Source organism: Psychrobacter sp. S1-30-MNA-CIBAN-0213 (assembly GCF_040309845.1).
Classification (GTDB): domain Bacteria; phylum Pseudomonadota; class Gammaproteobacteria; order Pseudomonadales; family Moraxellaceae; genus Psychrobacter.
In genome coordinates this window covers 57672-108580 of record NZ_JBEOPE010000010.1, presented here as the reverse complement: position 1 = coordinate 108580, position 50909 = coordinate 57672, and the positions used below count along the sequence as shown (strand labels likewise).

Annotated in this window: 47 protein-coding genes and 1 tRNA gene (1 of these 48 only partly in view); 25 read left to right on the top strand and 23 right to left on the bottom strand. The window is 41.4% G+C overall.

Features of this window, described 5'->3' with window-relative positions; all coding sequences use genetic code 11:
- Positions 1-92 precede the first annotated feature (92 nt).
- The 6 genes from AAEY87_RS10520 to AAEY87_RS10495 form a co-directional block, all read right to left on the bottom strand.
- Entirely contained in the window at positions 93-701 is a 609-nt protein-coding gene (locus tag AAEY87_RS10520; RefSeq protein ID WP_350657125.1) for a hypothetical protein, read from the bottom strand.
- A gap of 462 nt (positions 702-1163) precedes the next feature.
- Entirely contained in the window at positions 1164-1424 is a 261-nt protein-coding gene (locus tag AAEY87_RS10515) for a helix-turn-helix transcriptional regulator (protein WP_350657124.1), read from the bottom strand.
- A gap of 169 nt (positions 1425-1593) precedes the next feature.
- On the bottom strand, positions 1594-2505 hold the full coding sequence (locus tag AAEY87_RS10510; RefSeq protein ID WP_350657123.1) for a recombination directionality factor: 912 nt from the start codon (positions 2503-2505) through the stop codon (positions 1594-1596).
- A 117-nt stretch (positions 2506-2622) separates the two neighbouring features.
- Positions 2623-3738, bottom strand: coding sequence for a YqaJ viral recombinase family nuclease (locus AAEY87_RS10505; RefSeq protein WP_350657122.1), 1116 nt, complete (start codon positions 3736-3738; stop codon positions 2623-2625).
- 108 nt (positions 3739-3846) lie between these two features.
- A complete protein-coding gene (locus tag AAEY87_RS10500; RefSeq protein ID WP_350657121.1) occupies positions 3847-4839 on the bottom strand; it encodes a DUF932 domain-containing protein in 993 nt (330 codons plus the stop codon).
- Between the two features lie 316 nt (positions 4840-5155).
- Complete coding sequence (locus AAEY87_RS10495; RefSeq protein WP_350657120.1) at positions 5156-6088, bottom strand: YagK/YfjJ domain-containing protein; 933 nt, start codon at positions 6086-6088, stop codon at positions 5156-5158.
- Between the two features lie 825 nt (positions 6089-6913).
- Between AAEY87_RS10495 and AAEY87_RS10490 the strand changes: the two genes are divergently transcribed.
- Positions 6914-8137 (top strand): hypothetical protein, encoded by a 1224-nt coding sequence (locus tag AAEY87_RS10490; RefSeq protein ID WP_350657119.1) that lies wholly within the window; start codon positions 6914-6916, stop codon positions 8135-8137.
- Between the two features lie 97 nt (positions 8138-8234).
- Here AAEY87_RS10490 and AAEY87_RS10485 read toward each other — a convergent pair whose 3' ends face one another.
- Both AAEY87_RS10485 and AAEY87_RS10480 read right to left on the bottom strand, forming a co-directional pair.
- Positions 8235-9593: a tyrosine-type recombinase/integrase gene (locus AAEY87_RS10485; protein ID WP_350657118.1), complete on the bottom strand. Its 1359-nt coding sequence runs from the start codon at positions 9591-9593 to the stop codon at positions 8235-8237.
- Positions 9594-9876: 283 nt separating this feature from the next.
- Positions 9877-9967, bottom strand: a tRNA-Ser gene (locus tag AAEY87_RS10480).
- Between the two features lie 264 nt (positions 9968-10231).
- Here AAEY87_RS10480 and AAEY87_RS10475 point away from each other — a divergent pair.
- The 3 genes from AAEY87_RS10475 (at position 10232) to AAEY87_RS10465 (ending at position 12034) form a co-directional block, all read left to right on the top strand.
- Entirely contained in the window at positions 10232-11080 is an 849-nt protein-coding gene (locus tag AAEY87_RS10475; RefSeq protein WP_350657117.1) for a DNA/RNA non-specific endonuclease, read from the top strand.
- A 75-nt stretch (positions 11081-11155) separates the two neighbouring features.
- A complete protein-coding gene (locus AAEY87_RS10470) occupies positions 11156-11419 on the top strand; it encodes a hypothetical protein (RefSeq protein ID WP_350657116.1) in 264 nt (87 codons plus the stop codon).
- Between the two features lie 231 nt (positions 11420-11650).
- On the top strand, positions 11651-12034 hold the full coding sequence (locus AAEY87_RS10465; RefSeq protein WP_068038415.1) for a DUF2147 domain-containing protein: 384 nt from the start codon (positions 11651-11653) through the stop codon (positions 12032-12034).
- A 142-nt stretch (positions 12035-12176) separates the two neighbouring features.
- Here the strand turns inward: AAEY87_RS10465 and AAEY87_RS10460 are convergent, their stop codons facing one another.
- The 4 genes from AAEY87_RS10460 to AAEY87_RS10445 all read right to left on the bottom strand — a co-directional run bounded on the left by AAEY87_RS10460 (position 12177) and on the right by AAEY87_RS10445 (position 17013).
- Complete coding sequence (locus tag AAEY87_RS10460; RefSeq protein WP_068329692.1) at positions 12177-13439, bottom strand: ammonium transporter AmtB; 1263 nt, start codon at positions 13437-13439, stop codon at positions 12177-12179.
- A gap of 151 nt (positions 13440-13590) precedes the next feature.
- The gene (locus AAEY87_RS10455) at positions 13591-13929 is read right to left on the bottom strand and encodes a P-II family nitrogen regulator (RefSeq protein WP_010197981.1); all 339 of its coding nucleotides are present in this window, start codon (positions 13927-13929) and stop codon (positions 13591-13593) included.
- Positions 13930-14534: 605 nt separating this feature from the next.
- Positions 14535-15389: a putative universal stress family protein gene (locus AAEY87_RS10450; RefSeq protein WP_350657115.1), complete on the bottom strand. Its 855-nt coding sequence runs from the start codon at positions 15387-15389 to the stop codon at positions 14535-14537.
- A 124-nt stretch (positions 15390-15513) separates the two neighbouring features.
- Positions 15514-17013: a SulP family inorganic anion transporter gene (locus AAEY87_RS10445; protein ID WP_068038408.1), complete on the bottom strand. Its 1500-nt coding sequence runs from the start codon at positions 17011-17013 to the stop codon at positions 15514-15516.
- A gap of 629 nt (positions 17014-17642) precedes the next feature.
- Here AAEY87_RS10445 and murD point away from each other — a divergent pair.
- Together murD and ftsW are read left to right on the top strand one after the other, a co-directional pair.
- Positions 17643-19079 (top strand): UDP-N-acetylmuramoyl-L-alanine--D-glutamate ligase, encoded by a 1437-nt coding sequence (gene murD / locus AAEY87_RS10440; RefSeq protein ID WP_350657113.1) that lies wholly within the window; start codon positions 17643-17645, stop codon positions 19077-19079.
- Between the two features lie 264 nt (positions 19080-19343).
- Positions 19344-20540: a putative lipid II flippase FtsW gene (gene ftsW, locus AAEY87_RS10435; RefSeq protein WP_203226561.1), complete on the top strand. Its 1197-nt coding sequence runs from the start codon at positions 19344-19346 to the stop codon at positions 20538-20540.
- Between the two features lie 105 nt (positions 20541-20645).
- Here the strand turns inward: ftsW and gluQRS are convergent, their stop codons facing one another.
- The 6 genes from gluQRS to AAEY87_RS10405 form a co-directional block, all read right to left on the bottom strand.
- The gene (gene gluQRS / locus AAEY87_RS10430; RefSeq protein WP_350657128.1) at positions 20646-21614 is read right to left on the bottom strand and encodes a tRNA glutamyl-Q(34) synthetase GluQRS; all 969 of its coding nucleotides are present in this window, start codon (positions 21612-21614) and stop codon (positions 20646-20648) included.
- Between the two features lie 252 nt (positions 21615-21866).
- Complete coding sequence (gene dksA, locus AAEY87_RS10425; protein WP_068038396.1) at positions 21867-22307, bottom strand: RNA polymerase-binding protein DksA; 441 nt, start codon at positions 22305-22307, stop codon at positions 21867-21869.
- A gap of 577 nt (positions 22308-22884) precedes the next feature.
- Entirely contained in the window at positions 22885-23721 is an 837-nt protein-coding gene (locus tag AAEY87_RS10420) for a metallophosphoesterase (RefSeq protein ID WP_350657112.1), read from the bottom strand.
- Between the two features lie 197 nt (positions 23722-23918).
- The gene (locus tag AAEY87_RS10415) at positions 23919-24722 is read right to left on the bottom strand and encodes a metal ABC transporter permease (protein ID WP_068329683.1); all 804 of its coding nucleotides are present in this window, start codon (positions 24720-24722) and stop codon (positions 23919-23921) included.
- Between the two features lie 76 nt (positions 24723-24798).
- Positions 24799-25611 (bottom strand): metal ABC transporter ATP-binding protein, encoded by an 813-nt coding sequence (locus AAEY87_RS10410; RefSeq protein ID WP_350657111.1) that lies wholly within the window; start codon positions 25609-25611, stop codon positions 24799-24801.
- 62 nt (positions 25612-25673) lie between these two features.
- Complete coding sequence (locus AAEY87_RS10405) at positions 25674-26216, bottom strand: Fur family transcriptional regulator (RefSeq protein ID WP_350657110.1); 543 nt, start codon at positions 26214-26216, stop codon at positions 25674-25676.
- 359 nt (positions 26217-26575) lie between these two features.
- On the opposite strand from AAEY87_RS10405, the gene AAEY87_RS10400 reads away from it, so the two are divergent.
- From AAEY87_RS10400 to AAEY87_RS10340, 13 genes are all read left to right on the top strand, one after another.
- A complete protein-coding gene (locus AAEY87_RS10400) occupies positions 26576-27367 on the top strand; it encodes a metal ABC transporter solute-binding protein, Zn/Mn family (RefSeq protein ID WP_350657109.1) in 792 nt (263 codons plus the stop codon).
- A gap of 286 nt (positions 27368-27653) precedes the next feature.
- Entirely contained in the window at positions 27654-28052 is a 399-nt protein-coding gene (locus tag AAEY87_RS10395) for an ATP synthase subunit I (protein WP_350657108.1), read from the top strand.
- Positions 28053-28877: 825 nt separating this feature from the next.
- Positions 28878-29747: a F0F1 ATP synthase subunit A gene (gene atpB, locus AAEY87_RS10390; protein ID WP_068038382.1), complete on the top strand. Its 870-nt coding sequence runs from the start codon at positions 28878-28880 to the stop codon at positions 29745-29747.
- Between the two features lie 33 nt (positions 29748-29780).
- Complete coding sequence (atpE, locus tag AAEY87_RS10385) at positions 29781-30029, top strand: F0F1 ATP synthase subunit C (protein WP_010197960.1); 249 nt, start codon at positions 29781-29783, stop codon at positions 30027-30029.
- A 117-nt stretch (positions 30030-30146) separates the two neighbouring features.
- Positions 30147-30617: a F0F1 ATP synthase subunit B gene (locus AAEY87_RS10380; protein ID WP_068038378.1), complete on the top strand. Its 471-nt coding sequence runs from the start codon at positions 30147-30149 to the stop codon at positions 30615-30617.
- A gap of 13 nt (positions 30618-30630) precedes the next feature.
- Positions 30631-31254, top strand: a complete 624-nt coding sequence (locus AAEY87_RS10375) for a F0F1 ATP synthase subunit delta (RefSeq protein ID WP_350657107.1) — start codon at positions 30631-30633, stop codon at positions 31252-31254.
- A 92-nt stretch (positions 31255-31346) separates the two neighbouring features.
- Positions 31347-32891: a F0F1 ATP synthase subunit alpha gene (gene atpA, locus AAEY87_RS10370; RefSeq protein WP_068038372.1), complete on the top strand. Its 1545-nt coding sequence runs from the start codon at positions 31347-31349 to the stop codon at positions 32889-32891.
- A gap of 218 nt (positions 32892-33109) precedes the next feature.
- Positions 33110-33991: a F0F1 ATP synthase subunit gamma gene (gene atpG / locus AAEY87_RS10365; protein WP_068038369.1), complete on the top strand. Its 882-nt coding sequence runs from the start codon at positions 33110-33112 to the stop codon at positions 33989-33991.
- 38 nt (positions 33992-34029) lie between these two features.
- Positions 34030-35463 carry a F0F1 ATP synthase subunit beta gene (gene atpD / locus AAEY87_RS10360; protein ID WP_068038365.1) on the top strand — a complete coding sequence of 478 codons (1434 nt, stop codon included), beginning with the start codon at positions 34030-34032 and terminating at the stop codon, positions 35461-35463.
- Positions 35464-35567: 104 nt separating this feature from the next.
- Positions 35568-35984, top strand: coding sequence for a F0F1 ATP synthase subunit epsilon (locus AAEY87_RS10355; protein WP_068038362.1), 417 nt, complete (start codon positions 35568-35570; stop codon positions 35982-35984).
- A gap of 539 nt (positions 35985-36523) precedes the next feature.
- Complete coding sequence (locus tag AAEY87_RS10350; RefSeq protein ID WP_068039516.1) at positions 36524-37234, top strand: response regulator; 711 nt, start codon at positions 36524-36526, stop codon at positions 37232-37234.
- 324 nt (positions 37235-37558) lie between these two features.
- Positions 37559-39247, top strand: a complete 1689-nt coding sequence (locus AAEY87_RS10345) for an ATP-binding protein (protein WP_350657106.1) — start codon at positions 37559-37561, stop codon at positions 39245-39247.
- Between the two features lie 201 nt (positions 39248-39448).
- Positions 39449-39628, top strand: coding sequence for a hypothetical protein (locus AAEY87_RS10340; RefSeq protein WP_068038356.1), 180 nt, complete (start codon positions 39449-39451; stop codon positions 39626-39628).
- A gap of 46 nt (positions 39629-39674) precedes the next feature.
- Here the strand turns inward: AAEY87_RS10340 and AAEY87_RS10335 are convergent, their stop codons facing one another.
- Positions 39675-41144, bottom strand: a complete 1470-nt coding sequence (locus AAEY87_RS10335) for an ATP-binding protein (RefSeq protein WP_068329671.1) — start codon at positions 41142-41144, stop codon at positions 39675-39677.
- A 253-nt stretch (positions 41145-41397) separates the two neighbouring features.
- On the opposite strand from AAEY87_RS10335, the gene rpsP reads away from it, so the two are divergent.
- The 4 genes from rpsP to rplS all read left to right on the top strand — a co-directional run bounded on the left by rpsP (position 41398) and on the right by rplS (position 43805).
- On the top strand, positions 41398-41667 hold the full coding sequence (gene rpsP, locus AAEY87_RS10330; RefSeq protein WP_068038349.1) for a 30S ribosomal protein S16: 270 nt from the start codon (positions 41398-41400) through the stop codon (positions 41665-41667).
- A gap of 165 nt (positions 41668-41832) precedes the next feature.
- The gene (gene rimM / locus AAEY87_RS10325; RefSeq protein ID WP_350657105.1) at positions 41833-42366 is read left to right on the top strand and encodes a ribosome maturation factor RimM; all 534 of its coding nucleotides are present in this window, start codon (positions 41833-41835) and stop codon (positions 42364-42366) included.
- 63 nt (positions 42367-42429) lie between these two features.
- Positions 42430-43224 carry a tRNA (guanosine(37)-N1)-methyltransferase TrmD gene (gene trmD, locus AAEY87_RS10320; RefSeq protein ID WP_068038343.1) on the top strand — a complete coding sequence of 265 codons (795 nt, stop codon included), beginning with the start codon at positions 42430-42432 and terminating at the stop codon, positions 43222-43224.
- A 161-nt stretch (positions 43225-43385) separates the two neighbouring features.
- Complete coding sequence (gene rplS, locus AAEY87_RS10315; protein ID WP_350657104.1) at positions 43386-43805, top strand: 50S ribosomal protein L19; 420 nt, start codon at positions 43386-43388, stop codon at positions 43803-43805.
- A 195-nt stretch (positions 43806-44000) separates the two neighbouring features.
- Here rplS and AAEY87_RS10310 read toward each other — a convergent pair whose 3' ends face one another.
- Positions 44001-44558: a DUF4442 domain-containing protein gene (locus AAEY87_RS10310; RefSeq protein ID WP_350657103.1), complete on the bottom strand. Its 558-nt coding sequence runs from the start codon at positions 44556-44558 to the stop codon at positions 44001-44003.
- Positions 44559-45055: 497 nt separating this feature from the next.
- Between AAEY87_RS10310 and AAEY87_RS10305 the strand changes: the two genes are divergently transcribed.
- Both AAEY87_RS10305 and uvrC read left to right on the top strand, forming a co-directional pair.
- On the top strand, positions 45056-46582 hold the full coding sequence (locus AAEY87_RS10305; RefSeq protein WP_068038333.1) for a DUF3360 family protein: 1527 nt from the start codon (positions 45056-45058) through the stop codon (positions 46580-46582).
- A gap of 169 nt (positions 46583-46751) precedes the next feature.
- Positions 46752-48596 carry an excinuclease ABC subunit UvrC gene (gene uvrC, locus AAEY87_RS10300; protein WP_350657102.1) on the top strand — a complete coding sequence of 615 codons (1845 nt, stop codon included), beginning with the start codon at positions 46752-46754 and terminating at the stop codon, positions 48594-48596.
- 146 nt (positions 48597-48742) lie between these two features.
- Here uvrC and AAEY87_RS10295 read toward each other — a convergent pair whose 3' ends face one another.
- The 3 genes from AAEY87_RS10295 to lgt all read right to left on the bottom strand — a co-directional run.
- Positions 48743-49315, bottom strand: a complete 573-nt coding sequence (locus AAEY87_RS10295) for a dihydrofolate reductase (protein ID WP_350657101.1) — start codon at positions 49313-49315, stop codon at positions 48743-48745.
- A gap of 49 nt (positions 49316-49364) precedes the next feature.
- Entirely contained in the window at positions 49365-50252 is an 888-nt protein-coding gene (locus AAEY87_RS10290; RefSeq protein WP_350657099.1) for a thymidylate synthase, read from the bottom strand.
- A 74-nt stretch (positions 50253-50326) separates the two neighbouring features.
- Positions 50327-50909, bottom strand: the 3' portion of a protein-coding gene (gene lgt, locus AAEY87_RS10285; RefSeq protein WP_068038320.1) for a prolipoprotein diacylglyceryl transferase. 302 nt of this gene lie beyond the right edge of the window; only the last 583 of its 885 coding nucleotides appear in the window; the start codon falls outside the window, past its right edge; its stop codon occupies positions 50327-50329.

Here is a 50909-nt window from a genome sequence, read left to right as displayed (position 1 = left end):
ATGTCAGATTGGTTAGTCATTGCTTAGTCTCCGGTTAGTGGATTATAAGCAGTTACACACTTTTTAGGAAAGGCTCACAGCTTCTTATTTTTTTATGAACAATCATTTGCTACTGATGATGGATAACCGCCTGTAGCAACAGCACCATAACAAATTACTTCTATCACGGTGCCCTTTGGTGCATGTACGTTAGGCACAAACAATAATCCTAAATCTACACCATTGGAGTAGGAGTTGGTGACATGACCTGATAACAAAAGTAATTTATCGCCATACTTTGCGGTATACTCTTGTGGGTATGTGGCAAGTTTATTACCTAAATCGCTACCCCATACACGGATGGGTTTGTTTGTAAAAGGTTGAAATGTATTTACCGTTTCTGTCTCGTAATAAACTTCTTCAACATATTGATCGGTGCCATCAGCTATTATCGAAGGGTCAAAATTCGGATGATTTGAATCCATTGCAGAATCATATCCCTCTGTCATGTCGATACCGGCTTCATACTCTTCAATCTCTTTAGCCAAGTCATAATGTCCCCCAGTACCACTGTTATATTCAACTTCTGCAACTTCTGCAACTTCTATTTCTTGAGAAGGTATTGTGGCTTTAGCAGTTGTTGCGGGCTCAGATACAAGCGCTACACCAACACCTACGGCTATTACTGTAGCCACAGTCCCTGCTAATACTTTCTTGTTCATAGCCATTCCTTTTTTTAGTTACTTAAGTAAGTCTTTCATACGAAAAAGGAAAGGATAGAACTCTGTTCCTTTCTTCCCACACAAAACTATAAGTAGCTTCCTTTGCTATTCTTATTGAATCGGCCGCTGAGTCGTACTGTGCTGCTATTTGTGAATCGCGTGCTTTGAAAAAATATTAAAATTTTGCTAGTGGCACTGTTAGATCCGTTTTTAATAAGAGTATTTACTCTTATTAAGTTAATAGCGTGAAGATACTTTATTTACAGTATTGCAAACTATCATAATCAAAATAAAACTCAACATATATCTGAAGCTGTATAATTGAGTATAGTACACTAGAGATATTGCGAAACCTAGACTTTATAAAAACTATAGCCATAAGTTTTGGATGTTTTAAATGACTAGAAACATCTAAATCTACAATAAATGAGTAACTTAAAGTGACTCATTTATTGTTTCCGTCTAGTGAGCTCTTGCGGCTATCTTAGTTTCTAACCACTTTACAACCTCACTTTCTACCCATGCAACACGTCCTTTTGATAGTTTAACTTGAATAGGAAAGGTTGGATCGTAGCGCTTAGACTTCTTATCTAACATATCATAAATAGTTGTACTACCAAGAGCCGTTAAGTCCATAACTACTTTTAGGCGTAGCATTCTAGGTGCATGTGAAAGATCTGTGTTGTTTAAGTGATTTTGATTATTAATATTTAAGTTTTTCATGATTAGCTCCTTGTAAGTGAATGAGAGCGTTTCCTCTCATATACTTATCGAGTCCCATATTTTTTTACTCCATTCTATGCCGTTCTCCTGCCTATCTGATTTGAAGCAATAAAAAAAGGAACTGATTGATTCAGCTCCTTTTTTATGCTCCATATCTGCTTTGAATGCGTTAGCTCACTGCTGTCACGCTTTGCCGTAGCCCTTGCTCAATGCTAGTCAAGTTATGAGTGCCTAAGCTATTTTGCACATGCCCCTGTTGGCTGTCGATAGCATCGCTTGCCTCTACTGGATAAAACTCTTCGACCACCTCAAACGCTTCATCGCTATCAATCTCAAAGCATGAGTTCACGTAGCCCTGTTTAGCGGCTGCCTCTAATGCTGCTTGATCAAAGCCATGCTCGCTAAGCTCAGCATCTATCGCTTGCGCATTCTGCACCGCTTGCTTAATTGTCACACCATCACGTAGCGTTAGATCAACGAAGTAAATTGGTGCCCGATAGCTTTGAGTCGTGCTTTTACCGCGTAGGGTTAGTTGTAATGGCAGACAGGACAACTTATTACCTGATACCGCAGCAAAGTAGCTGAGCCTTGCTGCAAGTGTGCGAATGCTATTAAAGCCAGTGGTGCGAAAGATAAAGGTGCCAAGCTCATCGTCCTCAGACAGATTAGCGTAAAGCCTCCCGTAAGGCTTACAAGCACCGCCTTGCGCCAATGGACAGCGATCAGGTGATGGGCATGGATGGTTTTCAACGCCTTTACTTGTTCGACGCTGACATTGCTCTCCGTCGCCCACGCAAACGGGTCTACCTGTTTGTCTATCAAACAGTGTGTACTCAGCTCGCAAATTAAGCTCAGGATCATTAAACAGCATGCGTACAGGGATCTGTCTGAGCTTGCCTTTACTGTGCTCGCGTAACTTCTCATCTAGTGGATGATTGATCCAGCCGTCTTTATTCTGAACTTGGCTGGTAATGGTGAACTGATCGTCTTTAGCAGGTAAACGCTTGCCATCCTTTTGAATGACACGTCCGATGCTGATACGACCAAGTACTGGTGGAGTAATCGTTAGACCTTTAATCATGGTGATATTCCTTATGTGTTTTATGTAGCCATAAAAAAGCCCACCTGTTACGGGTGGGCGTTTATGCGTTTGATTTATTAACTCGATTATTTTATTGATGGTTGAGTGAGTGCTAGCTTAGTTATCGTTAAGAATGACAAAGCGACGACTGCCCAGGCGTGTTTTACTAAACTGCTCAAGCAATTCAGGATGTGCTTTGGTTAGCGCTTTGCTATCAAGACCGACACTGTCTTTCGAGCGCTTCCAAGAGATAGCGCCTTTCTCAAATACTGCAATCTCATTGTCGGAAATTAGCGTTTGCAGCTGATGCTTTACTTGATCATGACTCTGCTCTAGCTCTTGCATGTAGTCACGGTAACTAAGCAGTTGCTCAAACAACTTATTGGCTCCGTCATCTTCCCGTAAATCAACTTTGCTGGATGGCTCAGGTTTGGGATAAAGCTGCTTTAACGCACGAGCTGCTGACTCGCTATGATCAGGGGTTGGCGGTGTATCGGTTTCCACGTATTGCCAGAATAACCGCTCATGCTCGATGATGGACGCGATCAGCTTCTCATCACGCTCAACCTTAAATATCTTAGCCTCGTGTCCGCAGATTAACACGCAGATATGCGCCGCCTGTTTGCCAGTGACTGCTAATTGATGCTGAACTTGGCACGTCACGTACAAAGGTACACCGTGTTTCCAGAGCTTGGCACCATGTTCCCCTGCGGTTTTACATTCTAGTATCTGCGCCTCTGTACTACCAGTGATTGCGTAGTCTAAATTGGCCAGCATAAAGTGATTGTCAGGATCAGGATGCTGCAATATGGCATTAACACGCCTTACCTTATTGCCTGTGTGCTCTTGATAATATTTAGCCACCATAGGCTCTAAGGTATTCCCCCAATAGAGGGGCGAATACCCTTCGATGCTCTCATCGATGTTTGAGGTCATGCGCCCTGTCTTAATCATCCATAATTCCAGCATGGAAAGGTACGGATGAATACCACAGGCAGCAGCGGCGTCACTACTACCGATACCTTGCTTGCGAAACTGTAGCCAGTCTTCACGACTTAAAGACTTGGTATTGACCAAACGCTTAGCGATGCTTGATTGATGATCAGAATGCTTAGCCAATACAGCTGGCTTAACGTCTATATTAGACTTTATTGCTATAGGCGTTTTCACCTTAACGGTAGAACGCTTAGTTTGTCGTGGCTGAGTGGTGGTGTTTAGTGCGATCATGTTCATGGTAAATTCCTTAATAGGTTTATGATTGGTGTTAAATGAAATAAACGGCATAAAAAAACCACGCCCTTAAGCGTGGTTGATTGTGTTGTAGAATTAAGATTTATCTGACTAAGCAAGCATCAGCAGCGATTCCTCTAAACCCTTCTGCTTAAGTTTCGCTCCAGCACCGAACCATGCTGAGTTGAGACGGTTATCGGTATTCATCGCCCGTCTTTCATGATCCACGTACTCAGTGATACTGCACAGCAAGCCATAAGCCGTATCACGAGCGGCATCAAGATCTGCTCCACGACCTGAGCCGTTGAACATACTCATCACCTTATTCATGGCTTTAGCATTTGGTACCGCATCTTTCTCTTTCTTAGCGCTGTTAAATAAAATGATGTTATTGTCCTGATCATTGAACACACGGCTTAGATAATTTGCCGCTTCTGCTTGAGTAACACGGCGTTCTGATAGCTGCTTCATCTCGTATGAGTGTTCATCCCACTGCTTAACCGACACACCCAATTGCTGCTTGACCTTATCGGCATCAAAGGAGGTAGAGTGCGGAACTTTGACCACGCCACCGCTTCCGTCCGCTAAGCTGATCGCTAGGGTGTTATTGCATACCACACGGATCGATGTGAACTGTGCTGTGGTTGCTAGAGTGCCGTCACAAGCCGTTGCCAGTAACAAGTAGCCATTACTGACATCTTTGCCCTTAAGCGTTGCTGATTGCCCTGTACGGGCCAATGCCCATAGCTTACGACCACCCTTCAACACTCCAGCCGTCTCTAGCTCAAAATCAGACTGTTCAGTGAGATCACGATAGAACTCTAGAATCTCACGAGGTTGCACTTCTTGATAGCGTTGACTGACGACCGATAACGGTTCGAAGTTATCTGATCGATAAAGTACCTTCTGCTCAGCAAAAGGTAGAATTAGGTTATGCCCTTTGTCATTGCTTGCCATGTAGCTGACGTCTGAGGACTCAATGCGCCAATCAAGACCTGCTTGCTTAGCCCAGACCTCGATAGATTGCTTCGGTGACAATTCATTCCCCAAGCCATGCCAAGGTGTCTGGCCTAGGTATGCCATTGTTTCGATTAAATGTGCCATGAGAGTATTCCTTTTATTGATTGATTTAGAGCGTTGGTTGATTAAACGTGGGGGTTTTAATGCAGGGTTTAGAGCGATAGCGGATAGCAAACTCAACCAATGATGAGATATGAACTACCAGTACTACACAATAAAATGCCATATAGACTCCTAAGAATAGAGCGCATAAAAAAAGGCCTGCGATTAAGCAGGCCTTAGAGAGGGAAATAAGATTAGATTGACTGAGCACTTGTTAGAGCAAATGATCGTATGTTCAGTCAAGTAGTATGTATCTGAAATTACTTTGTTATGGGTAATGCTAAGCGCTACTTAGCTTTTAGGGATAATTGCAACGACCAAAGCTACGCATGTTAGGCATCCAAGCTTTAAGGCGCTGCTCGTACTTATCAGGGCGGGTTAAGTACAGCGCTGCATGGATAGCGTTTTTCACCTCTAAGATATTATCCCTATGGATCATACCTATACCAAGCGTACCTTTAAGCTCTTGCTTTCGTTTATACTCAGTGGTATTACAGTTAAAATACCAGCCCATACCTTCTGTTATTTCAACCCAGCGCTTACAAACTGTATCAGCTAAGTACCAATCTTCCTGGCGCTTATCACCGTTATAAATCAGTAATAAATGACAATGCAAGCCTCCAGTATCGACCCCTTGTTCTATCGCCCAAGCATAACCCCTTAAATCTTCAAAACAGCTTTTTTCTTTACTAACGATTTTGCCAGCTTTTCTTCTCTCCTCTTTTTCCCTGTCACTTTGTATTTTTCTCATGATCTTATTCATAAGATCATTGAAGGCTTCAATACCAATAAGATGTGCATACTCTAGTTTAATTTTGAGGTCGACTCTCACGATAAGCACACGTTTGTATTCATGTAAAAAATAGTTCATACAACCAAAAAGCGATTGTCCATTACGATTTTCTTGAAAAGCGAAGTCAGTCATAGCAGTAGCAAATTCAGGCTGATAAAAACTAAGCGCATATAAAAATCTTTGTGTCATAGCCTTATCCCAAAAAAAATCATTGGGATAGCAGTTGCCACAAACGAGGTAACAACTGCCTATAAACCATCTTATCGAATGGGTGTATTCCAATTCGTTATTGTAGAGCAGTGTCATTGGTTGATAGTAGAGATTCAACTGCTCACTGATTTGTTGAATGCTAAGTATGATTTTTGGATTAAGTATATCGCTTACGAGTTTATCGACTCTGGCGACGACGTAGTCGTGCCATAAAGTTGTGTTCATCATTTTATAATGCCTTAGGTTATGTGTTCATAATCTAAGGCAACTAGATATCTTTTTACTGACGTCGTTTGGTTGAGCCAAACAACTCGGATGTATAGAGGATTATATTAATAGTATTATTTACCGGATTGGCAATCGGTAAAGAAATGCGCTACTGCGAGAAGGTGGGTTGATCATATACCCGTATAGACGGGGTTTTGTTACTTGGGGAGTTACGTAAATATCTATAATTATAAAATGGGAATTTTATCTATTAAAAACTGAGATAAAAGCCATCAGGTTATCTGCTCAAATAGTATTTTTGCATCATTTTATTTGCAAAATAATTCAACTACGAATAAAAACATGGAATGGGATTAGCTGATAAATAAGTATGAAATAATAGTGCTCCATTGAAATAAACTTACATAACTATCAGTATGATGTATATTTTTTAGGGGTGAATTTTTAGTGTTAGCTGATAATATAAATAACATGCTAAGAGTGAAATAGTAATTTCTTTGTTGTGTACTTGGGATTTGCAGTTTATTGCTTATAGAAAATTGCTGCCAGGGTTGAGGATTGTGCTGACGTAGATAACACCTAAAAGACACAGTGATGTTAGGATGAAACTATTTAAATTTAGTGCTAGGACGAGGTTTGGATACAAGGTATAGTTAAGACGAAAAGATGAAAGACTAAGTACAGTCTATTTTGAGCTAAAAAAGGGTATAGGACTGCTCAAATCCCCTATATTAGGGAGTTTATAAGTAGTTAAAATATAGTTTTTTTCTACTAATATGGACTATTAACCCACCTTTATAGAGTTTTTTCGGAAGGATTGTTGCAATGAAAGACCACGAGAATGTTAATTATGGTAACGAAAATGATGTCGAATTTGAAGAGAGTTTAGACTGTAATGTGGTTGTTACTGTTGAACAAAAAAACACTACTGATCTGAATTTTAATCAATTAGTTACCTCGAAAGCTGAAGTTATTAAAATGCCTGCTCAACCTTCTAATACAAACCAAGAAATATTAAATCAAGCTAATGCATACCACTTTGCTCAACAATATAAATTTAATACTAATTTGTATTTTTATGACCAAAAACAGAATTGGAAAAATTTAGAAGATTTTTATAAAACGGTTGAACGCTTTAATGAGGATGAGTGCAAGAGCCTAGTATTTGCGCATAATATGTATACGGGAGATACAACAGCTAATATAGATTTAGATATGGGAGTATTCAAAGCTATTTTGATAAGCATATTTAAAAATCAGCAATATCCAATCCAATATTTCCATAGATTAATGCAATTTAAAATTAATAACCAGCTACCAGATAGCTCATTAAAATGGATAAAAGACAACCTTCGTTGCGCTCTGTACGTCGCTTATTTAATTCAAATTACTTTGTATAATAAGTCTTTGGTCGGAGGTGGTGAGCTAGTTGCTTATATTTTAAATTATCTAAAATATGAAATTACTCATTTTAACTATATTAAGATTAATTTACCGTTTTATTCATATTATGATGACACGAATAATCAACTGTTAATATGGCGTATAGAAAGAATCAAATCTGATTATTTTAGAAATCGTACTGATAGAGAAATCGCATGGTTTAAAAGTGATGACAGTAGTCAAATTGAATGGGCATATAATTATTTAAGCTCAGAAAAGAGAGATTATCTTATACTTCAGGGTATCTTTATACCTATCTCTCTAGAAGACAAACACAACTTAATTTTAGCTAGTCTTGATGTTTTATCAAACGTAGATTACACGTATGAAATCTTTACTAAAAATATAGATACAAGTGATCCTACATTCGATTTTGTATCGATACCAGTAATATCGTTTAGAGCTAAAATTATAGAAAACATGAAAGATGCTTGGGTTAAGTTTTCAGCAAGCAATAAGAATGAAGAACAAAGCGAAGTAAAAGTTTATAAGAAAAATAAAGATCAACTGGACTCTATTATGAAAGCCAAAGGAATAACTGCTTCCAATAAAGCTATAAGCCAGATGATTGAAGATGAATACAAAAGAACCTTTAATAAAGACTAGTTAGCTTTAGTAGAGTTAAGCCGCCTGATTTGATGTAATTATTAAATGTTTGATTCAATATTCTTAATAGCAAGCTTTATAAAAATAAGTTATCGAATTATTGCTTTAATAGCTCATTCAATTCTATCATTGTCATACCTTTATTGATGAGTGCCTGGATAAGATCTTGCTTGTCGATTGCCTTGAGATCATCAGATTGATAGTTCGTTAATGATTTTTCAATCTGCTGACGTGCTGCTTGAAAGTCTACTACTTCACCTGTATCTCTAAGTAGGTCTAAGAAGTCAGCCCAAACTTGCATGATCTTACGGCGCTCTTCTAAGTGCTGCGCGTGATTATAAACTGCGCGGATACTGCCTTTTTTATCGTGCGCCATCTGCTTTTCGATCGCATCACCCATGTAGCCAAGCTCGTTTAAGTTAGTTGAGGCGATGTGACGGAAGCCATGCCCAGTCTGTTTACCTCCATATCCAAGGATATCTAAAGCATTATTAATAAACTCTTCGCTATAAGGCTGATGCATACCAGTATGATAGAACACGTATTCGTATTGTCTGGTAATGGGTTTCATCTCTTCCAAAACAGCCAGCATTTGATCTGATAAAGGAACAACATGCTTACGTGCAATCTTAAGATTATCAATGTCGACACGCCATAGTCGGTTAGGGAAGTCGATATGCTCCCACTTCATCATTCTGAGCTCGATAGTACGACAAAAAGAATATGCCAAAAACTTCATACCTAATCGAGTTTGATCGTGACCATGATATCTTTCAATATCTTGCAAGAGCTTAGGCAGCTCACTAAGCTCAACGTGTTTCATGTGCTTGGTTTTTGCTTTTGGATAAAGATCTTTTAGCCCCTCTGTATGATTTACATCGATTAGGCGCTCTCTCATGGCTCTTCTAAGAATATTGCCAACGAGATCAATAGTGCGTCTGGTTACTTCTCGTGGTGATGCCCCTTCATTGTTAGTCCTGCTTTCAATTTCATCTGCCATTAATTTACAATCTTCGAATGTCACATCTTTTAAAGCAATGCCTTCAAAGCTAGGTATAACGTCTTTGTGCATGCGATTATAGTCCTGTTGATAGGTGCGAGGCTTTACGTTGCGCTCACGCTCCTCTAGCCATTCAAGCGCATAATCATTGAACATTTTAGCTTGCTCATTCGCAATCTTGTCTTGACGTTTTTTATTCTTTGGATTGGTTCCATTAGCTACTAAAGCCTTAATGTCAGCATTAGCTATTCTTGCTTCTGCTAAACCCATCTGTGGGTATGTACCTAAAGTAGTTTTCTGCTGCTTACCATTAAAGCGATATGCGCTTACCCATGTTCGCGTTCCTGAGCTACGTACCAGTAATTGCAAACCTTGTTGATCACTATATTTGTCTGGACGAGAAGGGGTGCATTTATCAGTCGGTTTTAGCTTACGAATTTTGGCATCACTTAACATGTTGGTCTATTCCTTATACCTACGAGCTATGTATTTAAAGCTTCAAGACGATTATGTTGGTCTAGGCTATATAAATTTAGATCGAATGTTGGTCTAATTGAGGTGTATATGAATAATAGACCAACGAATAGACCAACACAACACGTGGGATACATAGGGTTGAATAGGAATGATTCGGACAGCAGTAGATAATAAGTATAGACTGTAAGTCTTACCTGTAAAGGGTTTAAGGAGTATTTTGGAGGGGTTCGGACAGATTGGGAAAACAGGGGATAACTAAGATTGGCGGTGAAGGAGGGATTCGAACCCTCGATACGCTATGAACGTATACACACTTTCCAGGCGTGCGGTTTCAGCCACTCACCCACTTCACCGTTTTTGACATAGTAGACAGGTTTTCGGATTGTCATCAAGAAATGAGACATCAAAATCTGCTGTCAGTCTATTTTAGACGGCTTAGTATAGCCGATACTTCATTCAATGTCACGACCTTGTAACCTTGTATTGTCAGCAGCCTTATCTTTCTTTATTTGTAGACGCCTGCTAGGATAGCGTATACGTAATAGTAAGCATAGACGGTTGAAAGTTGAATGATAAGTTTTGTTAGACCTATATATAGTTTTGAAAATAGCATAATAATGACAGTAATTACTGTAATGGTAAGTATCTCGCCAGCGCATGCAGATGATCTTACCCAATGTAGCCAGTCTTTTTATGGCGGTATCTATCCTGAATTTATCAATGATAAGCTAAGTGCAAAGACCCAACCCCTATGTATGGACGGTTTTGCTGTTATGTATTCAGGCGTATCGCGTACACCCTTATGGTCAGCAGAGCATTTGACCCGCCAGCGCTTACAGCAAGCCAAAGAAATCGACCGTGAAGACAGCTTTCACGAAGAGAGCCGAGTACCAAGGTCAGCGCGTGCCTCATTGTCGGATTATTCAGGCTCCGGCTATGACCGCGGCCATTTAGCGCCTAACGCGGATATGGCAACTCGTAGTCAACAATATGACAGTTTTAGTTTAGCCAATATTGCCCCACAGTCTCCGCGTAATAATCGCTATATTTGGCGTAATATAGAGTCTGCTACTCGCTATTTAACTCAGCAATATGGTGAGGTTTATACCATCACGGGTGTCGCATTTACCGATAAAAAAACCAAACAGCTTGCTGGGCGGGTGCTAGTACCTAGTCATTTTTTTAAGGCAGTTTATGTTCCAGCGACCAATCAAGCAGGTGTTTACTATGCCCCTAATGACGAGTCAGAGCGTATAGAGGTCATCAGTATTGATGAGTTAACGGCCAAAACTGGTATCGATGTCCTACCAGTACTTGACCTAAAAACCAAAGCGCAAGCATTAGAGCTACCATTGAAGGCTGGAGAAAACATGGATAGATCAGATGACGCGCCAATTGAAGAACCTGCTTGGATGTTGTTTGTATGGGCGATTCTTGAATGGTTAGTGGCACAGTTGCAAGCTTAGATCAATACCAGCCTAAATAATGTCTATTAATTATCTATGAATATTGCCCAATACTACTTGAGTATGGAGAGTAAAATGATTGAGCCATTTGCAAATAATCACCAAAGTATGCAGATTGGTGAGCTGACTATAGAAAATCAAGAAGACAAAATTATCATCTATGGTGATGTTGATTTATATCTCAATGATTCAGGTCATGAGCAAGCAAAGCAGTTACATGAACTGACGACCAAGATATTACAAGCTTTTGAAAACTCTACCGAAAACAGTAAAAAAACGCTGACGTCAAAAGAAAAAAATGACCGACAAGATGAAAATATAGACAATCCTTTTCTGTAACTATTTGATATAGTTTTAATTTTATAGAAACAATAATCTATAAAAAATTACTAGGCAAAGTTCGGATTTTGTCTATAATGAGTGCAGAAGATGTTATTTAGGTTGATTGCGTAGTTTAAATTATTAGTAGTTTAAGTTACTAATAGAATTTACCAGCAAACAACTGATAGCATAGGATAAGCACGAAAACATAATGTTTTTGAGTAATCATCGTACGAATGGAGTCGATCTATGAAACTATTTACAAAATCTATTTTAGCAGTTGCTGGTATCAGTATGGCCACTATGGCATTTGCCGCTGATCCATTAGCCAATACTACTTGGCAAACTTTTGATGACGGCAAGCCTAAAGGTGTAGTCAAAATCACAGAGTCAAATGGCGTATTGACGGGTAAGCTAATTAGCACTGTATCTGAAAAAGGTAAAAAGCACGTTGGTATGACCATCATCTCTGATTTAAAAGCTGATGGTGGTGGTAAGTACAGTGGTGGTACTATCACTGATCCTGAGAAAAACAAGACTTATCGTATGACTGCGAATTTAAGCGGTGATACTCTTAATCTAAAAGGTTACTTAGGACCATTTTCACGCAGTCAAACGTGGAAAAAGAAATAAGCATTTATTCTCATCTATCTAATTGATAATGACAGATATCTGCTCAGTTAATATTTTAAATCAAAACAATAAAACCCGCATGACCAATTGGTGATGCGGGTTTTATTGTTTTTATAGCTAATCATATTTTTAGATATCGGTATTATTTAGTAAACTCAGGATAAGCTTCCATACCACATTCTGCAATATCAGCGCCTTCGTACTCATCTTCTTCAGAGATACGTAGACCGATGACCACTTTGATAATTGCCCATACTACTGAGCTGGCAATAAATACCCAAACGAAAATAGTCGCAGCGCCTGCAATTTGTCCGACTAAGCTAGCAGCAGGATTGGTAATAGGGACGATTAGTAGACCGAATAGGCCGACGACACCATGAACAGAGATAGCACCAACAGGATCATCAATTTTTATCTTATCTAAAGCCAGAATAGATAACACTACAATGGCGCCTGCGATTAGACCAAAAAGAGTCGCTTGCAATGCAGATGGAGTGGAGGGTTCTGCAGTAATCGCTACCAAACCTGCTAATGCACCATTTAAGAGCATGGTTAAATCAGCTTTACCAAAAATAAGGCGTGCTAACAACAAGGCACCGATTGCACCACCCGCAGCTGCTGCATTGGTATTTAAAAACACCATAGCCACTGCGTTAGCGCTGGCTATATCACCTAGCTTGAGTACTGAGCCACCATTAAAGCCAAACCAGCCCATCCACAATATAAGGGTGCCCAGCGCTGCTAATGGTAGGTTAGCACCAGGAATCGCCCGTATCTCACCATTAGATCCGTACTTACCTTTACGTGCTCCTAAAAACAATACACCAGCTAGTGCTGCCGATGCTCCTGCCATATGTACAATACCGGAGCCTGCAAAATCAGAAAAGCCCATGTCATTTAAGTTGAATAGTCCAAGGACATCTTTGCCGCCCCACGTCCAACTGCCTTCTAATGGGTAGATAAAACCAGTCATCACTACCGTAAACATCAAAAAAGCCCAAAGTTTCATACGCTCAGCAACAGCACCTGAGACAATCGACATACAGGTAGCTACAAAAACGACTTGGAAGAAAAAGTCGGATGCTGCAGAGTAAACAGAATCACCAGAAAAGCCATTTTCGGCAGAGGCTGCTAAGGCATCTTCTACTAAAGTCTCACCGCCTGCAATACCACTTAAAAATAAATCACCACCATACATGATGGCATAGCCACATATCATGTACATAGTGCAAGCGGTGGCAAATAGCGCGATATTTTTGGTTAAGATTTCGACGGTATTTTTGGATCGAACCAGTCCGGCCTCTAACATCGTGAAACCGGCGGCCATCCACATGACCAGTGCCCCACACACTAAAAAATAAAACGTGTCGAGTGCGTATTGCAGCTCAAAAATCTGACTTTGCATCTTAATTCCCCCTTGAATTGTGAATGCGGTAGATCGGCTTGTTTCTAGATGTACTTTACGGTGCAGTTATCCTCTTTAAGACTATATTTATTAAAAATATACTTGCACCAATAATGTGCAAGACTGCTTATCCGTTGTTTAACTACAGGCTTTAAATAGCATCTGGCCCCGTTTCACCAGTACGAATACGGATAACCTGCTCAAGTGCCGTGACAAATATCTTGCCATCGCCGATTTTACCGGTGCTGGCAATACGAGTAATAGCTTCGATAGCGGGTTCAACCATCTCATCGATAACCGCTACTTCAACTTTTACTTTTGGTAAAAAGTCCACCACGTATTCTGCACCGCGATATAACTCAGTATGTCCTTTTTGGCGACCAAACCCTTTAACTTCAGTGACTGTGACGCCTTTAACGCCAATATCAGATAGTGCTTCACGCACGTCATCAAGTTTGAATGGTTTTAAAATCGCAGTGATTAACTTCATAAGAAATTTCCTTATATGAGTGATGTCGCAGGCCGTTGCATAATTTTTAGTGCATCATACCTTCGCCATGCCTATGGTAAGTCGTTCAAGAATTGTGCCAAACGCACTCAAGGGGGAGGAACGCTTAGACTTATTCAATACCAGAACGATAGCCACTATAACAGGCAAAAGCTTTATATTGTCATAGTATTTGGTGCAATAAAAACGAAATAGTCCGCATAAATATAAAGTAAATTTAGGACGAATATAGCAGAAGTGCCTGTAACGTTAGGTGCAACGAGAACTTTATTATAACCAACTTTGGTGCTTTGCGGGGAGGCTATCCTGTGATGATTTGCGAAAATATTACAAAGAACAAGGAGCAAATATTAAAATAGAATGAACATAGAAATATCTATCATAAGGATATAGATAGTTAAGCAATTTAAGATTAATCAACTGATAAGTTAAGAGAGACAGAAGTAGAGTAAGTTTCGCAACTATAGTGACAGCTAATTAGTCGCTAGATTAAGCCGCAAGGCAAGGCGATACGTGCGCTAAGAGTAGCGGACATATCGTCTATATTTATGGAGATTCAGGAATGATCGAGTTAACTATTAAGAGGTTCAGGCTTTTGGAAAGAGTAAATAAGGGGTTTTGGTAGTGCCCAATAGCTTCTTGGTTTCGCTACCTTTGAGTAGCTCACGTAGTCGTGATTGTCCAAAGGCACCAGACATCAGTAAGCCGATATTGTGCTCACTTTGATAGTAGTTCAAAGCGGAGCAAACATCGCGACTGTCTAATAAGGATTTTTTACAGTTAATACCTGCTTGCTTGAGGCGCGCATAAGCTTCGCGCAGCGCATCGCAGTTTTCAGAAGTGTCTTTACCAACCATCACAATATGAATGGTTAATGATCGAATAAGGGGTGTTTTGCATAACCAATTAAGCATTTTGTGGGAAGTGGCACGATTATCAAAAGCAAATAACGCGGTAGTAGGGGGCAAAAATGGTGCATGAGTCACCAAAATAGGGCAGTGGCTTAAGCGAATGAGCTGGCTTAAAGTTGATTTACAGGTAACGTGATGACCGATAACTATCAATTGCGACTTTTCATCAACATAGTCGATACTCTCGCCTAGAGTTTCATGGCGATGCAAAGTATATATTTTTCGCTTGTGTAAATTCTGATCACAATAAGCCGTTGCTTGATGCAGCAAGAGCTTACCTTGGGCCTTAAGCTCTGAGTTACTCAAGTGCTCGTGGCTGGTGAATTGATCAAGCAAATGATTTTCATCATCGATATTTAGGCAGCCTGAATAATTGACGGCCGCCTTTTGTTGTACGCTTGGCACTGCATGTAACAAGCCTACGGGCGCTTGCAGGCGTGAAGAAGCCCACATACTAGCATCTAGCACCGCTTGTACATGATCAGGACAGTCTAGACAAGCAATAACACTATCTGGTTTTAAGTTACTCATAAGGGCAATCACATCATCTCAAGGAGAAAGGACAGTCAAGCGAAACAGAGCGACACAGCAGCTAAAATAAATAGCTGCTGATCAGTAGACTCTGATAAAAAGTTAGAAATTTGTGCCTGTCTGTCTAATCCAATAGGCCGATATCGCGGCGATCGTGAATAGAGAAACGATCGATCAGGGTACGACTGGCATTATTTAAACCAACTACTTTGACATCAATACCTTCACGTTGCAAGCGCATGACCAGCTTGTCCAAAGTATCGACCGCACTGATATCCCAAAAATGGGCTTGGCTCACATCAATCTCAATATTGTCCAAAGCTTCTTTGGTATCGAAGCTTTGTAAGAACTGTGTCGTTGAGGCAAAGAACACCTGTCCTTGGACATAATAATAGCGGGTATTGCTGCTATCATCATAATCACTAAATATGGTTAAGAACTGACCAATTTTATTAGCAAAGGCTAAGGCTGATAGTAGTACGCCAACCCCAACACCATAAGCTAAGTTATGGGTAAATACAGTGGTCAAAACTGTCGCGAGCATCACGATATTAAATGACATTGGATGGGTTTTGAATTCACGAATAGATTGCCAGTTAAAAGTACCGATTGAGACCATAATCATAACAGCGACTAAAGCGGCCATTGGGATTTGACTGACCCAATCGCTTAGGAAAACCACCATAATTAACAAGATAACACCAGCCATCAACGTCGATAAGCGCGTACGACCACCGGATTTTACGTTAATCATTGACTGACCAATCATCGCACAACCAGCCATACCGCCAAAGAAACCTGAAACGACGTTGGCAATACCTTGACCACGACACTCACGGTTTTTATTACTTGGGGTATCAGTCAGCTCATCGACAATCGTCGCTGTCATCATTGATTCAAGCAGACCTACGATAGCTAGGGCGATAGAGTAAGGAGCAATAATAAACAAAGTCTCTAGATTAAGGGGAATATCAGGTAGCAAAAATACTGGAAGCGAGTCGGGAAGGTCGCCCATACTGCCAACGTTACGAATATCTAAATTCATATAAAGTGCTACGGCCGTCAGTCCAACGATACAGATGAGTGGCGAAGGAATGATGCGCCCAATTTTGGGAATAAGCGGAAACAGATAAATAATCGCCAAACCTGCTGCCGTCATAATATACACGGTTAAGCCCACACGTTCAGTCGCCGGATTAAGCTCTGGTATCTGGGCGGCAAATATCAAAATCGCGAGCGCATTGACAAAGCCAATCACCACTGAACGAGAGACAAAGCGCATAAGGTTACCAAGCTTTAAGATACCCATTACGATTTGAATACCGCCGCATAGTAGCGTTGCAGCAAGCAAATACTGCAAACCATGATCAGCGACGAGGTCAACCATGACGAGAGCCATTGCTCCTGTCGCAGCCGAGATCATCCCCGGACGACCACCAACGAAGCTAATCACTACCGCGATACAAAACGAGGCGTACAAGCCAACCTTTGGATCGACGCCCGCGATAATAGAAAAAGCAATGGCTTCTGGAATCAGCGCCAATGCGACGACGATACCGGATAACACATCGCCACGTACATTAGAAAACCATTCGTCACGTAAGCTATCAAAAAAAGATGTCATAAGTAAACTGCATAGAGTTAGAGGCAAAAAAAGCAATCATTACCTAGTGGTCATATTACCTTTCAACCATAACGGTCTATTGATAATACTAGCCACTAAGAAAGCTACCGCGTCGCCCAACAGACTAATGCTGCTAAGCGGTCTTGCACTTGCACTATTTTAAAAGTTATTAATGCTTAATAAAGAGTATGGCCACTGAGTCGTTTGCAGTATTGCCAATAGTAAAATATGATTAAAACCTAAGATAATGCACAAATGGCTATGATGATGTATCACAGCAGATAGATTGTCAGGTAAGATGGCAAAACAGCTATAATAAAAGCGTTTGCCACAACATAATGACAGTATGAGTAGCTATTGAGGACAAAGTGACAATAGCGTAATAAAGGTCACAACTTGCTTAATCGGAATACAAAATTAAATTACCAGTTAAGACCTCAGCAACTTAATATAAAAACATCCGCATAATACCACAAAGTGATAAAAAAGCAGTACCGAAACATGAACGATACCGTTATGATGCTCACCATCATTGTAATTAGAAATTTTATATCGTGCACTTGCCCGATGCAGTGTCAATAACCATCGTTTTTGATAGCCAAGTAAATAGCCTCATAAAAGGAAAATATATGACGACCTTCGCTGCAACAGACAACTTAATCCATAAAGGCGGTGGCCTACAAGTGGTAGTCGGATTGGGACAGTCAGGGCTATCGGCAGCACGTTATCTGACTGAACAAGGTTACCGCGTGGCAGTAACAGATGGACAGTCCGCACCAGTGTTAGCAGATAAATTACCTGCTGCTGTTGAAATTCGTCAGTTTGGCGCTATTGATGCTGAGCTATTGCAGAAAGCGGCGCGTATTATTATTAGCCCTGGTATATCTCTTGAAACTGAGGCTGTCGCAGCAGCACGACAGGCTAATATTCCGGTTGTAAGCGACATTCAGCTGTTTTGTGAAGCATGCGATGTACCAATCATCGCCATTACTGGCTCTAATGCCAAAAGTACGGTGACCACCTTGGTTGGTGAAATGGCCGCTGATGCAGGTATCAATGTTGGTGTCGGCGGTAATATTGGCGTGCCAGCATTAGATCTTTTATCTAATAGCGACATGACCTTGGCAGTCCTTGAATTATCCAGCTTTCAATTAGAAACCGTGACCAATTTGGGTGCTCAAGTAGCGACAGTCCTTAATATGTCGCCTGATCATTTGGATCGTCATGGCGACATGCTTGGTTATCATCAGGCCAAGCATCGTATTTTTCAAGGTGCCAAATCGGTAGTTATTAACCGTGAAGATGCGTTGACTCGTCCACTAGTAGCAGATAATTTGCCACGTTTAAGCATTGGTATTCATGCTCCTGACAAAGGTCAGTATGGCCTGATTACTGATCCTGATGGACAGATTCATCTGGCACACGGTACAGAGCGATTATTATCAGCAGAAAAACTTATTATTAAAGGTCGCCATAATTTGCTTAATGCTCAAGCAGCTCTAGCACTCGGTGAGCTTGCAGGAATACCTATTGATAGCATGCTTGCTACCTTACAACGCTTTACAGGACTTGATCACCGCTGCCAATATGTCGCAACTGCTGCAGGAATTGATTATTTTAATGATTCCAAAGGAACCAATATTGGCTCGACCATCGCTGCTATTGAAGGGCTAGGCGCGGTATATGCACCCAAAGATGGTAAGCTACTATTAATCTTAGGTGGCCAAGGTAAAGGTCAGCAATTTGGCGAGTTGACGCCTTTTATTAACCAGTACGTCAGTCAAGTTCTGTTTATCGGTGAGGATAGCCAGCAGATTGAACAGCATCTGCGCGCTGCCAAGCTAAGTGATGATGTGGTGCTACATCAGTGTCAAACCCTCGAAGGTGCATTTGCAAGTATTCAGCAAGTCACCGCGAGTAGTTTGTCGCAAGTACAAGCAGTACTATTGTCGCCAGCATGTGCTAGCTTCGATCAGTTTAACGGTTATGCGGCGCGCGGTGATTATTTCAGCCAGTTGGTAGCACAATTGGTTACAAATACCGATGCTGCTGATACGACTGTCTAATCCGAGTATTTAGATGATAAATGATTGTTTTGCTTATGAATTACTGCTACTGTCAATCACAGTTAACCAGTTCTAGTTTAATGGGGTCATTTTTCTCTAATGAGACCCAGTTATCATTTATTAATTGCTATTATAAATGACTGTATAGCGACAAGTTATAACAGCTACTAGCTATAACAGTCATTCGGCGTATTTTTTATTTAGTTTAAACGGTGGCGTTGAATAGACGTCGTGTTTTTTTGTTTGTTAGCGTATTTAAATATTATGGCACTCTCTTTCCTTTCTCGTTCTTCTCAAAAATCTGAATCGGCTTCTGGTTCAGATGGTGTTTTATCTTTGCCCTCAGCGCGCGCTATTTTGTTATCTAGCGTCGGTTGTATGATGGTGCTCAGCTTGCTCATGGTGGCTTCGGCTTCTATTCCTTTCGCGCTGAGTCGTGGGATGACCGAGCTGTATTTCTTTGAGCATCAGCTGCTATACATGGGTATTGGATTAATTGCTGCTGCGATACCATACTACTTTGTGCCATTAAGGACGCTGTATCAGACCGAAACGCAGTTTATCTTGCTGGGTGTGACTGGTGCACTGCTAATAGCAACGTTATTTGGTGCGCCTATCAACGGCTCAAAACGTTGGTTAAATTTAGGCGTTATTAACTTTCAGGTTGCAGAATTAGCAAAGCTGGTAGTGATTGTCTTCGTTGCTGACTTTGTAGTACGGCGCTCGTTTGAGGTACGCAATGGCTGGGATGGATTTTTACGTATTTCCTTAGTCATTGGCCTACTGACTTTCCTGCTATTGCTACAGCCTGATTTTGGTTCGTTGGTTGTCATTGTAGGGACAGTATTTGCGATATTTTATATCGCTGGTGCGCCCTATAAGCAGTTTGTGGCACTAGGAGCAGTAGTTGGTGTGCTTGGTGTGCTGGCAGTTACTATGGTGCAGTATCGACTCACAAGGGTTTTATCGTTTTTAGACCCATTTGACGACATTCAAGATACCGATTATCAGCTGGCACGTAGCTTGATTGCTTTTGGTCGCGGGCAGTTCACAGGCGTTGGCTATGGTGAAAGCGTGCAAAAGCTATCACATCTACCTGAAGCACATACAGACTTTTTATTGGCTATTACGGGTGAAGAGCTCGGCTTTGTTGGCGTAACTATGATTCTATTATTAGAAGCGCTTATCATCGGTAGTGCTATGCGTATCAGCTACAATGCTCTAAAACGTCGCCAAATGCGTATGAGTTATACAGCTTTTGGTATTGGGATTATCTTTATTGCGCAGACGATTATTAATGCTGCTATGAATATGGGTGCGATGCCGACCAAAGGTTTGACGATGCCATTCTTTAGTTATGGTGGCTCATCAATGCTAATTAGTTTGGTGATGGTCGCGTTACTACTCAAAATCTACAAAGAAAGCCCTGAGATAGAAAAAAGCCAATGTCGTTATTTCTAACAAAAACTCGTTAATTTTAAAAGTAAGGGTAGCGTGTTCCGTTTAGCGATAGCCATAAGAATTAAGGTAATAAAAGCGTCGCTATTAAGCGGCGCTTTTTGCTTTTTAAGGATTAGGAATATAAGAATTAGGGATATTTAGAGAGGTTTTACCTTGTAAGAGCGTATTGTCCCATTGAGCAACTGCTTGCTCTAACATGCGTGCTGGGGTGTCTATGTCAACTAGAGGCTGTTGCAACAGCTGTAAAGCATGAGTGATTAGCTTACTCGGATCGCGGGTATCAATCGGTTGGGCAAGATTTTGTTTGGAGAGCTTTTGGCCATTAGGATTACATATTAGTGGCAGGTGATACCACTGTTCAATAGCAGGCAAGCGAGCGGCTTGCATGATACTGATTTGCGCTGTGGTCATAGGTAAAATATCTAGACCACGCATAATATGAGTCACGCCTTGCAAACCATCATCAAGGCTTGCTGCCAAAATATAATTGATCATGCCATCTTGCCGACGAACGACCATATCACCCAAGGTTTGCTGCGGATTATCCCATTGCAGTCCTTGAATACCATCTCTAAAACCAATCAAATAGTCTGGCAGCTGTATGCGCAGTTTATGTTGATCTTTATTAAGGCTTGCATCTACACAGCAGCGTGGATAGCGTTGTCTATTAAGCAGTTTCTGGTTTGCATTTTGCAAGTTTGAAGTTTCTACAATAGCTTTGCGCTCCCAATACTGCTCTAGACTCTTGCGTGAGCATTGACAGCCATAAGTTAGGGGCAAAAGTGTTGAAGATAGATAATCATTATAAATATCAATGCGTTCAGATTGGTAGACAACATCACCGTCCCAATGCAAGCTTAAGGCTTCTAAATCTATTAGTATTTGCTCACTAAATTGCTGGTCACAGCGCTCAGTATCGGTATCTTCAATACGTAAAAGCCAATCACCGTTTAAAGATTTAATATGGCAATAACTTGCCAGCGCCGTAGTCAAAGAGCCAAGATGCAGCTCACCAGTAGGCGATGGTGCAAAGCGTCCGATAGGGCGTGATGGTGGCTGAGAAGGTATCAGCATTTGGGTCTCAGTAGTATGAATAAATGTCAAAATGGGCAGCTATTGAAATAAAGGAATGAGAGTAGAGTAAGAGAGATGAAGATAAAAAGATATTTATTAAACTGATGTATTTTGTTAACCAACGGCTAATAAATACAACTTCAGCGACCAAAATGCAATGAGCGACCAATTACTTGGTCGCTCATTATTTTAAATATCAGATAATCAATTAGTGGCATTTACTGTACTAATATGAAAGTGTCAGTTTAATGTTTAGGTATGACCCTGGTTTTGACGCTCTTTCATCTCAGATAAAGTTTTGCAGTCGATACACTGAGTCGCGGTTGGACGTGCTTCTAGACGACGCAATCCAATCTCTACACCACAAGTCTCACAAAAACCATAATCATCGTTCTCGATTTCTGCCATAGATTTGTCAATTTTGCGAATCAATTTACGTTCACGGTCACGCGTGCGTAGTGCTAATGCAAACTCTTCTTCCTGAGTCGCGCGATCATTTATATCTGGCATGGCACTAGACTCATCTTGAATATAAGTCTTTGTACGATCAGCTTCGCCAATCAATTGATGCTTCCAGTCCAATAAAATGGCTTTAAAGTGCTCTAACTGCGCATCAGACATATACTCTTCGTCTTTAGCAGGTACATAAGGGGTGAATTTAATATCACTTGGGTTCTTAGTCAGGGTGCTCATATGGGTATCCTACTTTTTCAAATTAATTCAATAAAACGACGTTTTAAAAGATAAAACTTAGATAGGTGTCAACAGATGCTATCACTTATCTTTTATAGAACGTTTTACCACATGGTAACGCAAGTATCACAGCTGATCTAATGGTACGGTGGTCTCAACATAATAATGGGTATAAAACCTTATTTATGAACGAGTACGCATCCTGTCATTGCTATTATCAACATTATCATCTAGGTATAAATAATAATGTTCATGAGTACATGGCCGATTGCGAAAACTTGGCTGGTGGTCGTCTTAGCTATCCTAGCCATTATAATCTGCCTGACGTGAGATGCTAGGCGCTCCTATTTCCATCTTATTTTGTAATGTCTGTCTGGGTTGGCTCCATTTAACTTAATTAGGTCCCGCTAATACTCGCAGTATCATCTATTCTAGTATTATTGCCTAGTGTTATTTAATAAAAGCCTTGAACATTACTGTAATAAACAAGCGCTTTAAGTAACTAGAATACTTATGATAATACTAACTTTTGAATAGCGATACTATTTGAGTCAATTTGAGCCAATAAAACTGGCCGTCAAGTATCCAACCTTTTAACCCAGCTTGCAACCTGCCCATTGTTGGCTAATTGCAACCAACGGTAACCAGGTAGTGCACTTTTATCATAAGCGAAGTCATCTTCGTAAGGCTTAAACTGATAGCAGGTTGATGGGGTAGTATAGACGGTAACACCGTTATGATAGCGCACTTGATCTTGGTGAGTATGACCACTAATGATAACGCGCAGATGTGGAAATGCTGCCATCCGCTGCCAACAAGCAGATACATTGTCCGCGATGTGGGCATCTATCCATTCTGAATGCATAAGCATCACATGGTGATGTAATGCAATAAGTGCTGGCTTGTCACAAGCGCTTAGCTGCGCGCATAGCCAATCAATATCAGCATTAGTAACCTCACCTGCAACCTTGCCAGGAATTGCAGAATTCAGTAGTAGGATTTGCCAATAATCAGTATTAATAATATGGCGGCTGAGCAAACGCGCATCTGCAGGCTGAGGAACTAATTGACGCTGAAAATATGGTAACTCACCCCCAAGCTCATCGGTTACATCATGATTGCCAGCGATACAGGCAAAGGGAATATTGGTAGCGTGTAATACTTCAAATATATGATCGTAAATATCAGGTTTGACTTCATTAACCAAATCACCTGTCACTAAAATTAAATCGCAGCGAATATCCTCACTCAACGCTTGTTTTAAAACAGCTTCGAAACTACGTGTGCAGCAACATTTAGATGTTAAATTTTTGTCGATTACACCTTTCACTGTGGATAAATGCATATCCGTAATCTGTAATACATTTATTTGACCATCTGAGCTGCTGATTTTACGAGCAGGATAGCTTGGCATAAGGTCATTCCCTTATTAAATCAAGACAATTAAAGACTAAGAAAAATTGCCGTAGAAGCTGATGCTAAAGCGAATTTATAGCACAAATGTTATAAAATCTCTAGCTTTAAATGCCAAATAAAGTTGATGGTTTTTTTTCAAGTCCTGTCAAGAAATTTCAGTATTTAACCCAGCTTAGCAGTTGATATGGGAAATTTTCAATGAGGCTGAGTCCAAATTTTGGATACGATCAGTGCACCAAAAAACAAAATAGCCAATACTAATACAATAGCAAGTCCAGTCTGTATATCAAGCCAAATACTACCCCAAACTCCTAGCGTCACGCCTACTTGTGCTACGATCAGCGCAAAGATTACCATCTGTCTAGGCGCCGCCGACCATAAACGTGCCGTTAATGCGGGCAACACCAATAAACCACTTATTAATAAACTACCCACCGCCTGCAACGCAATCGCACAGAAACCTGCTAATACACCCATAAAAAATAGGCGCTGCCGTGTCGGATTAATTCCTTGAATTCGGGCAAGCGCTTCATGAGTGGCTAGTTTTATTTGAGCAGGCCAGATATATGTTAAAAAACCCAATCCTACCAGCACACTGCCAGCGATTAGTGGTAAGTCAGCCCAATCAAGCTCAAGTAGATTACCGAACAAAAATCCTAATACATTCGCTTGTTGATCAGTAAGCTGGGTCAAGGTTAATAGCCCTAAGCACAACAGCGATACAGCTACCACTGCCAATACCGCATCAGTAGGTAGACGTTCATCGTCAATCAATACCAGTCCTAATACTACCACGACACTGACCAAGGCAACACCAATACCCATTGGCAGCTGCCACCAAACGGCAAGTGCAACTCCCAATAGTGTTCCATGAGCCAAGGCGTCGGCAAAAAAAGCCATGCGTCGCCATAATACCAAGCAGCCAAGCGGTGCTGATAGTAGACCTAAAATACTGCCGGCAATCCAAGCAGGGGCAATGATGGCTAACCAGGCGGTCATAACTGATATCCGTTAATTTTTTTCATAAGAAAGGAGTCGTAAAAACTATTTTTAGTTTTGGCACGTTTAGTTTGGTCTATTGTAAATCATTCATTACGTGATGCTCACAAGCATGCGGCTTATGCACATAGGGCTGCTCATAATGATGACCAAACAACTTTTGAAATTCAGCAGTGATGGCAAGCTCGCTAGGTTGGCCTTCGCAGCAAATATGCTTGTTTAAACAAATCACCCGTCGGCTGCCTTTCATAACCCAATGTAGATCATGAGACACTACCAGCATCGCGCAACGTAAAAAATCTGGTAACTCATCAATAAACTGATATAGCCAAATCTCAGTGTCGGGATCTAGCCCTTGCATTGGTTCATCTAAAATCAATAGATTAGGCTTATCTAATAAGGCTCGTGCCAATAATACGCGTTGGGTTTCACCGCCAGAGAGATGGAGCATTTGCCGTGATAATAAATGATTCAAAGACAAGTTATCGAAAATGAACTGGCGTTGCTCAGGCGTTAAACGTTTTTTATCTGCTTGTCCCAATAAGTCTTGTACCCGTAATGGCAAGATAGGAGGTACAGAAAACCGTTGCGGAACGTAACCCAGTTGTAGCGGCTGATGATCGGTAATCTTACCTTCAGTAGGTGTAATTAGCCCTAAAATAAGTTTAACCAACGTTGACTTTCCTGCACCATTTGGACCGATCAGGCTAACAGTTTCATTGACAGCAATATTGATATTAATATTTTGGACCAATCGTTGCTGTCCAATATGATAGCTAATATCATTCAAGGTAAGTAATGGTACGCCTTTATCAGCACTAGATGCAGATAGAGTGTCAGTACGTATATGAAGGGGTTTCTTATTAGAGGATTGCACTAAAAGGCTCATAGGGTGACAGCCGATAAATTAATTAAAAAACGGAGTGGAAATCTAAAAATTGTATAAAGGCTTCATTGGCAAGCTTGGCAGCGTCCGCTAATTTCAATGACACTACGGGTAACAATAAACCCAGCGTCTTGCTCCGCAAAGCTCATCATCTCTTGCACCGGCAAGCTGCTACATTCTTGCACACGCTGGCACTGCTCACAGATTAAAAATGCTGCGGTATGTTGCGCACGTGGATGACAACAAGGGACATAGGCATTGATTGAAGTCAGTTGATGAATCAATCCTTCACTTAACAAAAACTCTAAACTTCGATAAACGGTTGGCGGGGCTACGTTTTTTTGCGCTTCCTCTTTATCACCCGCCGCGGTCGCTATAGTACGCATTTGCTGCAGCTTCGTGATTAAATCATAAGCACCTACTGGTTTATTAGTTTGCAATACCAGCGCATATATTTGCTGACGAAGCGGAGTAAAGCGTACGCCACGTAGTCGGCATTGCTCTTTAGCTGCTTCTAAACGCTCATTGACATCACGCGGCGTAAAATACTGAACATCATGCAAATGGTTGTCGTGCACATGATTATCGACGGATAAGGTAGAAGACATAGCATAGACTCCAAAAAACAATGATATAGCGTCCGACAGTATAAGCTAAAACATTCAAAAGGTTATTAATGACAAATATATTAGCCATTTTTATTGTTATAGTATAACATAATAAAATAGCGGCATAAGATTATAATCTCCAGAGTGCTAATCTATTCATCTAAGTTCTATTTTCTAAATTATACTCATAGGACAAATGTCACATGCATCCTAATCACCAAAATCTCGTGAATATGGTCAAAATAAGTAAGCATTCTCACAATAAGCTCAGTTGCTTATCTTTCGATGGAATACGGCGATTATTACGTCAGCCCAAATGGATGTTAACTGTATCTTTATTGTTCTTAAGCTCATTTATAATGACTGCACAAGCAGCAACGGTTAGTGTAAGCAACTATCCATTATTTTTATTAAGTAATGCGGTGACTGAGGGCGCGCCGTCTGCGCAGAGATTATTACAAGCAGGGGAGGTTGGACATCATGGTAGCATTAGCCCTGGCGATATCAAGGCAATTCAAGATAGTAAGTTTGTCGTATGGTTTGGCGAGCCCCTAGAGAACAACCTAGCATCCAGTTTGAATACTGCTCCTAATGCCATCTCTTTATTTGCTTTTGATGCTTTTAATCGCCATCCACTGCGTGATGTCGAGGGCAAACCTATCGCTGGTACGTTGGATCCACATATTTGGCTAGATCCAGAAAATGCTAAGGCAATTACCCGTGCGCTTGCGGTCATTCACAGTCATGCGAATCCACAACACAAAAATCTATATCAAGCCAACGCAAAGAAATTTGCTCAACATATCGATAGGGCAGTAGCTTTGACAAAGTCAAATAGTCAAAAAACATATCCTTATTGGGCTTATCATGATGCTTATCAATATATTGAAAAAGCTTTGCAGTTAGAGCTTATTGGTAGCTTAAGTACGGATGATCATCTAGCGCCCAAAGCCAGTCAGCTACGTTGGCTTAATGAGCAGCGTCCTGCTAAACGGATGTGTATGGTTAGTCCTAGCCGTCCTGCTAAAGGTTTGCTGGCCAAGCTTCAGCCAGTGGATACTACCGTACAAGCTGAAGATATGAGTGGTAGTAAAGACTTCGTCAGCGGCTGGACTAATATGGCTCAGCAGATACGAGATTGCATATCTTAGCAATTGATAGCACTCGGAGATTTCTGAAGACTATAAAGGGTTTAGTTGGAATATTGAGTAATGGTTACTGGACTTATAGCTAATTAATTGGCAAATTAGCAGCTAAAGGCTTGATATTTGCTATATATTGCTTGCTAAATAATTAGTTGCTCCTTATAATAAGTGGCGTTTTATTTTGGTTAAAAGGTTACAGCTGTATAGTGAACCGTTCATAGGTAAGCATGCCATTTATATGCTGTTATGATCCAAATGCTGCGGTTATTATTCCAACGCTATAGGTAAGCTAATGACCAAACCTGCCAAACGCACGCAAAGAGATAAAATCGCTATCTACCTCAGGCGTCAGGCATGGATACTATTTATCCTAATCATTGTCGCTTGGATTTTAGATACTAGCTGGCTACAAAGTCAGCTTATCGTAGCGAAGAGTACAGCCATTGGTGCGCTATTAAGCTTTGCTACTCAAGCTGTATTTGCTTTTTTTATCTTTTGGCACACGGGATATCGCGCGCGCCGACATATTGTCAGCCAGCTATATCGAGGTCAGGCAGCCAAATGGCTACTGACAGTGTTTGGTTTCGCACTAATTTTTATTACCGTACAACCCCTATCTGCGCCTGCGCTATTTATCGGTTTTATGGTAATGCAAATTAGTCACAGTTGGATGTTGTGGCACATACGCTAACGACAAGAAAAACAGTTGCTCAAAACAATTATCAAGCTCCTGTACTTGTTTAATATGATAGCAATGCTAACTATACAAGCATAACGTTATTAATAGCACGAAAAGTGTCATCCTGCCGTCTAACTTCTCTACGACTAAGTCGAAAATTAATAATAAATTTGTTTTTAGAATACTGTGAAATTACTATAAAGATAGTTGCTCAACATATTAAGAGTAAAGGTAAAGGTCGCAATATCAATTGCGTGAGGTAACTGTTAACTGATGCTTAAGCAGATGTTTAGTTACCAAGCACAATAATCTAGCGAAAATAATGTTTTACAATTTAATTATAGGCGCAAACCTATATTGTTAAACGCTATTAGCTGCTACCTTAGTTACACAGTAGACAAAAAACACATAATTGCCTTTACACGAATACTACGCTGCATTAAGATAGGCAGCTAATTATTTTGCTTAAACGTGCTGTATTAAGCACATATCTTGCGAACAAGATAACGGCAAACACTAATATTATAACTTTAAGTATGTTTAAGTGCAGATGCTAAGGGCTAGTAATGAATCATCACAAGCCCTTTTTTGATAACTAAATTTTATTAAAGTCTGTCAAAAATCAGTATTTGCACGAGAAGTATGGGTTGGATGTTGTTGATTACATGAGAATATGAACGCAATTTATTTGCAGATGAGATGAATTTATAGTGGGCTATTGGCCGATTTAAAGGATTCAGTTAAATCTAAGCAAATATTGTTATTAGTATACTTATCAGATAACAACCGTATTCTTTGGTAGTTGATTAAATCGTTGATTAATAAGAAGCTTACATTATGGCAGCCGAGCAACAAACATCATCAGAATATATCTCTCACCACTTAACGAACTGGACGTACGGCTATCTGCCGGGCGAAGGTTGGAAAGTCGCCTATACTGCTGAAGAAGCAGGTCTGATGGGCTTTAAGGCTATCCATCTTGATTCTATGCTATGGTCAATTGGTCTGGGTATTTTATTTTGTGCCATCTTTTGGATGGTTGCCAAAAAAGTTACTTCAGGCGTGCCAAGCAAAACTCAGGCAGCGGTTGAGTTAATCGTTGAGTTTGTTGATAACAACGTCCGCGATTCGTACAGTGGTACTTCAAAATTGATCGCACCTTTGGCATTGACCATTTTTGTGTGGATCTTCTTGATGAACTTGATGGATTTATTGCCTATTGACTTTATTCCAAGTCTTGCTGGGCAGATTGGCGCCGCTATGGGTCATGATCCACATCATGTGTTCTTTAAGATTGTTCCAACAACCGATCCTAACATCACGCTTGGCATGTCGTTCTCTGTCTTTGTGTTGATTATCTTTTATAGTATTAAAGAAAAAGGTTTGGGCGGCTTTATCGGTGAGTTAACACTACATCCGTTTAGTACCAAAAACCCTATCCTACAAATTATTTTAATCCCCATCAACTTTATCTTAGAAGCTGTTACCTTGATTGCAAAGCCTGTTTCACTAGGTCTGCGTCTATTTGGTAACATGTATGCTGGGGAGTTGATTTTCATACTGATTGCTCTTATGCCGTTTTGGATTCAATGGGCGTTATCGGTACCGTGGGCTATCTTCCACATTTTGATTATTACACTTCAAGCGTTCGTATTTATGATGCTGACGATAGTTTACATGTCGCTTGCATCATCAACTGAACATTAATTAGACATTCAATAGGTAAATGAGGATACATCAATGGATCCAGTATTAGGTGGTTACACAGTTATCGCAGTAGCGTTACTTATCGGTCTTGGCGCACTTGGCACAGGTATTGGTTTTGCTATTTTAGGCGGCAAGTTCTTAGAAGGTGTTGCGCGTCAGCCAGAGCTTGGCTCACAATTGCAAACTCGTATGTTCATCGTAGCAGGTCTACTTGATGCTATTCCGATGATCGGTGTTGGTATTGCTATGCTATTGTTGTTCGCAAACCCTCTAGCAGGTTAATCAGAAAGCTCAGTTGTAAATGTTTGGTATTCGGAGTTTTTCTATCAAATATAGTCAAAATTTGACTGCCAAACATGATCAATGAAACTGATTTTTCATTAACAAAGAGGTGATCACGTGAATATCAATTCTACCCTCATCGGTCAAGCCATTGCTTTTGCAATATTTGTGATTTTTTGCATGAAATTCGTGTGGCCACCACTTATCGGTGCCATTAATGAGCGTCAGCGTAAAATTGCTGAAGGCTTGAATGCCGCAGAAAAAGCAAAAGCAGATTTGGCTACCGCGGAGCAAGATGTACAGCAGGAGCTTGATCTTGCAAAGACTAAAGCTGCGGCTTTGATCGAGCAAGCAAATAAAAGCGCCAATCAGCTCGTCGAAGATGCTAAATCGCAAGCCCAAATGGAAGGCGAGCGCATTCGTCAACAAGCGCAAGCGTCTATCGACCAAGAAATCAATCAAGCGCGCGAATCATTGCGTGCCCAAGTTGCTGAACTGGCTGTACTTGGTGCAGAGAAGATTTTGCAAGAAAAAGTCGATGTGCAAAAACATGCCAGTATGTTAGACCAACTGGCGGCGAAGCTGTAATTGTGAGGATATAATGGCTGACTTATCAACCTTAGCACGACCGTACGCTAAAGCCGCGTTTGACTATGCCAATGAACACGGAGTGGTCAATGAATGGGAAGACTTCTTATTCATTGCCAGTACGATTGTCAATGACAAATCGTTCCAACCGTTGCTAGACAATCCAGCCGTTTCTGCTGAGCATAAGTCAGCTGCTTTGGTCGATCTTTATGATACACAAGTAGCTAGCGCTAGTGATTCTGCTTTTAAGCAGTTGTTAGGTGAGACCCAAGGGCATCGCCATGACAGTAACGCCAGCTATTCAAAAGTATCAATAGCGCTTAGCAACTTCGTTAATCAGTTATCAGAACAAGAGCGTCTGGCACTGCTTCCTGAAGTTTATGAGCATTATCGCCGTCACAAGGCTTTAAGCTTAAAGCAGCTTGACGCATATGTGACTTCTGCCTATCCATTGACCGACGCACAGCGTGAGCTGTTGGAAACACGTCTTGCTGCCTCGCTAAATGCTAGTGTAGTAATTCATGAAGCGGTTGATCCTAGTCTTTTGGCAGGCGCTACGATCAAAATTGGTGATAAAATCATCGATGATTCTATGCGTGGCAAGTTACAACAGTTAAAAACACAGCTAACTGCCTAATGCCATTCGTCGACGCAGTTGAATAAAAACTGCGTGATATAAGAGCATTTAAGTCAGTGGGCGGGTTATCATAAATTAAAGGAAACAAGGCAATGCAACAATTGAATCCAGCGGAAATCAGTAACCTGATTAAGCAGCGTATTCAAGACCTTGATGCGGGTGCAACTGCAAAGAATGAAGGCACGATTGTCAAAGTATCTGACGGTATCGTGCAGATTCATGGTCTTGAAGATGCCATGTACGGCGAAATGATTGAGTTTGAAGGCGAAATCTACGGAATGGCTCTTAACTTAGAGCGTGATTCTGTTGGCGCGGTAGTACTTGGTGATTACCTAAAGCTGCAAGAAGGTCAAAAAGCCTATTGTACTGGTCGTATTCTTGAAGTACCGGTAGGTCCTGAGCTGCTAGGCCGTGTTGTTGACGCCTTGGGTAATCCTATTGATGGTAAAGGTCCTATCGATGCTAAGATGACTGACAAAGTCGAAAAAATCGCCCCAGGCGTTATCGACCGTCAATCAGTAGATCAACCAGTAATGACTGGTTATAAAGCCGTTGATACCATGATCCCAATTGGTCGTGGTCAGCGTGAGCTTATCATTGGTGATCGTCAGACGGGTAAAACCGCTATGGCTATCGATGCAATCATTGCACAGAAATCATCTGGTATTAAGTGTGTATACGTGGCCATCGGTCAGAAGCGTTCTACGATCGCTAACGTTGTACGTAAGCTTGAGCAAACTGGCGCACTTGAATACACTACGGTAGTAGTTGCTTCAGCTTCAGAGCCAGCAGCACTACAGTATATCGCACCGTACTCAGGTTGTACGATGGGCGAGTACTTCCGTGACCGCGGTGAAGACGCACTAATTGTATTTGATGATTTATCAAAACAAGCCGTCGCTTATCGTCAGATTTCACTATTGTTACGTCGTCCGCCAGGTCGTGAAGCTTATCCAGGGGACGTATTCTATTTACATTCACGTCTACTTGAGCGTGCATCACGTGTAAATGCGGCTTATGTAGAGAAATTCACTAACGGTGAAGTAGTTGGTAAAACTGGTTCGTTAACCGCATTACCGATTATTGAAACTCAAGCTGGTGACGTATCTGCATTCGTACCAACCAACGTAATTTCAATTACTGATGGTCAGATTTTCTTAGAATCTAGCTTATTTAACTCAGGTATTCGTCCAGCAGTAAACGCTGGTATTTCGGTATCTCGTGTTGGTGGTGCTGCTCAGACTAAGATTATCAAAAAGCTATCTGGTGGTATTCGTACTGCACTAGCTCAGTATCGTGAACTGGCAGCATTTGCTCAGTTTGCATCAGATCTTGATGATGCGACTCGCGAACAGCTTGATCATGGTGAGCGTGTTACTGAACTTATGAAGCAAAAACAGTATCAGCCAATGTCTGTTGCTGAACAAGCAGCTGTTATCTATGCTTCAAACGAAGGATTCTTAGCAGATGTACCAGTTGAAAAAATTGGTTCTTTTGAAGAAGCTTACTTACGTTATATGCATGATGAGCAAAGTGAATTGATGCGTGAGATTGATGACACTGCGAACTACAATGATGACATCGCAGGTCGTTTAAAGTCAGCTTTAGAGACCTTTAAACAAAATCACAGTTATTAATTTAACGGGTTAAGCCGAATTGGTTATAGCTGTAGTTTATAGCTTGATAAAGTGGCGCGTTGTCTGAATAGATATTTGCGCCACTGTTCTAACCATTGACGGTATTAGATCGCGCAATGCTACAAGAATGAAAAACATTATTCTGCAAGTTTAATTTTTTATATTAATTGATTGTTGCATGCGCCAATGCTTTTTAACCCTCTTATATTGGAATCATTATGGCAAGCTTAAAAGAGATACGTGCCAAAGTCACCAGTATTAAAAGCACCCAAAAAATTACTCGTGCCATGCAAATGGTAGCGGCGAGTAAAATGCGCCGTGCTCAAGAGCGCATGGAAGTGGGTCGCCCGTATGCTGATAGTATGCGCCGGGTTATTTCACATTTGGTGCATGCTTCATCAGACTATAAACATCCGTACATGGTATCGCGTCCAGTAGATAAGGTTGGCTACATCGTCATCACATCCGATCGCGGACTTGCGGGTGGTTTGAATATTAACCTATTCAAAGCATTATCTAAAAGTATTCAAAACTATCAAGATCAGTCAGTTCAAGCTGAATTTGCCGTTATTGGTGCTAAAGGTGTTAGCTTTTTTAAGAGCTTTGGCGGTAAAGTAACTTCTGCAGTAACTGACTATGGCGATAAGCCGACCTTTGAGCAAATAAACTCACCGGTTCAAGCTATGCTTGATGACTATAGTAACGGTAAAATAGACCGTATCTATGTCGTATATAACAAGTTCGTCAATGCCATGACTCAAAAGCCAACTGTTAATCAACTGGTACCTTTGCCAGAGGGTTCATTTAGCGATGAAGAAAGCGGTATGCAGACGGAACTTAGCTGGGATTATATCTACGAGCCTGATATCAAAACTTTGATTGATGACTTACTTGGGCGCTATATCGAATCGATTGTGTACCAAGCGGTAATGGAAAATATTGCCTCTGAACAGTCGTCACGTATGGTGGCTATGAAAGCGGCAACAGATAATGCTGGTGACCTAATTAACGATTTACAGTTGGTTTATAACAAGCTGCGTCAAGCGGCGATTACCCGAGAAATCTCGGAAATCGTTGGCGGTGCTGCTGCTGTTTCATAATTGACTACACCTATATATAGAAGTTCAAGGAGAACGCAATGAGTAGCGGTCGTATTGTACAGATTATTGGCGCGGTTCTTGACGTTGAGTTCAACCGTAACGAAGTTCCTCAGATTTATGATGCCTTGCAAGTAGACGGTACCGAAACCACCCTAGAAGTGCAGCAACAGCTAGGTGATGGCATTGTACGTACTATTGCCATGGGATCAACCGAAGGTCTAAAGCGTAACCTATCTGTTACCAACACTGGTGCACCTATTGCTGTGCCTGTTGGTATCGGTACGCTTGGTCGCATTATGGATGTTCTTGGTCGTCCTATCGATGAAGAAGGTCCTGTAGAGGCTGACGAAAAATGGTCTATCCACCGTGAAGCACCAAGCTACGCGGATCAGTCAAACAGCACTGAGCTGTTAGAGACTGGTATTAAAGTTATCGATCTACTTTGCCCGTTTGCGAAAGGTGGTAAAGTTGGTCTGTTTGGTGGTGCTGGTGTTGGTAAAACCGTCAACATGATGGAATTGATCAACAACATCGCCCTTAAACATGAAGGTTTGTCTGTATTTGCTGGCGTTGGTGAGCGTACTCGTGAAGGGAATGACTTCTATCACGAAATGCAAGAAGCTGGCGTTGTAAATACTGAAGACTTTAGCAAATCTAAAGTTGCGATGGTATATGGTCAGATGAATGAGCCACCAGGTAACCGTCTACGTGTTGCACTGTCTGGTTTGACCATGGCTGAGTACTTCCGTGATACTAAAGACCCTGAAACTGGTAAAGGTCGAGACGTACTATTATTCGTTGATAACATTTATCGCTATACACTAGCCGGTACTGAAGTATCAGCACTGCTTGGTCGTATGCCATCAGCAGTTGGTTATCAGCCAACACTCGCTGAAGAAATGGGTATGCTACAAGAGCGTATTACTTCAACGCAGTCAGGTTCTATTACTTCAGTTCAAGCCGTATATGTTCCTGCGGATGATTTGACGGATCCATCACCAGCAACGACGTTTGCTCACTTGGATGCGACTGTTGTACTAAGCCGTGATATCGCTTCACAAGGTATCTATCCTGCGGTTGATCCATTGGATTCAACCTCGCGTCAGCTAGATCCATTAGTAATTGGCGAAGAGCATTATAATGTTGCTCGTGGCGTACAGGAAATCTTGCAGCGCTATAGAGAGCTAAAAGACATTATTGCCATCCTAGGTATGGATGAGTTATCAGAAGAAGATAAGCTAGTCGTTTATCGTTCGCGTAAAATTCAGCGCTTCTTATCACAGCCATTCCACGTTGCTGAAGTCTTTACTGGTGCACCAGGTAAATATGTACCACTACGCGATACCATTGCTAGCTTTAAAGCAATTATCGCTGGTGAGTATGATGATCTACCAGAACAAGCATTCTATATGGCTGGTGGCATCGACGAAGTAGTTGCTAAAGCAGAAAAAATGAAATCTTCTGCAGCGTAATTTGTATCAGTAGTCGCTAACGAGTAGATAGATTATAATTATGATGTCTACTCGTCAGTAATGCATCGCAGTTTTGATTGTGTTTTGAACGTAAGGAATTAGGTATGGCAACGTTACAATGTCGCGTCGTAAGTGCCCGTGAAGAGTTATATTCAGGCGAAATAAGTATGTTAATCGCTAGCGGTAGCGAAGGCGAAATTGGTGTGTTGCCAGGCCACACACCACTTATTACTTTGCTAAAACCTGGCCCGATGCGAGTGCAAACGCCTAACGGTGAAGAAGAAGTCATTTACGTATCAGGTGGTGTGTTAGAAGTACAACCAAAAATGGTTACGGTGTTAGCCGATACAGCGATGCGTGCACATAACCTTGACGAAAGTAAAATCGTTGAAGCACGTAAGAAAGCTGAACAGATGCTCGTTAACCAGTCTGATACTGTCCAAACCAATGCAGCATTAGCTTCATTAGCAGAGTCAGTTGCACAGTTACAGACTATCCGCAAATATAAAAACCGTGCTTAAGGTTGTTTGAAAATACTTCACTTTAACGCTAATTAATGTATTATAAAAACAGTCCTTTAAGGGCTGTTTTTTTTGCTGCAAGAAAAGTGCTAATGATTATAATCAGCAATAACGTAAAGACTGTTTAGAGCTTAAATGTTTACTTTTATCAAAGTAACTAACGAACTTATTGAGTTCCATATACTAGCTACATCTAAGCCACTAGCAGTAATGGTTATATTTAGTTATATTGTGAGTAGTGAGCTTTAGTAGTCACTGAACAATTTTTCTATAATATTTGATTTATAGCTAGTTAGGGCTATAGTTAATCATAGTAGTAATTAAAAACTTAAAATTACTGGACGTTGACTAAAATTTTAGGATATCTTCTTTATAGGTTTTGTTAACGACAATAAGCTATAGTATAGGAAGCTGACTATTTGATAGTATACTGTCTTACCACGTTTGCACCATCCATAAGAACATCAATTGTTCCATTTTATTGTGCTACTAAATTCCCTGCTATTAATTTTTATACATTAGAGGATACAACAATGACAATGACTGAAGAAGACAACACCCCCCGAATTTTGATTGTTGAGGATGATGAGCGTCTGGCTATGTTGACTCAAGATTATTTGGTCAAGAATGGTTTAGAAGTAGCCATTGAAACTGATGGTAATCGCGCCATTCGTCGTATCGTCAATGAACAACCAGATTTAGTGGTACTTGATGTCATGCTTCCTGGTAGTGATGGTCTGACCGTTTGTCGTGAAGTGCGTCCACATTATCAAAACCCAATTCTGATGCTGACGGCACGTACAGAAGATATGGATCAGGTGTTAGGTCTTGAGATGGGTGCTGATGATTACGTTGCTAAGCCAGCTCAACCACGTGTGCTGTTAGCACGTATCCGTGCTTTGCTACGTCGCTCTGAAAATGCACCATCAGAAGATGTACCACAGCGTCTTGAGTTTGGTGAATTGGTCATCGATAATGGTGGTCGCTCTGTGACACTAGGTGATGAGTTGGTTGACTTTACCAGTGCTGAATATGATCTATTATGGTTACTTGCGTCTAATGCTGGTCGCATTCTGTCACGCGAAGATATCTTTGAGCGTCTGCGTGGTATCGAATATGATGGTCAAGATCGCTCTATCGATGTGCGTATCTCACGTATTCGTCCTAAAATTGGTGATGATCCAGAAAATCCAAAACGTATTAAGACGGTACGCAGTAAAGGCTATCTGTTCGTTAAAGAAGGCAACTAAGCTTACTTTTATCTAGGCAATGACTTGTCGTTGCGATCAGATTAATAAAAAACCAGCGCTCTGCTGGTTTTTTTGTGGCTAAATTTTAAGTTTTTAAACTTAAGAGAAGCGTTATGTGGTTTAATTAAGCGATAATTATGGACGCTAGCTGAATATATACTGTACAGATATGGTTTTAGCCAGTTTTCGCATGTAGTTTATCGCATTAAAATATAGCAGTGAAATATATAACTCAAGATTCTATCTTATTAAACAGTGCTTAATGTCATTCACAATACAGAGTGGTATTAGCAGTTACTATTCAACGGTTTGGTCACGGCACGTATGTCATTAGTCTCTTCTCTAAAGCACAGTATTTTTGTTCGAATTTATGCCGGACTGTTGATAGTCTGCCTCTGTGTAGCCTTATTTGCCCAGTTATTGATGGATACTATCAATAAGGAACGGGTACAGTCATATCGTGAAAATATGGCCACAGGGGCTTTTTATTTGGTCAGTGAAGGCATAGGACGTCAAATAAGCGAGACTCAACGCGAGTATTGGTTATCAGATGCCAGTAGTCTGTTTGGTTCGACTTTTCGTATTGTACCTATAAATGAGATTGACTTCAGCTCAAGCGAGCTGCGCCGTTTTGACAATGGTGACACGGTGGTGCGCTATATTAATCAGCCTACCTATGCCGATGTCTATCACCGTCTGCCAGATGGCAACAGCGTATTAACAGTCAGAATATCGCAGGTCACAGAACAACAAGTACGTGCCATGGCAGTATTTTTACTAGATGACTTGTCCTACTATACGACATTGTCGGCTAAGCGCACACGTCTAAAAGAATTAGAAGAGAAATTTTCTTTTCCATTGGAGCTTAAAGGTGTCAATGCGTTAGGTTTAGATAATGATCAGATGGCGCGTTTACGTCGTGATGAAGTGGTTATATTATTTCAAGATAGTAGCACTAGCCGAGGTAACTCAGCCATTAGAATCATTGTACCTTCCGAAATCAATGACATGGCTATTGTAATGGGTCCTGTCCCTCTATTTAACTGGTTCCCATTAAATCTAATTATCAGTATGGTTCTGATCAGCATGTTCTTGATTAGCCTAGGTGTTTATGCGTTGATTTTCCCACTTGAACGTAAGTTGCAGCTGATTCAAGTAGGGGTTAACGAAGTCAGCCAAGGCAATCTTGATATTCAGGTACAGGTCATTGGACAAGATGAAATTGCGCGTTTATCTGCGACATTTAATGCCATGACAGAACACATTAAACGCTTGATTGAATCGCAGCGCGAGTTGACGCGCGCGGTATCGTATGAATTACGTACCCCCGTTGCCCGTATTCGCTTTGCTGTAGATATGCTTGCTGATACAGATGATGAAGACTCACGCCATATGCAGCGTGACTATATTGATGAAGATATCGAAGCACTTAACGGACTAATTGACGAGATTTTGACTTATGCAAAGCTTGAGGAAGGTTCGCCAAAGTTAGATTTAGAGCCAGTAAATCTTAAGGAACTCATTGAACAGGTAGTGCGTGAAACCAACGCTTTAGGTAAATCTATCGAAATCGTTGGGCAGCCACCTAGTGCGAAAGTGACAGCGATAGCGGATCGACGTTATTTACACCGTGTTATTCAAAACCTTGCTGGTAATGCGTTGCGCTATGCAGAAACCACTATAATTATCAGTGCTGGTGTCAAAAAGGGTAATGCTTTCGTGAGTGTTGAAGATGATGGCCATGGCATTGCTGAAGCTGATCGCGAAAAGGTCTTTATTCCATTTTCACGTTTAGACGATAGTCGTACCCGAGCATCAGGTGGTTATGGGCTAGGACTGTCTATCGTGTCGCGCATTGCGTTTTGGTTCAATGGTAGTATGAAAGTAGATGAGAGTGATGATCTGGGTGGCGCAAGATTTGTCATGACATGGCCTATCAAGCCATTAACACAAGTTCTAGCCGCTGATGAGTTGACTCAAGAAAAAAGCAACCGTGATTTTGATAATGAGTGACCTAGCAGTTATGCTAACTAGCAAATGGCCAACACAATAAAATGCTGTTAATTAAAAGTACTATTTAGCATGGTTGATTGAGTTGACCGCATGAGATACTAATAGAAGCAATATGTCATACGGTAATGAGCTAATAATCATATTTACGGTAATACTATATTTATCATTATTTTGAATACAAGGTTTAAAAGGAGATTGAGGATGCCTTATTTATTTGGTGGTTTAGTGCTATTGAATGCATTAATGCTTGGTTACTACTTGTTTGTACAACAACCAACTGCTACCGAAAGTCTACAAGCGGCGCAAGCTGAGCTGACACACCCTATGACATTTACTAATAGTGCTAAGCATATACCACCATTGATTGGTACTAAAGAATAATACTCTCTTCAAACAGTTTTTCTATGGTCTTCTTTAGCTAATACCATCAGTAGTCCTCACCATTAACAGCATTGTCTGGCTTAGGAAGCTTATTAGCGACGGTCTCTTCACCAGCAACTTTAGATAGAAGAGGGATGCGGACACAAACTTGTAGGCCACCATCTGGATGATTGATGGCTTCTACAGTACCATGATGTAGGCGTGCGATACGACTAACAATAGCTAGACCAAGCCCGCTACCTTGAGTAGTACGTGCTGTCTCACCTCGTTCAAATGGCTGCATAATACGCTCTAACTGATCTTCTGCGACACCATCACCACAGTCGCGCACACATATCATCAATTGCTCTTGAGCTTCTTCATTAACCTTGCTCTCCGTGACTATATCAGTATCTTCTGTAACTACTGCCTCTATAAAAGTCGGTACGACCGTGGCTGATAGATAGATCGGCGGTTTACCATAACGATTGGCATTGTTCACAAGGTTAATAACCAAGCGTTTGATCGACAGGGGCCGTATCGGTACGGCTTTCTGAAGTTCTGATTGGTAAACAAACTTCATAGGCGCAAACTGCACCATAATCTCATTAAATATAGCGTCTAGATTGGTCAGGTGCACAGGCTCATCAGAGCCATCTTTCATAAAAGATATAAACTGCTCCAAAATTGCATCCATATCTTCAATATCGTAAATCAACCCTTCACGGAAAAAGTCATCTGGCAGCATCTCGGCTGTTAAGCGCATGCGTGTCAGCGGGGTGCGCAGGTCATGTGAGATACCAGCAAGCATGATAGTCCGCTCTTTTTGCGCTTGATTAAGTGTGGTAAACAGTCGATTAAATGCCATATTAACTTGTCGAATCTCGGTAGGACCTGCGCGCGTGGGCAAGGTAGTCGCATGACCAAGACTGATATAATTGGTTGCAGCACGTTGTAAATGACGAAGGGGACGGTTTAATTGACGCGCTAATAAGATAATCGTCAGTAGGGTCAAAATAGGTAGTCCTAATAAAAATAGGGCTAACAATGTTGGACTGTATTGCGAATAATAGACGACTGGTTCACGAATCCAAAAACTTTGATTACGGCTATCTTGTACCCACAGTTGAGGTGTGGGCTTAAATTTGAAATAAACTTCGACAGGTCGTCCTAATTGTGCGCCAATTTCACGTTGTAAAACGTCTGTAAATACTCCTACAAAGGCTTTATCTTCAACCTGCGGAAAATCACTAGGATTATCAATCACTACTACGTGCGAATTCTTATAGACCCACTGTTGCATTTTTGGGTTATCTCGCCAATCTTCTCTGACACTATTCATTAAGCGCAGCTCACTCGTTAGGTAGCGAGCGTGGTTTTTGAGCTCTGGCAGATACAGACTGCGCCAAAAAAACCAAATTGACAGACCGACACTGATGATTACTATGAAAGCGACCATTAAAGTCGTCAGCCAAGTACTAGAGTATGAATGGGGCAGCCAAGCAATTCGACGCAAACGAGGAGTTGGATTGATCATAAGAATCTATAGCTCTTGCAAGAATGCAATAAAGTATAGTGCAATAATGACTCAGGTGCTATGGGATTACTATCGTTAAATGCTGGATATTGGCTACTTTATCAACGAATAATGCCTAACATAATGGGATTGCAAATGGTATTTAAGCTATTGTAATAATAGTGATTAAATAAACACAGTTTATGTTTTCAATAAAACAAGACTGTGATATAATTATGCCCTTTTTGGTATACCTGCGAAAGAGAGAATTCACATGGTTGTTATTCGTTTAGCACGGGGCGGTGCCAAGAAACGCCCATTTTATCAAGTAGTTGTTGCTGATCAACGCCGCGCGCGTGACGGTCGCTATATTGAAAACATCGGCTTTTTTAACCCACTCGCTAAAGAGTCTGAAGAAGCAGTACGCCTAAACATGGAAGCGTACAATGCGTGGATCGCTAAAGGTGCACAACCTTCAGATCGCGTTGCTTCATTAGTAAAAGCTTACAACAAGTCTGCAGCTCAAACTGAAGCAACTGCTTAAGTTTTGGTTGTTGAGTACTAATAGCGTATTTTACGTTATTTAGTCTACTTTAGAATACATAGCGTAACTGGTTTTACTGGTGTACGCCATTAACTGTTTTTACTATTTAGTTCGGTTGTTTTTATATCGACAATCGCTGTTTTACTCATTGTTAGGTTAGCCGTTATGTCATCTGTTCCAGACGTCAGCACTCTTATGAAGATCGGCCAGCTTAAAAAGCCTTACGGTATTAAAGGTTGGCTATGGGTGTTTAGTGACACTGATCAGCATGAGGCAATATTTGGCATGCAGCCGTGGTGGATTAAAACTGCCACTGGTATGAAGCCGTTGACTGTTAGCAAGTGGCGTCAGCAAGGTACAGGACTTGTGGCTCAGTTCGAGCAAGTTCCTGACCGTAATATTGCTGAAACCATGAACGGTATTGCGATCTGGGTCGCTAAAGACTCACTGCCTGAAGCTTCTGAAGACGAGTTTTTTTGGTCGGATTTGGTTGGGCTGAGAGTTTTGAATGAGCAAGATGAGTATCTTGGTAATATTGCTGAGATGTTTGAAACCGGTGCTCATGACATTATGCGTGTAGCGTCAAAATCAGACAGCTTAGATAATGAAGAGCGCCTGATACCATGGCATACACAAACTGTCATAAAGGTCGATATGACCGATAAAGCAGTTTATGTCGCATGGCCAAGCGATTATTGATTTAATCTTAATAGGATTGAATTAATAATATATTCATACAGTCGTTATTTAAGCAGAGGTCAGATGTATTTCGCTGTGATTAGTATTTTCCCTGAGATGTTTGCTACGATTCGTGATTTTGGTATTACGGGACGAGCAGTGACTCAGGAGCAGGTCACAATTGAATGCATTAATCCACGCGACTATACCACGGATAATTACCGCCGTATTGATGAACGTCCTTATGGCGGTGGACCTGGTATGGTGATGATGGCAGAGCCATTGTCGCAAGCTATTGAAGATGCTCGATTGCGCGCTAGTCAACATGGCTGCCGTATCGATAAAGCGCATTGTCCGGTGATTTATATGTCGCCACAAGGACAAACGCTGAGCGAGAGTAGTGTGGTCAGTATGGCTGAGTATGATGGCATGATTTTATTATGTGGTCGTTACGAAGGCATTGATGAGCGCCTACTATCGCAGTATGTTGATATGGAAGTGTCGATTGGAGACTATGTGCTAAGTGGTGGCGAGCTACCAGCGATGGTATTAATGGATAGTGTAATACGTCGTCTACCCGATACAATGGGTGATGACAAGTCAGCTGAACAAGACTCGTTTGTCGATGGTTTGCTTGATTGTCCACACTATACTAAGCCGCATGAGTTTGCCGGTATGGCAGTACCTGAGGTATTGCTATCTGGCCACCATGCTAACATCGCTAAGTGGCGCTTTAGTCAACAGGTCGAACGTACCAAAGTGCGACGACCAGACTTATGGCAAGTGTTTACACCAAGCGCGCAACAAGCTGCATGGCTAAAAGCACTAGCAAAAAAGAATAGTTCAAAAACAGTTAATACTGAGAATCTTGATCAATAATAAAACAGGCCATACGATAATGGCCGTTTTTCAGACCCCATTTATGTTGTGTCTGTTATTAATATAAATCAATATAAACTATTAATAATAGGCACGATTAATTATTACAAACAGGTGATATGCGTTAAGCCTCTATTATCTAATGTGAGGAGATAACTCTCATGAGCAACAAGCATCCATTGGTTCAGGTCATCGAAAACGCTCAATTGCTTGAGCGCCCAAACTTTGCACCCGGCGATACCGTTGTGGTACAAGTAAAAGTACGTGAAGGCGAACGTGAGCGTTTACAGGCTTTTGAAGGCGTTGTAATTGCTAAGCGTAACCGTGGTCTAAACTCAGCGTTTACCGTACGTAAAATTTCAAGCGGCGTTGGTGTTGAGCGTGCATTCCAATTGCATTCACCAATCATCGATAGCATTGAAGTGAAACGCCGCGGTGCTGTTCGCCGTGCGAAACTATACTACTTACGTGAACGTTCTGGTAAATCAGCACGTATCCGCGAAAAGCTGGTTGCACGTCCAACTCAGAAAAAAACTGATGCAGGCGTACCTGATGCAGTTGAAACTGCACCTGGTATCTAAGTTTAAGCATTGCGCTTAAGCTTGCTGTCGTTGGGGTGCCGTCTATAGTACGGTAATGCAACTAAGCAAAAGTAGATACAAGCCCTTATTCATAGGTTTATCATATAAATAAGTAGGCGTACCAAAAAAGACAAAACCCCAATCTGTGCAGATGCCAGATTGGGGTTTTTGTTTGTATAGCTTTAAGTTTTAAACCTAGAAGTCAACGTTATCTATACGGTTGCTTTGGTCTTTAGACTTGCTGTGCTTACGCAAACGAATGTAAATCGTTTTAGTAACGGTAGCAATAATTTTTTGCTGACTATCAACGATATCCGTCTTATATTCGCGGAATACTGGTTCACCATCTTTTGCTAAATCTTGAATAGTAGCAATTTCTGTACTGGGAATTTTCATGCGAGTGGTAACTTTACTATTGCCAGGTGCAATGAACTCAATATGCGAGCTTTTATCCCATACTACATAAGTACTGCCCAATTGATGCATAAGCATTAGCATATAAAAAGGGTCGACCATTGAATACAAGCTACCACCGAATTGCGTACCAACGATGTTTTTATTCAGACTGTTAAGACCCATACTTACTACGCACAAACCTTGATCCAAATCGACATGCTCGACCTTAATACCAGCACCGACATAAGGCGCATAAGTATTAATACGCAGCTTGAGTAAATGCGGTGTTAGTAGGGGCATAATATTCTTTTTAGTTTTGCGTCTTAAGTTCTCTAAATTCTTGGGTAGGAAGCTCATACTGTTATCCTTCTGTCTTTCGATAATCAAGCCTGATATATAAATCGGAATGCTAATAGAGTAGGCGGTGAATTAATATCTAGTGAGATCTGTAACAATCTTCAAGTGTGGGCGCATCTATACTTATTATTCCTATTCTATTGAGCACTGGCTGACGAAAAGATATCCATCATAATCAAAAATAAAAATCGTCACCAGTCTTAAAGCGTAACGAGTGTTAAACATTTAATAATATTAATACTTTATTAAATGTTTAACTGACTTTCAATATGTGTAAAAGTCTTTTAATTAGCGTAAGAATGCTCCCAGCATGGTTTTAATTATGAGTTAGATATTGATAAATGCAGGACAGTTTTAGCTCCGAAACTCGCAATCTTTGTCTTGATAGCATACAATGGCTGCCAATTTGTGTTGGGCAGCTTATTTTTTGTACAACTTCGGGCAAATAAGTCGTCATTTATAAAAAATCGAATCCTCAGTCAGCATAAGGAGATGTGATGAGTAGTAACAAGATCCCCGCTTCAGGGTCTAATCCGCAGCAGTCAAATTCATCCCATTACGATAACGAATTGCAAGGTAGCTATGCTGATTTGCATCAGCCGAACTCAAGCTTTGATAGCCGTGATGATTATCTAAATCATGAACTACAAATTATGCAGCCAAAGCGCTGGCGTGCCAATTTACCGTTCCGTGATTATCGTTTTGAATATGAAGATACTATTCCAGCAATGGCAGCGACAATTGGTAAAGTCGTTATGGTCGGCGCTATTGCAGCAACTTTTGCAGGACCACTTGGTCTAAGTGATGCTTTTGTTCTAGAAAACGTCCGTTATGAGCTGTTAATTGTCTCGTTTTTTGTTATCTTATTCTCAGGCTTCCTGCTACCGACTGCCAACCTTGCTGGTACGCATGGTCCGCTTATTCCACTTATTCCTATTGTTGTTGCCGCTGGTGGTCATCCAATGGCCTTTGGTCTACTTATTGGTGCCTTTGGTTTATTGCTGGCAATCAGTAAAGGGGGGAGTTTGCTGGCAAACTTGACCAGTAAAGGCGTGTGCGGTGGGTTGCTGCTTTATTTGGGCTTTATTGGCACCATCTCACAAGTCAAAAACCTCTTTGCTTGGGCAGAAGGTATTGGCATGGCACATATCGCCTTTGTAGTCATTCTACTGACGATTATACTTTATGCCGTGTTAGAGAACTTCCAAAAGCGTTGGCTGGCTGTACCGCTTAGCTGCTTATTAGGTGGTGGCGTAGCTTTTGCCATGGGTGCGCCGTTTGCGTTTGAAACTGCACCTGGCTTGCCAAATATGAATCCGATGTATTGGTGGGGTGAAGATACAGGTTGGATGCTAGGTCTGCCAACGGTTGAGAGCTTCGTTGTGGTGCTACCATTTGCGGTGTTAGCCGTAGCCATGTGGTCACCAGACTTCTTAGGTCATCAAGTCTTCCAAAAAATTAGCTATCCAAAACGCACTGAGCGTGTGTTGATGGATATTGACGATACGATGACCAGTGCCTCCATTCGTCAGGTGGCAGGCTCAGTATTGGGCGGTGCAAACTTTGCGTCATCATGGGGTACTTATATTGTGCCAGCGGCGATTGCTAAGCGTCCTATTCCAGCAGGCGCTGTATTAACGGGGTTGTTCTGTCTCATTGCAGGTATCTGGGGCTACCCGATGGATTTGGCCATCTGGGAACCCGTGATGTGTGTGGCGCTGATTGTCGGTGTTTTTATTCCGCTACTTGAGGCGGGTATGGAGATGACGCGTGAAGGTAAAACCACGCAATCTGCTGCGATTGTAGTGTTTGCATCGGCACTGGTGAATCCTGCGTTTGGTTGGTCGATTACACTTGTACTTGATAACTTAGGCTTAATTGGGTCTAAAGAGCGTAGTGCTAATCTGTCGAAGATGAGCCGCTGGATTATCCCTGTTGTCACTTTTGTGATATTAACTGGGGTTATGGCTATTGTAGGTATGTTGCCGGGTATCCCAGCATTGCTACCGAACTTCCGTCATTAATAGGGTTTTATTCTATATAAGCTACACAAACAACATTTTAATCATTAGAAAAAGTCGGCTAGGTGCTGGCTTTTTTTCTGTCTGACGTTACACTGATAGTTACCTTGCAAAACTTTCGCTATTGCCCCATAAACAGCTATATATCAGTATCTTGAGAGCAATAAATTCTATGGTTAACGTCTCAGAAACAAGCCCCGTCGATGATAAAAAAGCCCGTCTTAAGCATCTAATTAAACGTCTGCCAAATTTGCCAGGTGTCTATAAAATGCTGGGTAAAAATGGTGATATTTTATATGTGGGTAAAGCCAAGTCGCTTAAAAGCCGCGTCAACAGCTACTTCGCTAAGACGATTGACCACCCAAAGACACGGGCATTGGTGGCGCGGATTCATAACATTGAGACCATTATTACCCGTAGTGAGACCGAGGCATTACTGCTTGAGCAAAACTTAATTAAAGAGTACCGTCCGCCTTATAACGTACTATTGCGTGATGATAAATCTTACCTCTATGTGTTTATTTCAGCGGATAAACCTTATCCGAGACTGGCTTATGGACGCGGCAAAGGCAATCATCAAAAAGGTCGTTTTTTTGGGCCTTTCCCCTCTGCTCATGCGGCAAAAGAGACATTAGTTTTGATGCAAAAGATGTTTCAGATGCGCCAATGTACCAATACTTTTTTTAAGCAACGTAAGCGCCCTTGTCTGGAGTATCAAATTAAGCGTTGCCGTGCGCCTTGCGTGGGCTTGGTATCGCCAGAAGAATATGCAGAGGATGTAAATAATACCATTCGCTTTTTAAAAGGCGACTCTAGTGACATTCACAGCGCTTTGATTGAAAAAATGGAAGGTGCAGCCGAGGAATTAGACTTTGAAAAAGCAGTTTTTTATCGTGACCAGCTGTCTATGCTACGCGAAGTACAGGCAAAGCAAGCGGTTTATACCGTGCAGGGTGAGGCCGATGTGATTGCTATTGCTAGTCAGGCAGGTATGACCTGTGTCAACGTGTTGACCGTACGCGGTGGGCGCGTACTTGGTGGTAAAAATTACTTCCCTGATGTCGATAGTAGCGAGCCGCTCGCTGATAATTTATCCGCCTTTATTACCTCGTTTTATTTTCAGGTGACCGATGACTTACCAGCAGAGATTATATTGAGCCATGAGCTACCTGATCAGGTTGCGGTGAGTGAAGCACTGGCTACGCATTTCGGTAGCAAAGTCGTCATTAAAACCAATGTACGTGAACATCGTTCAGAATGGATGGACTTAGCCAAACTGAATACCAACAATGCGCTTAAGACTAAGCTGGGTGATTATTTAGAATTACATTCGCGCTTTGGCGCACTCAAAGACGTGCTGGCCGATGTTACTGACCAAACCATTGATCGGATCGAGTGTTTTGATATTTCCCATACCATGGGTGAGGCGACCATTGGTAGCTGCGTAGTCTTTGACCAAGGTGGCTCACGCCGACGCGATTACCGCCAGTATGCTATCCATGATATCCAAGGTGGGGATGACTACGCAGCGATGAAGCAAGTGCTGACACGCCGTTATAAAAAGCAGCCATTGCCTGATCTATTGCTTATTGATGGCGGTAAAGGTCAGCTTGGAATCGCTAAAGAAGTATTGACAGAGTTAGGTATTCTTAATGATACGTTGCTCATCAGCGTGGCAAAAGGTGAGGGTCGTAAGGCCGGACTTGAAGTATTGCACTTTATCGATCATGAGGCGCTTGATTTGCCAATGGATAGCAAGGCGTTGCATTTATTGATGCATATTCGCGATGAGGCCCATCGTTTTGCTATCACTGCGCACCGTAAGAAGCGCGATAAGCGCCGTTCATCGTCGGTGCTAGAAGTTATACCGGGGCTGGGTGAGAAGCGACGTCGTGACTTGCTCAATCACTTTGGCGGTATGCAGCAGTTGCTTGGCGCATCCCAACAAGAGCTGGCAGGCGTGCAAGGGATTGGTCCGGTATTAGCGAAAACTGTTTATAAAGTGCTGCATGAGTAGGTTGATTCACAAGTCATTCAATTGAAGTCACTTGAAGTAGGTTCCTGATAAGGAAAAATTTTAATCGGCTAAATAAAATTGGGGCTGCTCTAGAATCATCTAGGGCAGCCCCAATTTTTTAATATTTTTTGGTAAATGAACGGTTATTATTCATCAGCTTTTTTCATATAAGTCGCAAATCTAAAATCTAACCCACTTTTCTCATCGTGCATCTGCTCAGATTCTGCTGACATTTCAAAGTCTTTTGGCAGCTCAGGATAAAAGGCATCGCCATCAGTAATTTCAGTGTCTACATGAGTCAGCTCAATACGATCGGTATACATAAATGCTTCTCTAAAGACGCGCTCGCCACCAATCACGCAAATCGTATCAAGATGCGCACCGTGTGCGAGACTGGCTGCTTGCGTTAATGCGTCATCTAAATTATGTACGACATAAGCGTCATCACGGCCTTTGAGGCCTTTCTTCTCGGCATAATCTAGCTGCGTCGTAATGATAAAGCTAACACGATTTGGCAATGGCTTGCTGTTCATCGACTCAAAAGTCTTACGACCCATAATGACAATACCTTGAATATCGCCATCATTTGATTTGGTCGTCATCTTTTTAAAATGCTGCAAATCTGCTGAGATATGCCACGGTAGCTCATTATCTTTGCCGATACAGCGATTGCTACTGATAGCAACGATTTGGGCAACTTCAGTATGGGCATAACTCATAATATATCCTTATTATTCTCATCAGAAAAATGGAGTAAAAAACAGATTTTTATACTGCTACTTTTGCTTTAATAGCAGGATGGGACTCATAACCATTAACGCTAATATCTTCATATTTGAAAGCGAAAATATCATCGACATTAGGGTTAAGTGTCAATGTTGGCAGCGTATAAAGCTCACGTGTCAGTTGCAGTTCAACTTGCTCACGGTGGTTTTGATAAATATGACAATCGCCACCCGTCCAGATAAATTCGCCAACTTCTAGTCCGCAAACTTGCGCGACCATATGAGTCAACAGCGCATAGCTAGCGATATTAAACGGCACACCTAGGAATAGATCTGCTGAGCGTTGATAAAGCTGGCATGACAGCTTATTGTCCGCGACAAAGAACTGGAACAGCGTGTGGCAAGGTGGCAAAGCGACTTGCTCTGCTTCACCTGGGTTCCAACCGGAGACGATTAAGCGTCTGGAATTGGGGTTGGTCTTTATTTGCTCAACGACTTGGGTGATTTGATCGAAGCCGTCGTTATTATAGCGACCATCTTCGTTTTTAGTAGCACCATAGTTACGCCATTGATGACCGTAAACTGGCCCTAAATCCCCAGCAGGACGATTGAAGCGCGCCGTTTGCTCTGCCGTTGCCCATTCATTCCAAATACGCACACCGTGCTCTTGCAAGTAATCGACGTGGGTACTACCGCTTAAAAACCATAATAGCTCATAGACGATAGATTTGAAATGCACTTTTTTGGTGGTCAGTAATGGAAATCCTGACCCTAAGTCAAAACGCAGCTGCGCGCCAAAGTGGCTTAGCGTACCCGTACCAGTACGATCGCCTTTCTCAGTACCTTCACTGATAACCTGACGCAGCAAATCCAAGTAGGCTTGCTCGTTTTTAATCTGTTTGTTGTTACTAATGGAGTTGCTAGTGCTCATAAAATTGCTCTTCTACGCTGTCAAAACGTATTTTTAATATAGCTCTTAACATAGTGCTTGATGCAAAATGGTGCTTAATAAGCTGCTTGCTTACCCCAATCATAGATGCCACGCTTGTAAGCATAAATGAGTAGGATAAAGCCAAGGATAATCATTGGTGCGCTTAATATTTGTCCTTTAGTCATCCAACCTAACAACACAAACCCTTGATCTGCATCTGGTTGACGGAAGAACTCAATAATAAAGCGACTGATACCATAGCCTAACAAGAATACAGCGGTTGCGGCCATACGCGGACGTGGCTTCGATGAATACCACCATAAGAATATAAACAATAACAGTCCTTCTGCAAAAGCTTCGTATAACTGCGACGGATGACGCGGTAATAAGTATTGCCCATTAACTTCAGTCATCAGCTCTTGTAACTGTGGATTGTCCTGTAGTTGCTGCATATCAAAGGCGGCAGCTTGCGGGAAATAAGTCAACCAGTTATAACCGCCGTCAGAGACACGTCCCCATAGCTCACCATTGATGTAGTTACCGATGCGACCAAACAGTAAGCCAGTTGGGACACAAGGGACCACGAAGTCGAATACTTCAAAAGCGCTCTTTTTATATTTGCGTGCAAAGAACCACATGCCGAGCATTACGCCAATG

What these genes read in the sequence shown, in the direction of transcription:
- uvrC (WP_350657102.1), top strand. Translation starts at nt 46,752, where the DNA reads ATGGTTAACGTCTCAGAAACAAGCCCCGTCGATGATAAAAAAGCCCGT.
- AAEY87_RS10510 (WP_350657123.1), bottom strand. Translation starts at nt 2,505, where the DNA reads ATGATTAAAGGTCTAACGATTACTCCACCAGTACTTGGTCGTATCAGC.
- atpA (WP_068038372.1), top strand. Translation starts at nt 31,347, where the DNA reads ATGCAACAATTGAATCCAGCGGAAATCAGTAACCTGATTAAGCAGCGT.
- atpB (WP_068038382.1), top strand. Translation starts at nt 28,878, where the DNA reads ATGGCAGCCGAGCAACAAACATCATCAGAATATATCTCTCACCACTTA.
- AAEY87_RS10505 (WP_350657122.1), bottom strand. Translation starts at nt 3,738, where the DNA reads ATGAACATGATCGCACTAAACACCACCACTCAGCCACGACAAACTAAG.
- AAEY87_RS10500 (WP_350657121.1), bottom strand. Translation starts at nt 4,839, where the DNA reads ATGGCACATTTAATCGAAACAATGGCATACCTAGGCCAGACACCTTGG.
- AAEY87_RS10395 (WP_350657108.1), top strand. Translation starts at nt 27,654, where the DNA reads ATGACCAAACCTGCCAAACGCACGCAAAGAGATAAAATCGCTATCTAC.
- AAEY87_RS10415 (WP_068329683.1), bottom strand. Translation starts at nt 24,722, where the DNA reads ATGACCGCCTGGTTAGCCATCATTGCCCCTGCTTGGATTGCCGGCAGT.
- AAEY87_RS10495 (WP_350657120.1), bottom strand. Translation starts at nt 6,088, where the DNA reads ATGATGAACACAACTTTATGGCACGACTACGTCGTCGCCAGAGTCGAT.
- AAEY87_RS10335 (WP_068329671.1), bottom strand. Translation starts at nt 41,144, where the DNA reads ATGATCAATCCAACTCCTCGTTTGCGTCGAATTGCTTGGCTGCCCCAT.
- AAEY87_RS10305 (WP_068038333.1), top strand. Translation starts at nt 45,056, where the DNA reads ATGAGTAGTAACAAGATCCCCGCTTCAGGGTCTAATCCGCAGCAGTCA.
- AAEY87_RS10310 (WP_350657103.1), bottom strand. Translation starts at nt 44,558, where the DNA reads ATGAGCTTCCTACCCAAGAATTTAGAGAACTTAAGACGCAAAACTAAA.
- AAEY87_RS10460 (WP_068329692.1), bottom strand. Translation starts at nt 13,439, where the DNA reads ATGCAAAGTCAGATTTTTGAGCTGCAATACGCACTCGACACGTTTTAT.
- murD (WP_350657113.1), top strand. Translation starts at nt 17,643, where the DNA reads ATGACGACCTTCGCTGCAACAGACAACTTAATCCATAAAGGCGGTGGC.
- AAEY87_RS10400 (WP_350657109.1), top strand. Translation starts at nt 26,576, where the DNA reads ATGACTGCACAAGCAGCAACGGTTAGTGTAAGCAACTATCCATTATTT.
- AAEY87_RS10420 (WP_350657112.1), bottom strand. Translation starts at nt 23,721, where the DNA reads ATGCCAAGCTATCCTGCTCGTAAAATCAGCAGCTCAGATGGTCAAATA.
- rimM (WP_350657105.1), top strand. Translation starts at nt 41,833, where the DNA reads ATGTCATCTGTTCCAGACGTCAGCACTCTTATGAAGATCGGCCAGCTT.
- AAEY87_RS10455 (WP_010197981.1), bottom strand. Translation starts at nt 13,929, where the DNA reads ATGAAGTTAATCACTGCGATTTTAAAACCATTCAAACTTGATGACGTG.
- rpsP (WP_068038349.1), top strand. Translation starts at nt 41,398, where the DNA reads ATGGTTGTTATTCGTTTAGCACGGGGCGGTGCCAAGAAACGCCCATTT.
- trmD (WP_068038343.1), top strand. Translation starts at nt 42,430, where the DNA reads ATGTATTTCGCTGTGATTAGTATTTTCCCTGAGATGTTTGCTACGATT.
- ftsW (WP_203226561.1), top strand. Translation starts at nt 19,344, where the DNA reads ATGGCACTCTCTTTCCTTTCTCGTTCTTCTCAAAAATCTGAATCGGCT.
- atpG (WP_068038369.1), top strand. Translation starts at nt 33,110, where the DNA reads ATGGCAAGCTTAAAAGAGATACGTGCCAAAGTCACCAGTATTAAAAGC.
- AAEY87_RS10405 (WP_350657110.1), bottom strand. Translation starts at nt 26,216, where the DNA reads ATGTCTTCTACCTTATCCGTCGATAATCATGTGCACGACAACCATTTG.
- AAEY87_RS10410 (WP_350657111.1), bottom strand. Translation starts at nt 25,611, where the DNA reads ATGAGCCTTTTAGTGCAATCCTCTAATAAGAAACCCCTTCATATACGT.
- atpD (WP_068038365.1), top strand. Translation starts at nt 34,030, where the DNA reads ATGAGTAGCGGTCGTATTGTACAGATTATTGGCGCGGTTCTTGACGTT.
- AAEY87_RS10445 (WP_068038408.1), bottom strand. Translation starts at nt 17,013, where the DNA reads ATGACATCTTTTTTTGATAGCTTACGTGACGAATGGTTTTCTAATGTA.
- AAEY87_RS10475 (WP_350657117.1), top strand. Translation starts at nt 10,232, where the DNA reads ATGACAGTAATTACTGTAATGGTAAGTATCTCGCCAGCGCATGCAGAT.
- AAEY87_RS10295 (WP_350657101.1), bottom strand. Translation starts at nt 49,315, where the DNA reads ATGAGTTATGCCCATACTGAAGTTGCCCAAATCGTTGCTATCAGTAGC.
- AAEY87_RS10345 (WP_350657106.1), top strand. Translation starts at nt 37,559, where the DNA reads ATGTCATTAGTCTCTTCTCTAAAGCACAGTATTTTTGTTCGAATTTAT.
- AAEY87_RS10340 (WP_068038356.1), top strand. Translation starts at nt 39,449, where the DNA reads ATGCCTTATTTATTTGGTGGTTTAGTGCTATTGAATGCATTAATGCTT.
- gluQRS (WP_350657128.1), bottom strand. Translation starts at nt 21,614, where the DNA reads ATGCTGATACCTTCTCAGCCACCATCACGCCCTATCGGACGCTTTGCA.
- AAEY87_RS10375 (WP_350657107.1), top strand. Translation starts at nt 30,631, where the DNA reads ATGGCTGACTTATCAACCTTAGCACGACCGTACGCTAAAGCCGCGTTT.
- AAEY87_RS10485 (WP_350657118.1), bottom strand. Translation starts at nt 9,593, where the DNA reads ATGTTAAGTGATGCCAAAATTCGTAAGCTAAAACCGACTGATAAATGC.
- AAEY87_RS10490 (WP_350657119.1), top strand. Translation starts at nt 6,914, where the DNA reads ATGAAAGACCACGAGAATGTTAATTATGGTAACGAAAATGATGTCGAA.
- AAEY87_RS10350 (WP_068039516.1), top strand. Translation starts at nt 36,524, where the DNA reads ATGACTGAAGAAGACAACACCCCCCGAATTTTGATTGTTGAGGATGAT.
- dksA (WP_068038396.1), bottom strand. Translation starts at nt 22,307, where the DNA reads ATGAGCACCCTGACTAAGAACCCAAGTGATATTAAATTCACCCCTTAT.
- AAEY87_RS10465 (WP_068038415.1), top strand. Translation starts at nt 11,651, where the DNA reads ATGAAACTATTTACAAAATCTATTTTAGCAGTTGCTGGTATCAGTATG.
- AAEY87_RS10355 (WP_068038362.1), top strand. Translation starts at nt 35,568, where the DNA reads ATGGCAACGTTACAATGTCGCGTCGTAAGTGCCCGTGAAGAGTTATAT.
- atpE (WP_010197960.1), top strand. Translation starts at nt 29,781, where the DNA reads ATGGATCCAGTATTAGGTGGTTACACAGTTATCGCAGTAGCGTTACTT.
- AAEY87_RS10470 (WP_350657116.1), top strand. Translation starts at nt 11,156, where the DNA reads ATGATTGAGCCATTTGCAAATAATCACCAAAGTATGCAGATTGGTGAG.
- AAEY87_RS10515 (WP_350657124.1), bottom strand. Translation starts at nt 1,424, where the DNA reads ATGAAAAACTTAAATATTAATAATCAAAATCACTTAAACAACACAGAT.
- rplS (WP_350657104.1), top strand. Translation starts at nt 43,386, where the DNA reads ATGAGCAACAAGCATCCATTGGTTCAGGTCATCGAAAACGCTCAATTG.
- AAEY87_RS10290 (WP_350657099.1), bottom strand. Translation starts at nt 50,252, where the DNA reads ATGAGCACTAGCAACTCCATTAGTAACAACAAACAGATTAAAAACGAG.
- AAEY87_RS10450 (WP_350657115.1), bottom strand. Translation starts at nt 15,389, where the DNA reads ATGAGTAACTTAAAACCAGATAGTGTTATTGCTTGTCTAGACTGTCCT.
- AAEY87_RS10520 (WP_350657125.1), bottom strand. Translation starts at nt 701, where the DNA reads ATGAACAAGAAAGTATTAGCAGGGACTGTGGCTACAGTAATAGCCGTA.